Source organism: Mucilaginibacter sp. OK098 (genome assembly GCF_900142915.1).
GTDB lineage: Bacteria > Bacteroidota > Bacteroidia > Sphingobacteriales > Sphingobacteriaceae > Mucilaginibacter.
In genome coordinates this window covers 1-57,671 of the sequence record NZ_FRCM01000010.1, presented here as the reverse complement: position 1 = coordinate 57,671, position 57,671 = coordinate 1, and the positions used below count along the sequence as shown (strand labels likewise).

Annotated in this window: 49 protein-coding genes, 1 tRNA gene and 1 pseudogene (1 of these 51 running past the window's edge); 22 read left to right on the top strand and 29 right to left on the bottom strand. The window is 41.5% G+C overall.

Annotation, left to right across the window (positions count from 1 at the left end; genetic code table 11):
• The 3 genes and pseudogenes from BUE31_RS27650 to BUE31_RS27640 form a co-directional block, all read right to left on the bottom strand.
• Window positions 1-334: the start of a DNA gyrase/topoisomerase IV subunit A gene (locus BUE31_RS27650; RefSeq protein WP_073407120.1), read on the bottom strand. Its footprint begins 2,507 nt before the window's first position; the window shows 334 of its 2,841 coding nt (coding positions 1-334); the start codon lies at window positions 332-334; its stop codon lies off the left edge, out of view.
• Between the two features lie 176 nt (window positions 335-510).
• Window positions 511-887 (bottom strand): annotated as a pseudogene (locus BUE31_RS31740) (GxxExxY protein).
• Between the two features lie 82 nt (window positions 888-969).
• On the bottom strand, window positions 970-1,479 hold the full coding sequence (locus tag BUE31_RS27640; protein WP_073407119.1) for a YdeI/OmpD-associated family protein: 510 nt from the start codon (window positions 1,477-1,479) through the stop codon (window positions 970-972).
• A gap of 193 nt (window positions 1,480-1,672) precedes the next feature.
• Between BUE31_RS27640 and BUE31_RS27635 the strand changes: the two genes are divergently transcribed.
• On the top strand, window positions 1,673-2,098 hold the full coding sequence (locus BUE31_RS27635) for a nuclear transport factor 2 family protein (protein ID WP_073407118.1): 426 nt from the start codon (window positions 1,673-1,675) through the stop codon (window positions 2,096-2,098).
• A 146-nt stretch (window positions 2,099-2,244) separates the two neighbouring features.
• On the opposite strand, the gene BUE31_RS27630 is transcribed toward BUE31_RS27635, so the two are convergent.
• The 4 genes from BUE31_RS27630 to BUE31_RS27615 form a co-directional block, all read right to left on the bottom strand.
• Complete coding sequence (locus tag BUE31_RS27630) at window positions 2,245-2,904, bottom strand: GDSL-type esterase/lipase family protein (RefSeq protein WP_073407117.1); 660 nt, start codon at window positions 2,902-2,904, stop codon at window positions 2,245-2,247.
• Between the two features lie 67 nt (window positions 2,905-2,971).
• The gene (locus BUE31_RS27625; RefSeq protein ID WP_073407116.1) at window positions 2,972-3,472 is read right to left on the bottom strand and encodes a cytidine deaminase; all 501 of its coding nucleotides are present in this window, start codon (window positions 3,470-3,472) and stop codon (window positions 2,972-2,974) included.
• Window positions 3,473-3,636: 164 nt separating this feature from the next.
• A complete protein-coding gene (locus tag BUE31_RS27620; RefSeq protein WP_073407115.1) occupies window positions 3,637-5,532 on the bottom strand; it encodes a DNA topoisomerase IV subunit B in 1,896 nt (631 codons plus the stop codon).
• A 227-nt stretch (window positions 5,533-5,759) separates the two neighbouring features.
• The gene (locus BUE31_RS27615) at window positions 5,760-6,449 is read right to left on the bottom strand and encodes a hypothetical protein (protein ID WP_073407114.1); all 690 of its coding nucleotides are present in this window, start codon (window positions 6,447-6,449) and stop codon (window positions 5,760-5,762) included.
• A gap of 279 nt (window positions 6,450-6,728) precedes the next feature.
• On the opposite strand from BUE31_RS27615, the gene BUE31_RS27610 reads away from it, so the two are divergent.
• Together BUE31_RS27610 and BUE31_RS27605 are read left to right on the top strand one after the other, a co-directional pair.
• Entirely contained in the window at window positions 6,729-7,703 is a 975-nt protein-coding gene (locus BUE31_RS27610; RefSeq protein ID WP_073407113.1) for a hypothetical protein, read from the top strand.
• 295 nt (window positions 7,704-7,998) lie between these two features.
• Window positions 7,999-8,682 carry a hypothetical protein gene (locus BUE31_RS27605; protein WP_073407112.1) on the top strand — a complete coding sequence of 228 codons (684 nt, stop codon included), beginning with the start codon at window positions 7,999-8,001 and terminating at the stop codon, window positions 8,680-8,682.
• A gap of 28 nt (window positions 8,683-8,710) precedes the next feature.
• Here BUE31_RS27605 and BUE31_RS27600 read toward each other — a convergent pair whose 3' ends face one another.
• The 4 genes from BUE31_RS27600 to BUE31_RS27585 all read right to left on the bottom strand — a co-directional run bounded on the left by BUE31_RS27600 (window position 8,711) and on the right by BUE31_RS27585 (window position 11,504).
• Window positions 8,711-9,808, bottom strand: coding sequence for a Kelch repeat-containing protein (locus BUE31_RS27600; RefSeq protein WP_083620428.1), 1,098 nt, complete (start codon window positions 9,806-9,808; stop codon window positions 8,711-8,713).
• Between the two features lie 177 nt (window positions 9,809-9,985).
• Entirely contained in the window at window positions 9,986-10,396 is a 411-nt protein-coding gene (locus BUE31_RS27595; protein WP_073407110.1) for a DUF4267 domain-containing protein, read from the bottom strand.
• Between the two features lie 63 nt (window positions 10,397-10,459).
• Window positions 10,460-11,035, bottom strand: coding sequence for a Crp/Fnr family transcriptional regulator (locus tag BUE31_RS27590; RefSeq protein WP_073407109.1), 576 nt, complete (start codon window positions 11,033-11,035; stop codon window positions 10,460-10,462).
• A 19-nt stretch (window positions 11,036-11,054) separates the two neighbouring features.
• Window positions 11,055-11,504 carry a DUF6702 family protein gene (locus tag BUE31_RS27585; RefSeq protein WP_143167287.1) on the bottom strand — a complete coding sequence of 150 codons (450 nt, stop codon included), beginning with the start codon at window positions 11,502-11,504 and terminating at the stop codon, window positions 11,055-11,057.
• Between the two features lie 141 nt (window positions 11,505-11,645).
• Here BUE31_RS27585 and BUE31_RS27580 point away from each other — a divergent pair, with 141 nt between their 5' ends.
• Together BUE31_RS27580 and BUE31_RS27575 are read left to right on the top strand one after the other, a co-directional pair.
• Window positions 11,646-12,224, top strand: coding sequence for a HupE/UreJ family protein (locus BUE31_RS27580; RefSeq protein WP_073407107.1), 579 nt, complete (start codon window positions 11,646-11,648; stop codon window positions 12,222-12,224).
• A 336-nt stretch (window positions 12,225-12,560) separates the two neighbouring features.
• On the top strand, window positions 12,561-14,957 hold the full coding sequence (locus BUE31_RS27575; protein ID WP_073407106.1) for a M1 family metallopeptidase: 2,397 nt from the start codon (window positions 12,561-12,563) through the stop codon (window positions 14,955-14,957).
• Between the two features lie 171 nt (window positions 14,958-15,128).
• Here the strand turns inward: BUE31_RS27575 and BUE31_RS27570 are convergent, their stop codons facing one another.
• Window positions 15,129-16,322: a threonine synthase gene (locus tag BUE31_RS27570; protein WP_073407105.1), complete on the bottom strand. Its 1,194-nt coding sequence runs from the start codon at window positions 16,320-16,322 to the stop codon at window positions 15,129-15,131.
• 86 nt (window positions 16,323-16,408) lie between these two features.
• Window positions 16,409-18,043 carry a M28 family peptidase gene (locus BUE31_RS27565; protein WP_073407104.1) on the bottom strand — a complete coding sequence of 545 codons (1,635 nt, stop codon included), beginning with the start codon at window positions 18,041-18,043 and terminating at the stop codon, window positions 16,409-16,411.
• A 305-nt stretch (window positions 18,044-18,348) separates the two neighbouring features.
• Between BUE31_RS27565 and BUE31_RS27560 the strand changes: the two genes are divergently transcribed.
• A complete protein-coding gene (locus BUE31_RS27560; RefSeq protein ID WP_073407103.1) occupies window positions 18,349-19,998 on the top strand; it encodes a DUF6734 family protein in 1,650 nt (549 codons plus the stop codon).
• Between the two features lie 73 nt (window positions 19,999-20,071).
• Window positions 20,072-20,281, top strand: a complete 210-nt coding sequence (locus tag BUE31_RS27555; protein ID WP_083620426.1) for a bacteriocin — start codon at window positions 20,072-20,074, stop codon at window positions 20,279-20,281.
• Between the two features lie 49 nt (window positions 20,282-20,330).
• Here the strand turns inward: BUE31_RS27555 and BUE31_RS31205 are convergent, their stop codons facing one another.
• Together BUE31_RS31205 and tsaD are read right to left on the bottom strand one after the other, a co-directional pair.
• On the bottom strand, window positions 20,331-20,501 hold the full coding sequence (locus BUE31_RS31205; RefSeq protein WP_159440755.1) for a hypothetical protein: 171 nt from the start codon (window positions 20,499-20,501) through the stop codon (window positions 20,331-20,333).
• A gap of 131 nt (window positions 20,502-20,632) precedes the next feature.
• A complete protein-coding gene (tsaD, locus tag BUE31_RS27550) occupies window positions 20,633-21,634 on the bottom strand; it encodes a tRNA (adenosine(37)-N6)-threonylcarbamoyltransferase complex transferase subunit TsaD (protein ID WP_073407101.1) in 1,002 nt (333 codons plus the stop codon).
• A 234-nt stretch (window positions 21,635-21,868) separates the two neighbouring features.
• On the opposite strand from tsaD, the gene BUE31_RS27545 reads away from it, so the two are divergent.
• Window positions 21,869-26,302, top strand: a complete 4,434-nt coding sequence (locus BUE31_RS27545; RefSeq protein WP_073407100.1) for a translocation/assembly module TamB domain-containing protein — start codon at window positions 21,869-21,871, stop codon at window positions 26,300-26,302.
• Here the strand turns inward: BUE31_RS27545 and BUE31_RS27540 are convergent.
• The 3 genes from BUE31_RS27540 to BUE31_RS27530 form a co-directional block, all read right to left on the bottom strand.
• Window positions 26,296-27,498 carry a bifunctional 3,4-dihydroxy-2-butanone-4-phosphate synthase/GTP cyclohydrolase II gene (locus BUE31_RS27540; protein ID WP_073407099.1) on the bottom strand — a complete coding sequence of 401 codons (1,203 nt, stop codon included), beginning with the start codon at window positions 27,496-27,498 and terminating at the stop codon, window positions 26,296-26,298. The two genes, BUE31_RS27545 and BUE31_RS27540, sit on opposite strands and share 7 nt — an antisense overlap.
• 353 nt (window positions 27,499-27,851) lie before the next feature.
• Window positions 27,852-29,285 carry an LptF/LptG family permease gene (locus BUE31_RS27535; protein ID WP_073407098.1) on the bottom strand — a complete coding sequence of 478 codons (1,434 nt, stop codon included), beginning with the start codon at window positions 29,283-29,285 and terminating at the stop codon, window positions 27,852-27,854.
• A 129-nt stretch (window positions 29,286-29,414) separates the two neighbouring features.
• A complete protein-coding gene (locus tag BUE31_RS27530; RefSeq protein ID WP_073407097.1) occupies window positions 29,415-29,795 on the bottom strand; it encodes an START-like domain-containing protein in 381 nt (126 codons plus the stop codon).
• 211 nt (window positions 29,796-30,006) lie between these two features.
• Here BUE31_RS27530 and BUE31_RS27525 point away from each other — a divergent pair.
• Window positions 30,007-30,080, top strand: a tRNA-Met gene (locus tag BUE31_RS27525).
• A 158-nt stretch (window positions 30,081-30,238) separates the two neighbouring features.
• On the opposite strand, the gene BUE31_RS27520 is transcribed toward BUE31_RS27525, so the two are convergent.
• Window positions 30,239-30,436, bottom strand: a complete 198-nt coding sequence (locus BUE31_RS27520; protein WP_073407096.1) for a PTS sugar transporter subunit IIBC — start codon at window positions 30,434-30,436, stop codon at window positions 30,239-30,241.
• Window positions 30,437-30,940: 504 nt separating this feature from the next.
• On the opposite strand from BUE31_RS27520, the gene BUE31_RS27510 reads away from it, so the two are divergent.
• On the top strand, window positions 30,941-32,158 hold the full coding sequence (locus BUE31_RS27510) for a hypothetical protein (protein WP_073407094.1): 1,218 nt from the start codon (window positions 30,941-30,943) through the stop codon (window positions 32,156-32,158).
• A 68-nt stretch (window positions 32,159-32,226) separates the two neighbouring features.
• Here BUE31_RS27510 and BUE31_RS27505 read toward each other — a convergent pair whose 3' ends face one another.
• Together BUE31_RS27505 and BUE31_RS27500 are read right to left on the bottom strand one after the other, a co-directional pair.
• On the bottom strand, window positions 32,227-32,988 hold the full coding sequence (locus BUE31_RS27505; protein WP_073407093.1) for a hypothetical protein: 762 nt from the start codon (window positions 32,986-32,988) through the stop codon (window positions 32,227-32,229).
• A 59-nt stretch (window positions 32,989-33,047) separates the two neighbouring features.
• Entirely contained in the window at window positions 33,048-34,043 is a 996-nt protein-coding gene (locus tag BUE31_RS27500; protein ID WP_073407092.1) for a PDDEXK nuclease domain-containing protein, read from the bottom strand.
• A gap of 153 nt (window positions 34,044-34,196) precedes the next feature.
• Here BUE31_RS27500 and BUE31_RS27495 point away from each other — a divergent pair, with 153 nt between their 5' ends.
• Window positions 34,197-37,181, top strand: coding sequence for a DEAD/DEAH box helicase (locus BUE31_RS27495; protein WP_234997919.1), 2,985 nt, complete (start codon window positions 34,197-34,199; stop codon window positions 37,179-37,181).
• A gap of 172 nt (window positions 37,182-37,353) precedes the next feature.
• Here BUE31_RS27495 and BUE31_RS27490 read toward each other — a convergent pair whose 3' ends face one another.
• Window positions 37,354-37,725 carry a winged helix-turn-helix transcriptional regulator gene (locus tag BUE31_RS27490; protein WP_073407091.1) on the bottom strand — a complete coding sequence of 124 codons (372 nt, stop codon included), beginning with the start codon at window positions 37,723-37,725 and terminating at the stop codon, window positions 37,354-37,356.
• 112 nt (window positions 37,726-37,837) lie between these two features.
• Between BUE31_RS27490 and BUE31_RS27485 the strand changes: the two genes are divergently transcribed.
• Window positions 37,838-38,815 carry an NmrA/HSCARG family protein gene (locus BUE31_RS27485; RefSeq protein ID WP_200801995.1) on the top strand — a complete coding sequence of 326 codons (978 nt, stop codon included), beginning with the start codon at window positions 37,838-37,840 and terminating at the stop codon, window positions 38,813-38,815.
• A gap of 240 nt (window positions 38,816-39,055) precedes the next feature.
• Here the strand turns inward: BUE31_RS27485 and BUE31_RS27480 are convergent, their stop codons facing one another.
• On the bottom strand, window positions 39,056-39,655 hold the full coding sequence (locus BUE31_RS27480) for a Crp/Fnr family transcriptional regulator (RefSeq protein WP_073407090.1): 600 nt from the start codon (window positions 39,653-39,655) through the stop codon (window positions 39,056-39,058).
• Between the two features lie 214 nt (window positions 39,656-39,869).
• Between BUE31_RS27480 and BUE31_RS27475 the strand changes: the two genes are divergently transcribed.
• Window positions 39,870-40,463, top strand: a complete 594-nt coding sequence (locus BUE31_RS27475) for a hypothetical protein (RefSeq protein WP_073407089.1) — start codon at window positions 39,870-39,872, stop codon at window positions 40,461-40,463.
• 573 nt (window positions 40,464-41,036) lie between these two features.
• On the opposite strand, the gene map is transcribed toward BUE31_RS27475, so the two are convergent.
• The 4 genes from map to BUE31_RS27455 form a co-directional block, all read right to left on the bottom strand.
• Complete coding sequence (map, locus tag BUE31_RS27470) at window positions 41,037-41,801, bottom strand: type I methionyl aminopeptidase (RefSeq protein ID WP_073407088.1); 765 nt, start codon at window positions 41,799-41,801, stop codon at window positions 41,037-41,039.
• 381 nt (window positions 41,802-42,182) lie between these two features.
• Window positions 42,183-42,989, bottom strand: coding sequence for an ImmA/IrrE family metallo-endopeptidase (locus tag BUE31_RS27465; protein WP_073407087.1), 807 nt, complete (start codon window positions 42,987-42,989; stop codon window positions 42,183-42,185).
• A gap of 4 nt (window positions 42,990-42,993) precedes the next feature.
• Window positions 42,994-43,332, bottom strand: a complete 339-nt coding sequence (locus BUE31_RS27460; RefSeq protein WP_073407086.1) for a hypothetical protein — start codon at window positions 43,330-43,332, stop codon at window positions 42,994-42,996.
• A 15-nt stretch (window positions 43,333-43,347) separates the two neighbouring features.
• Window positions 43,348-44,025 carry an RNA polymerase sigma factor gene (locus tag BUE31_RS27455; RefSeq protein WP_073407085.1) on the bottom strand — a complete coding sequence of 226 codons (678 nt, stop codon included), beginning with the start codon at window positions 44,023-44,025 and terminating at the stop codon, window positions 43,348-43,350.
• Window positions 44,026-44,117: 92 nt separating this feature from the next.
• Here BUE31_RS27455 and BUE31_RS27450 point away from each other — a divergent pair, with 92 nt between their 5' ends.
• From BUE31_RS27450 to BUE31_RS27425, 6 genes are all read left to right on the top strand, one after another.
• Window positions 44,118-44,426: a multiubiquitin domain-containing protein gene (locus tag BUE31_RS27450; protein ID WP_073407084.1), complete on the top strand. Its 309-nt coding sequence runs from the start codon at window positions 44,118-44,120 to the stop codon at window positions 44,424-44,426.
• Window positions 44,426-44,842 (top strand): E2/UBC family protein, encoded by a 417-nt coding sequence (locus BUE31_RS27445; protein ID WP_073407083.1) that lies wholly within the window; start codon window positions 44,426-44,428, stop codon window positions 44,840-44,842. Before BUE31_RS27450 ends, BUE31_RS27445 begins: the two co-directional genes overlap by 1 nt.
• A complete protein-coding gene (locus BUE31_RS27440; protein WP_073407082.1) occupies window positions 44,826-46,217 on the top strand; it encodes a ThiF family adenylyltransferase in 1,392 nt (463 codons plus the stop codon). Before BUE31_RS27445 ends, BUE31_RS27440 begins: the two co-directional genes overlap by 17 nt.
• Window positions 46,214-46,558 carry a ubiquitination-like system serine protease family protein gene (locus BUE31_RS27435; protein WP_073407081.1) on the top strand — a complete coding sequence of 115 codons (345 nt, stop codon included), beginning with the start codon at window positions 46,214-46,216 and terminating at the stop codon, window positions 46,556-46,558. Before BUE31_RS27440 ends, BUE31_RS27435 begins: the two co-directional genes overlap by 4 nt.
• Before the next feature lie 205 nt (window positions 46,559-46,763).
• A complete protein-coding gene (locus BUE31_RS27430) occupies window positions 46,764-47,144 on the top strand; it encodes a hypothetical protein (protein WP_073407080.1) in 381 nt (126 codons plus the stop codon).
• A gap of 565 nt (window positions 47,145-47,709) precedes the next feature.
• Complete coding sequence (locus tag BUE31_RS27425; RefSeq protein WP_073407079.1) at window positions 47,710-49,308, top strand: eCIS core domain-containing protein; 1,599 nt, start codon at window positions 47,710-47,712, stop codon at window positions 49,306-49,308.
• 524 nt (window positions 49,309-49,832) lie between these two features.
• Here BUE31_RS27425 and BUE31_RS27420 read toward each other — a convergent pair.
• Complete coding sequence (locus BUE31_RS27420; protein ID WP_073407078.1) at window positions 49,833-50,225, bottom strand: DUF1801 domain-containing protein; 393 nt, start codon at window positions 50,223-50,225, stop codon at window positions 49,833-49,835.
• Between the two features lie 35 nt (window positions 50,226-50,260).
• Window positions 50,261-50,662, bottom strand: coding sequence for a DUF5655 domain-containing protein (locus BUE31_RS27415; protein WP_073407077.1), 402 nt, complete (start codon window positions 50,660-50,662; stop codon window positions 50,261-50,263).
• Window positions 50,663-50,888: 226 nt separating this feature from the next.
• On the opposite strand from BUE31_RS27415, the gene BUE31_RS27410 reads away from it, so the two are divergent.
• The 3 genes from BUE31_RS27410 to BUE31_RS27400 form a co-directional block, all read left to right on the top strand.
• Window positions 50,889-51,707 carry an AraC family transcriptional regulator gene (locus BUE31_RS27410; RefSeq protein ID WP_083620421.1) on the top strand — a complete coding sequence of 273 codons (819 nt, stop codon included), beginning with the start codon at window positions 50,889-50,891 and terminating at the stop codon, window positions 51,705-51,707.
• Between the two features lie 41 nt (window positions 51,708-51,748).
• Entirely contained in the window at window positions 51,749-53,296 is a 1,548-nt protein-coding gene (locus BUE31_RS27405) for an FAD-dependent monooxygenase (RefSeq protein ID WP_073407075.1), read from the top strand.
• Between the two features lie 519 nt (window positions 53,297-53,815).
• A partial coding sequence (locus tag BUE31_RS27400; protein WP_143167285.1) for a cadherin-like beta sandwich domain-containing protein occupies window positions 53,816-57,671 on the top strand: 3,856 nt, incomplete at its 3' end.

Sequence of the window (57,671 nt, the reverse complement as noted above, 5' to 3'; positions counted from 1 at the left end):
AGTTTCCCTGGCAGTCAATCAGCAGGTTTTTTTGGCCTATCTGCACCATGGCGTCACCAATAGAAGCGTCACCATGCGGGTGATACTTCATGGTATTGCCTATTACGTTGGCGGCCTTGTTAAAACGCCCGTCGTCCATCTCCTTAAGGGAATGGAGGATGCGGCGCTGCACTGGTTTTAAACCATCATTTATATGCGGAACGGCACGGTCAAGAATTACATACGATGCATAATCCAGGAACCAGTTTTCGTACAATCCATCGAGTGAGGTAACGTTGTGTAGTTTTTCTTCGCTATTTGCAGGTATCTCGTCTTGGTTTAAATCTTCACTCATTATTAGCTAAAAAATATAAAGGGTAAAGATAGGGATAATGTACAGATGTGCGGATTTTGGATGTGCCGATTTTTAAACACATTATTAATTTTTAACAATGGTGTTAGCTGGTTAGTTTTTTAACACGGAGATGCAGAGAAGACACGGAGAGCACTGAGTTTTTTGAGCGATAAGATTTATGTTTTTATTACGCGCCTGACACCGTCTTTTAGCATTAACACATTAAAGTTTATTAGTAAACCTAATTTACAACCTGAAACTTTTAGATAGGTTAATACTTGTGCTAAATGAATGTCGGCTAAATTCTCAACTGCTTTAATTTCCACTATCAGTTTATTCTCAACCACTATATCAAGCCGGTACCCGCAATCCATTCTAATTTCTTTATATACCAGTGTAAAGGTTTTTCCTTTTCTACATATAAACCCTTTTTAAACAATTCATAAAAAAGAAATTCTTTATAAGCCGATTCCAATAAACCTGGGCCTAAAGTCTTGTGAACAGTTATAGATGCTCCTATAACTTCAGTTGCTAAATCATTCTCTATTTGCATTTTAATCTCTGTCTCTCTGTGTGTTCTTAGTGGCCTCTGTGGTTAAAAAACGATATGAATATCGACCTTATTCATCCGCACATCACCTCTCCCCTTTCATCTCCCTCAGCATTTGGCCGTAATCCCATTTGCGCAACATGGCATTAACGGTATTTATTATGCGTTTGGCTCGTGTTTCGCTGGTTTTGGCGCCGTTTATCCATTTTATAAAATAGTCACGGTGTGATTTTGCCAGGCCATTAAAAAAGTCGGAAGCTTCAGGCTCAAATTCAAAGCATTCCTTCAAATCATCGGGCAGCTCAACTTTGTAATCTTTATCTTCCTCTAAGCTTACCTGCAGCATAGCCCCGCTGTTTTTATGCAAAGCCTTCCTTACTTCGGCTTTAAGCGCCATAATAAAAACACCATTACCCATAGGCATTAACGCCATACCGTTTACGGCAAGGCCATCAAGCATCCCCCTTACCCTGAATGATTTTTTGTTGCCCGGTTTTAATTGCTGCGCAATATCAGCAGGTATTTCAATGTAGCTCCAGCCGGTTTTTTCGCCCTGCTCCGCAAATTGTAAAATAATGGTACTAAACGTTATCATGCTATTTTAAAATTTTTAATCAAAAGCCATCAATGTTACTCTGTGATTAAAATAAAGGCCTTTTTACCGCTTAATAATAACCAAAAAAGGCCGCTTTGTTAAATGTTTGTTAAAACTAAAAAGAACTGTAACTATTCAAAACATTGCTGTGTCTTATAGTCAAATAAATAATCACAACTTAAATTACAATATTATGAAAACTTTAAAATCAATTATGCTGGGGTTAGTGCTGCTGGTAGTATGCGGTGCAGCAAAAGCGAATAATATTAGCCACGATAAATTAACCGCAAATTACGCTATTAATACTTATATAGACGCCATGACCCGCGGTAAATTAGCCGGACTAAATGACGTTTTAGACAAAACAGTTGAATTTAACATGCTGCGGGGTAAAACAGTAATTAGCTTCAGCAGAAGTGCAATGCTTGATTTTTTCAAAAGCAATAAAGACATCGAGCAAGTTTGCACAACCAGTACTTCAATTGTTGAAAGCAATGCCAATGTAACCATTGTAAAAGTTACTATGAAGTATGACGACTTTGTACGCAACAATTATGTAACTATTGCAAACACCGGCAACGGCTGGAAGATCACCAATGTGTACAGCGTTTTTAAATAAGAATAAGTTTTAGGTTTAGTTAAATAGTTTGTTAGTAAAAGGCTCCGTGGTTGGAGCCTTTTTTATGTGCAATTTCTTTTTTTCGACTTCCCGCTGTTTTCTTCCTAATCTCTTTCCCCAACTAATCCCTGATCTCCAGTCTCTAATCACTTAACATAAGGCTCCAAAACCTTCTGCCATTTATCATACCCTTTGCTATTCAGGTGCAGCAAATCTGGCTCAAATAACGAGTTATCAACCGTAGTATTTCCGGGTGTATCCAGCACAGTGCCTAAATCAATATAAGTGCTGTTAGGCTTATTGTTAAGGTAATTTTTTATCAGTTTGTTGGCAATTTCAACCTCGTTAATAAACTTTGCCCGGCTGGGGCTTGGCTTTACCGACATAAAATAAATAGTAGCATCAGGCAGCTTTTTGTTGATCATTTTCCAGAGTTTTTGAAATTCATCAAAAACAAACTTACCGGTTTTACCCGCTGCAATGTCATTTTCGCCTGCGTAAATAAAAATTTTGCGGGGCTGATAAGGGAACAATATGTAAGGCGTATAATAATCAACCAACTGCCAAAGTTCGCAACCTCCTACGCCACGCCTGATGATGGGCTTATTGGCAAAGCGCTGCTCCAGGTCAGTCCATTTACGGATTGATGAGCTGCCGATAAACAGGATCCCATTTTTAGGTGGAAATTTCAGGCTATCCTGATGTTTAAATGCCCTGATCTCGTTATCGAACGGAAAACCTGTTTGCGCATGTAATCGGCTGCCGATACAAAGGGTTAGGAAAAGTAATATTAACTTTGCTTTCATAAATTGGTTATCTTCAAACTTACGAAGTTTATAAAACTTCGTAAGTTTTGTCACATGCCTTTTACGTTTAGCCTTTCACCTCTACATTCAGCCTTTTCTCAAAAAACAAAAAGGGCAAAAAGCTATCCACCCCGTTCATTACCCAAACAGGGCCGTTGTTACAGAATAAGATAATTTCTATCGGCTTGTTTTGTTTTTTTTCGTATTCGGCTAAAACCTGCAGGCACGAGCCGCATGAGGTAACGGGCTGCAAAATTTCAAATTCATCTGTGCTTGCGGTTACCGCCATGGCTTCTATAGGGTCATCAGAGTGATTTGCGCCCCAATAAAATAAGGCAACCCGCTCAGCGCATAAGCCGGAAGGATAAGCAACATTTTCCTGGTTGCTGCCATAAATAATTTTACCACTTTGCAGCCGCAGTGCAGCCCCCACCCTGAATTTTGAATAAGGTGAATGTGAGCCTTCCATTGCTTTAACCGCCTCAAGGCATAGGTCATGATCGGTTTCGTTAAGCTCTGTTAAAGTATTGTATTCTTTAAAGGCTATTTCTATTTGGTGCTCTGTCATCTTTTATATCCCCTGAAAATATGGGGGGATACAAGGTAAGGAATAATTTGCAAATAATTGTCATTGCTAGGTATGAAGCAATCGCGAACTATGCAAGTTTTACAATTTTCTAACCGCTCTGTATAGCATGCGATTGCTTCGTACCTCGCAATGACAAGAAAGGGTCACACAGCTACCGGCAACTCTATACTCTCCGCATCCTCGGCAATTAACGGGTTAATACTTTCATCATCTTTTTCAACCCTCAGGTTATTGATAATGTGCTGCTGGCGGGTTGGTGTGTTTTTACCCATAAAGTATTCAAGCAGGGCTTTTATATTGGCATCTTTCAATATAACCGGGTCAAGGCGGATATCTTTACCTATAAATAGGCCAAATTCATCAGGCGAGATCTCGCCTAATCCTTTAAATCGGGTTATTTCCGGCTTAACACCCAGTTTGGCTATGGCATTACGGCGCTCTTCATCACTGTAGCAATAAATGGTCTCTTTTTTATTACGAACGCGGAACAATGGTGTTTGCAAAATAAATACATGCCCGGCTTTTACCAGGTCGGGGAAAAACTGCAGGAAGAAGGTCATCAGCAATAGCCTGATGTGCATCCCGTCCACATCTGCATCGGTTGCTATTACAATGTTATTGTAGCGTAAATCATCCAAGCCATCTTCAATGTTCAGCGCATGTTGCAGCAGGTTGAATTCCTCATTTTCGTAAACCACTTTTTTGGTCAGCCCGAAGCAGTTTAACGGTTTACCCTTTAAGCTGAAAACAGCCTGCGTCATCACATCGCGCGATTTGGTGATCGATCCGCTGGCAGAGTCACCTTCTGTTATAAACAAGGTTGTTTCCTGCTTACGCTCATGTGGTTCGTCAAAATGCGCCTTACAATCGCGCAGCTTGCGGTTATGCAGCGATGCTTTTTTAGCGCGTTCGTTTGCCAGTTTTTTAATCCCTGCAATATCCTTGCGTTCCCGCTCCGACTGCATAATGCGTTTTAGCAAGGCATCGGCTGCCGACGGATTTTTATGCAGATAGTTATCCAGCTGGTTTTTAACAAAATCATTTATAAAGCCGCGCACTGAAGGCCCATCCGGACCAATATTTTGTGAGCCCAGCTTTGTTTTTGTTTGCGATTCAAATACCGGCTCCTGTACCTTAATGGCAACAGCCGCTACTATTGACGCGCGCACATCCGAAGCATCAAACTCTTTTTTATAAAATTCGCGGATGGTTTTTACCACCGCCTCGCGAAATGCCGCCTGGTGGGTACCACCCTGCGTGGTATTTTGTCCGTTAACAAACGAGTAATACTCTTCGCCGTATTGCTGCCCGTGGGTCATGGCTATTTCAATATCCTCGCCTTTTAAATGGATAATGGGGTAACGGATATTTTCGGCATCGGTATTTTTTGTTAACAGGTCATAAAGCCCCCGTTCCGAAAAGTATTTCTGGGTGTTAAAGTTTATGGTAAGGCCTGAATTAAGGAACACATAATTCCAGATCATGCTATCAACAAACTCCGGGATAAAGCGGTAATGCCTGAAGATGGTATCGTCAGGCAAAAAATTTATAGCTGTTCCATTTCGTTGGGTGGTTTCCTTTTCCGGCTCATCACGCACCAGTTCGCCTTTTGCAAACTCAGCCAGCTTGGTACGCCCGTCACGATAGGACTGTACGATAAAAGAGTTTGATAATGCGTTTACCGCCTTTGTACCTACACCGTTCAATCCTACGGATTTTTGGAAGGCCTTGCTATCATACTTACCACCTGTATTTATTTTTGATACGCAATCAATAACCTTACCCAGCGGGATGCCCCGCCCGTAATCGCGTACAGATACCTTATGGTCGCTCATGCTGATCTCAATGGTTTTACCGGCACCCATAACAAACTCGTCAATAGAGTTATCAACTATCTCCTTCAGCAAAACATAAACACCATCATCATAAGCCGATCCATCACCAAGCTTACCAATATACATCCCGGGCCGTAAGCGGATATGCTCTTTCCAATCCAGCGAACGGATACTATCATCACTATAAGTTACAGCTTCTGCCATTTAAATTCTATATAATTAAATTAAGGGAAAAGGAAGACCGTTTTTATAAATCAAAACAAGTCTATCGGACAAAAATAATATTTACCCATTGAACTCACCGCTCAAATGTTTTAACTTATTAACAATTGCCTGATTATTCATTAGTGCGTATGCGATACGCCCCTACAATTTATATTTTGGTACGGGCGTATCGCATACGCCCATATCGCCAATCATCCTACTTACGGCTACTGCTTAAACTTAAGACAGTTACTTGCCCTATCCATGTTTTTAAAAAACTCAGGGTCTTTTTCATTTGTAAAACAAACCGCCATAATAATCCCGGTATGGTTTTTTTGAAGGGTAATAAGCAGGGCGTATTTGTAACGTTTGGTTGCAGGCAGATCGGGCAGGGTTAAAAGATATGATTTCCCGGCATCAGCATTATACCTGGCTAATACCTCAGGAGGAATGATCTTCATAAAAGGCTTGGTATCACCTGTAAATGCCGCAGCATGGGCCTCTCCTAATGAAACATAGGTAGAATCAGGGTTTGCCAGTTCGGCATTGGGCGTATCTTTTGATTTTTCATAGCTGGCCCAATTTTCTCTTTGTGATTTTACCTGCAGCCAGATCTCAAAATCCTTGCCGGGAAGGGTCATGGCGTAATCAAACGAAAAAAAATCGTTATCCGGGGCTTTTATTTCTTTAAATCCTTTTGGAAATGTAAATGTAACATTAGCCTCTGCAGCTAAATGAATAAATTCAGCAAGCTGACCGCTTACAGGGCGCTTAGCAACCGCAGCTGGGGCCTTTGCACCAGCCGGATGCTTTACCTGTGCAATTGTATGTTTTACCTGCGCAAAAACCGGCGCAATACAAAGCATAAGTATTCCGGCAACTAATATTTCCTTAATTTGTTTCAAAACAATTTCCATCACACAGGGCAAACAATAGTATTAAGTAACAATTAATCAGGGATAATAATAACAAAATTAAAATATAAATTTAAAAAATAAACATTTAACATATTATTAATACATGAGCATTAAACCAAGGCTCATGTGGAGTTGGATTAGTTTAGGAAATATTGCATTGTCCTGATTTTTGAATTTCACCTGTTTTAGGGCAAAACGCAATCAACTTAATCAAGCCTTTAAACCCAATCAGCCTCTTTTTTACTATTTTAGCGCTTTTTAAAGCTTCTGCTAATTAATATGAACAGATCCATCCATATAAGTTTTACGATTTTTTCACAAGGTTTGCTTCTTGCTTTTTTATTATTCATCACCTCCTGTAAGCCACACGTACCGGAACGGGTACAGTTTGAAGCAAAAAGAAAGGTTGATATGGTTAAATCAAAGGCCCTGTTAAAAAGCATTCAGGGAATTCGTTATACAGAAGTAAAGCGAACGTTTGATAACGGACTGTCATTTAGTGCAGTTGGCTATCAGTTGGTACCCGAATGGCGCATTTCGTTCCCTTCTACTGATTCGGTAAATATTTATAGTCCCAGAAAAAAAAGATTTTTGAATACCCCCGTAATATTTGATCATGATTCTGTTTACAACGTAGCGTGGGCATGGCTCAAATTAAAATACATTAAAAAGGATAGTATTCAGTTTATGGTGCTGCATGTGCACAACAATGTAATACAGGAGGAAAAAACGCATGTTTACATGACCTTTTATACCAATGATTATATTAAAAATGTACTTCATGCAGATACGGCAAACATGCTGAAACCCAGTAGCAAGGATACCGCTTACATTAAAGCTAAAATTTTAAAGGCACAAAACACCCTCGAAAGCGCTTTTGCAGGTACTGAGCCAGCAGTTTTAACGCCGAAGACACCATTAATTACGATTAAAAAAGAAGTAACCCCCGACGGCGATGTTAACGGCGGGATGGGATTTGACGACTATCTTTCGCCAACATATAATATCACCATCCACAAAGCCTATGCCGATTTTTATTACTCTTACTCGGCGTATGTTGACGAAAAAGGGAATATTACCTTTCGCAAAACGCTGACATTTACTTACCCCGAGTTTAAAAAAGCCAACGATGATGCTATGAAAGGCATCACCGATGGATACCTTAAAGCTTACCTTGATATAACGCCTGGCAAAACACTTGGCATCCCTCATAACAGTATCGTAATTTTAAATGTAACAGGGATTAAAAAGTAATTGATTTATTCCTGTAACATTTAAGCCGGTTATTGATCAATATACTGTATTTCAATTTTATCAATCATGCAAAACAGGTCTAAATTAAAATTAAGGATATTAATGGTAGCTATAGGAATGTTCCTGGGCCACATTTGTATGGATCTTTATAAAATTGGCGTAAAAGATGGAAAAGCAACAGCTCTGGCTATTGCAAATAAAAAGTAACACTATTTATTAACAAACGTTAACTTACGCTCCCATTTTACGGCTGAATTAATCACGATATTGTTATCTGTGAACCCTTTCATTATTCATGAAGAAAGCAGCCTTTTTAACATTAACCTTTAATTTTTTCATTTGCTTTTACGCCATTGGCCAGAACAGGACAATTCCAGGTTTGGTTACCTTTAACGCTATGCGGCAAAGTGGTGTTGTTATAAAAAACGTCAATCTCCATACACAAATCATCAGTAATGACAGGGGCGAATTTACCATTCAGGCCAAAGCCGGAGATACTTTAATAAGCTCAAAAGAGGATTATATTAAAGATACGTTACTTGTAACTGATCAACCGTTTTTTATTATTCAATTAAAAAAGAATCCTTTAATACTTAAGGAGGTCTTGATTAAGAGCTCACCTATTACTATCGAAGAAACTTACGCAAAAAATAAAAAAGATTATAAAGAGATCTATCGTATTGGTGATAAAAGCAATATAATTGGCCCGGATAATATTGATAAAATATGGAGCGCGGTTTGTAAAGAAGGTAATGATGCGCGCAAGTTACAGCGCACACTAACAAGTGATTACAAAAGCAGTTTGGTAAACCGGCGCTTTACTAAAACCCTTGTTACCCGCATAACAGGCTACAAGGATACTACGTTGGATAATTTTATGATAAAGTACCGGCCCACTTTTAAAATGGTACAAAAAGCTACAGACTATGATTTGATCCAGTATATTAAAAAGAAAATGGCAGAGGATAAAAAAATCTAAGCAATCCTTCTATCCTCTGAACCAATCTTTAGTTCGACAAGCTAAAAAAGTTAACAACTTTTGATGCCCCGGTAACGTCCTTGCCTCCGGCAAAAAGAATAAAATTGTCAGAGCTTGCCCCGGCCATTAAGATCCTTCCCTGGTTTATTGTAAGGTTAGTCCATGTTCCGTTTTTTACATCATAAATGTCAGCAGTGGTTGAGAGACCTGTGCCATTATAACCACCTGCAAATACAATTTTATTAGGAATGCCCACAGCTGTAAGGTCTTCTCTTCCTTCCGAAAGTTGGGAAGTAGTCCACACATTAGTTTTAACATCATAAATATCCGCAGTTTTAACGCGTCCATTGGTATTGGTATCACCGCCCGCAAACACAATTTTATTTGCTGCTCCGGCTCCGGCGAAACGGCTTCTTTCTGTACCCATGGCCGTTACAGACCACGTTTTAGTACTGATATCATAAATATCAACTGTTTTTTGCGGCACACCATTACCATCCACGCCGCCGGCAAACAGAATTTTGGTTCCGGCAGTTGCGGCAACCAGCCCGGTGCGTGCAAGACTAAGCGCCGCGGTTGTCCATTTGTTGGTTGATGCATCATAAATATCGACTGTTTTTGAGACGCCGCTTGTTCCTTTACCACCTGCAAAAACAGCTATATCACCTATCGATGCAGCGGCAAGCCCTTCACGGGCCTCACTTAGTTGTGCAGTAGGGGTCCACCTGTTTTTAATCAGGTCATATATGTCAACAACTTTTGAATATGAGGTGCTGTCATGCCCACCTGCAAATATTATCTTACTATAAGTGCTCGTTGCTGTAAGCTGGTAACGCGCTTTGCTTAATGCACCTGTATACCAAAGCCCTTGTATTGTATTATAAACATCAACTGCATTTGATATCGTGGTACCGTTATCGGTAGTTCCGCCGCCAAAAAAGATACTGCCATCAGTGCCTGCACCTGCCAGGCCGCTCCTTGCAACTGAAAAGTTTGACGCGCCGTTATAAATTATGTTAGTAAATCCGGGGTCCGGATCGGTTGGATTGGGCATGCCTTTTTTTGAACAAGAATTAATGGTTGTAACCAAAAAAGCGGCACAAATTAGTAGAGTTATTTTTTTCATAAACCTAAATATATTAAAGCTTCTAAAAATATTCCTGTTATGCACCAATAGGTATATTTATAACGATGGAACAATTGCTTCTATTACAGGTTACGGTTAAACCGGTGGTTTCGATACAATAATCATAAAATAAATGTATTAAGTTTTACTAACATTTGATAGTTTATAGCTGGCAGATCATTGTTTATGCCTGAAAAGCAAAACACTTACAAAAACCATAAACACGGCAGTTCCACCATGGATTAGCATGTGTGGCACATCTCCAGGGCCATTGGTAGCAAGCACTATTAAACAATCTGCCGCAGGCACTACAATGGCAGATGTAAATACATATGCAACAGCCCTGCGCATCCGCAGCCATAAAAGCGGTAAAAGCACCATGCCAGAAAACATATCGCGAATCCCTTTTATCCTGCCGTAGGCATAGTCTGCCGTGTTTGAAAATGGGATCCCAAAACCAGCTGCCCCCCCGGCCGGGTTAATTATAAACCGTGCGCCTACAAAAATAATTCCTGCTGCAATCAGCAATGTTAGCCAAAAAGATACCGAGCGGGTACCCCATTGTGTAATTTCATTTGTTGTTTTCATTTGTTTTTAATTTATAAAACAAAATTCAGCAACAAATAATTCCTGTTCATTCACCTGGGTTAATTAATGCAAGCCTGCAATCCGTTTGCGGATGCGGCTTAATGATTGCGGCTTAATACCCACATACGATGCAATATAATATTGAGGGATCCGCTGCCCTATATCAGAAAAATTAGTGATAAACTTTTGATACCGGATATCAGGTGAATCAGTATACATGGACCCCACCTGGTTAATTACATTTAAGAATACCTGTTCAATACCTAAACGGCCGAACCGCTCTCCATATTTAACTTCTTTATAAAATTGCTGCAGATCATCAAAGCTGATGACATCCATAACGGTATCTTCAAGTGCCTGGATGTTTACAAACGACGGAATTTTAGGCAGGAAGCTCTGGTAATCGCAAACAAATTCACCTTCTTTATTAAAGTAATTCGTTTTTTCATCGCCATCCTGGTTTATATAATAGCGAACAAGCCCGGTTTCAATAAATGCCAGGTACCGGCATATATTGCCTGCCTCCAGCAAGTGATCGCCTTTGTTCAATTCCTTTTTACGGAATAGCTGCCTTACAACTTTCTCATCCTCAATTGAAAGCGGGATATAGCTGCGGATTGAATTTAAAAGAAGTTCCATTGAGAAATATTACCCTTCATTAAAACACCTGTTCAACCCGCTTAGCAGGGTAGTCCAGTTTTTCACTTTTTCTTACACCGTTCACTGTAATATGTACAATGTTTATCTGGTCGTCAAACAGGTTATGCAGCAGGCTTACATCCGTGTCGATTTTTTTAACAACGGGAATCTTGTCCGATTCAAAATAAACATCCGTAGCCTCTTTGTTTATCTCGAAGCCAACATAATTTAAATTCAAAGGCGCAGCGCCTGTTTTAATTTGCAAGTTACTAATGATATACTTTTTCACAAGCACATCCATCGCGGCGTGCATCTCGGCTTTATTTAAATCTGTTTTTGTGTGATATTGTTTTACAAGCGCAGCTTCAAAATCGTCAGTAAAAATGGTGCAGATTACTTCCAGCTTGTTATCCTGGTTGTTGTAACTGATATTTGTTGTGCTTACATGGATAGGATGAAAAGCCTTCACTGCGTGTTTTACAGGAAGCCCTGCGCATAAAATTATGTAACAATATAATAGCGGTTGATAAATAAATGCCCACATAGCGTACCCTGATTTTTATAGTTAAAAAAACGCCTTAAATTTAGTGCTTAATACGGTTAGTTCGCAATGTCCGACTTTGCTTTTTATTTTAAAATGGGCTGGCAGCATATTATAAGCGCCGATGCCCTTGATCATCAATTGTTTATTTTGGCCCTTGCGTGTGTTTATGCTATCCGCGATATAAAGCGGGTGCTGATACTGGTAACCGCGTTTACCATAGGGCATTCATTAACGCTTGCGCTAAGCGTGTATGATGTGATCCGGTTTTCGAGCAAATGGGTTGAATTTTTAATTCCATGCACTATATTTATTACTGCATTAAACAATATATTTCAGCTGGATAGTAAAGGTAAAAGTGCACAGATAAATTATTACCTTGCATTGTGTTTCGGCCTTATTCACGGAATGGGTTTTGCCAACGCTATCCGCATAATGCTGGCAAAAGATCAAAGTATTGGCCTCGGCCTGTTTGGTTTTAATGTGGGATTAGAAGCAGGGCAGATATTTGTTGTTGCCATTATATTAATAATAGGCATATTGTTCTTAAACATTTTTAAAGTTAAAAGGCGCGACTGGACCTTTTTCCTTTCGGCTGGTGTATTTGCGTTATCTTTAAAAATGGCTTTGGAAAGAATTCCGTTTTGATTTCGGAAGTCGGATGTTCGATTTCGGATTTATTGAATTGCTATGAAAGCCCTGAATGGCAAAGCGCGAAGCTAAAGTCTCCCCTACCGGGGGAGATTTAGAGGGGGCTAATGTATAATTTCGGAAGTCGGATTTTCGATTTCGGATTTATTGAATTGCTATGAAAGCCCTGAATGGCAAAGCGCGAAGCTAAAAACCTTTCCCCTAAAGGTGAGGCTCAACGCAACCCCGGATGTTAAGTAAACCCATAAGTTCTTTCGGACTTCCGGACTTTACCGACTTTGGGATTTAAAAGAAAAACTGATCTTATAAATAATAATTAACTATTAACTGACAATGAAAAAAGTTTTTACTTCACTGTTTTTCACGTTCACTATTGCCGGGTTTGTTAAGGCGCAGGATATTCAGAATAATCCTTCCAGTAACCATGGCAATAAGTTTGAGCAATTGGGTACCATTTTAAATACACCCAATGAACAACGTACCGCGAGCGGTGCGCCCGGAGCCAAATACTGGCAGCAACGTGCAGATTACGACATTAAATGCGATCTGGACGAAAAAAACCTGAAACTTACGGGTTCAGAAACCATTACCTATTACAACAACTCGCCCGATCCGCTTGATTATATCTGGCTGCAACTGGATGAGAACCAGCACAACAATTTTGACAATGCCAATTACCAGCAGAGCTCAACCATGCCGCGTGGGGCAGGAACGCTGCAGCTTGACAGGGCCGCAAAATCAGATGCTGACAATGGCTATGGCGATAAGATAATGAGCATTACCGATGCATTAGGCAAAAGCATCCCTTACATTATTAATAAAACCATGCTGCGGATGGATCTGCCTGCCTCTCTAAAACCAGGCGCGAAAATGATATTCACCGTAAAATGGAACTACAAGATCTCTGACAGGATGACTATTGGTGGTCGCGGTGGTTACGAATACTTCCCCGGCGATGGCAATTATCTGTTCACCATGACGCAGTGGTATCCGCGCTTATGCGTTTACAGCGATTTCCAAGGATGGCAAAATCACCAGTTTACCGGCAGGGGCGAATTTGCCTTAACCTTTGGTAACTATAAAGTACAAATGACGGTTCCGGCCGACCACGTAATTGGCGCTACAGGCGAATGTATTAACTATGCAGCCATTTTAAACCCAACACAGCTGGCACGTTATACCAAAGCAAAATCTGCAGCTGAACCTGTAGAAATTGTTACGCTTGATGAGGCTAAGAAAGCTGAAGCTGCACCAAGCTCAGCTAAAAAGACCTGGGTTTTCCAGGCTACTAACGTGCGCGATTTTGCATGGGGATCATCCCGCAAATTTATTTGGGACGGAATGGGCCAGAAAGTTGAAGGCAAAACCGTAATGTGCATGAGCTATTATGGAAAAGAGGCTTACTCTTTATACCGTAAGTTTTCAACCAAGCTGGTTGCACATACTGTAAAATCATATTCAAGCTTTACATTCCCTTTCCCTTACCCTGTTGCACAAAGTGTTGAGGCAGCAAACGGAATGGAGTACCCGATGATCTGCTTTAACTACGGTCGTACCGAAAAGGATGGCACTTATAGCGAGAGTACCAAAAATGGGATGATAGGCGTAATTATCCACGAGGTTGGTCACAATTTCTTCCCGATGATCGTTAACAGTGATGAGCGCCAGTGGACCTGGATGGATGAAGGCTTAAACTCATTTATGGAATACCTTGCCGAAGAGCTTTGGGACAATAAATATCCAAGCAAAAAAGGAGCTGCCTATACTATTGTTGATTATATGAAGCTGCCAAAGAATGAGCTGGAGCCGATAATGACCAACTCTGAAAACATTGTACGGTTTGGGCCAAATGCTTATACCAAACCGGCAACTGCGCTTAATATTTTGCGCGAAACCATTATGGGTCGCCAGTTATTTGATTATGCGTTTAAACAGTACGCCAGGCGCTGGGAATTTAAACACCCTACCCCGGCAGATTTCTTCCGCACCATGGGCGATGCCAGCGGCGAAAACCTGGATTGGTTTTGGAGAGGCTGGTTTTACGGAACCGATGCTGTTGATATTTCACTCGATTCAGTTAAAGTTGCAAAGGCTGACCTGAACGGAAATGCGCCACAGTTTAACAGGAGAGCAACTAAAGTTGACGCCCCGGCTGTTAATGCGTTTGATGATATTTCAAAGATCCGTAACCGCGGGGATAAAAACATTAGTTTTTACGTAGATAAGGACACTTCAGTTCATGATTTTTATTACAAATATGATCGCGGACTTACTACTGTTGATACCACTAAATTTAACTATCTGACTAAGGATCTTGCAGCCAAGCAGGGCAACGCCGCTACTGCCGACGCGATGACCGATGAGGATAAAACCAAATATGCCGGTAAATACTTTTATCAGCTTGATTTTAGCAATAAAGGCGGTTTGGTGATGCCGATAATCGTTGAATTCACTTATGCTGATGGAACCAAGTCTATCGACCGCATCCCGGCTCAGATCTGGCGCCTGAATGAAAAGCACGTATCAAAATTCTATGTGCAGGATAAGGAAGTAGCTTCAATTAAGTTAGACCCGATGCGCGAAACAGCTGATATTGACGAAAGCAATAACTATTGGGGAAAATTGCCTGAACCATCAAAGTTTTCTATCTTTAAACAAAAAGTTAACGGAGGTGCCGCGCGTGGCCAGTCTGTGGGTGTAAACCCAATGCAGGTTTCGGGCAGCAAATAAGATAATTTCAAACCAGGCCTGTTTACAAGATCCGCTAATCGCTTTAATGTGGTTAGCGGATTTTTTTGACTAAGATTTATAGGATGAAAGGATTTTTAGGATTTAGGAAGAAGCTAATCTACCTGTCATTCTCAATAGACAGGTAATCCTAAAATCCTTCCATCCTAAAAATCATAGTTCAATATTCTCCAAATACTTATACCCGCTCCCTGTATTTATCATCAGCACCTTTTCTCCGGGCTTTATCCAGTTAGTGGCTTTCAGCTTTTTAAAGGCTTGCCATAATGCTGCGCCTTCGGGGGCTATCAGCATGCCTTCGTTGCGGGCTATCTCTTTTAGGGCGCTGCCCATTTCTTCATCGCTTATGGTAATTGCTGCGCCATTGGTTTCGCGCAGCACACGCAATATCACTTTATCTGCATAAGGCTTTGGTACACGCAGGCCGTTGGCTATAGTAAAGCCACCGTCTGCAAATTCTGAAACATGGTGGCCTGCATTAAAAGCTTTCACAATCCCATCACAGCTTTGTGATTGTACGGCAACCATGCGCGGGCGTTTGCTGCCTATCCAGCCTAATCGTTCCAGCTCATCAAAAGCCTTCCACATGCCTATCAGGCCGGTACCGCCCCCGGTAGGATAAAGTATCACGTCAGGTAGTTGCCAGTTAAACTGTTCCGCAATTTCATAACCCATGGTTTTCTTACCTTCAAGGCGGTATGGCTCTTTTAAGGTTGATACCTGGAACCAGCCGTGTACAAGGGCCAGCTCATTTACCAGCCTGCCGCAATCGCTGATGTTGCCGTCTATTTCAACCAGTTCTGCACCGTATAAACGGCATTCATCCTTAAAAACTTTCGGGGTTTGTTTGGGCATATAAACAATAGCCCTAATGGCGGCTCTGGCAGCATAAGCTGCCAGGGCACCGCCTGCATTACCCGCTGTTGGCGTGGCAATTGTATCAATCCCTAACTCTTTTGCTTTGGATACTGCTGCGCTTATACCCCTCGCCTTAAATGAACCCGTAGGATTGCCTGATTCATCCTTCCAGAAAACCTCATTATCGCCTATAAATTGCCTGAGGTTTTCAATAGGTATTATTGGGGTAAAGCCTTCGCCCAGTGTAACAATATTTTTTTCTTCAATAACCGGTAAAAACTCCTTATAACGCCACATAGTAGCCGGACGACCCGCCAGAATTGACTTGTTTATGCTCCTGCTCAAATTGTATTTCGCAAACAAGGTTGATCTGCATGCTTCATTTACGCAAACTGTATTTATAACCGCAGCACTATGTATGGCACCGCACTCGGGGCACGTTAAGTTTGTTATAAGGGAACCTGTTTCCGTATCAATATCACTTATCATTATTTATTTATACCTGTAAAACGTTGAATTCGTTGCCTTAACTTTTGATTGTTCAATAATTCTTCCTGATCTCTAACCTCTGGTCGCTAATCTCTAACCGCAAATATATCGCCCGCATTCCATGTTGGTCTTTCATTGTCCTGAGCTACCAGGTAACCAATCAGAAAATTAAGCTGCGCGTATTTTTTTCCGGCGGAAAAATCAAAGATCCCGTTTATATCATCCTGCGGTTTATGGTAATATTTTGCGCGCCATTTAGCTACAAACTCATTCAGGTTATTTTTACCGTCGGCTGTTTTGCTCCCATACTTTATATGCAGAGCGGGGATCCCGTTTACCACAAAGCTGTATTGATCGCTGCGTACAAAACGCACCTGCTTTGGCTCGGGATCAGGCTCCACGCCAAGTCCAAGGTACCCGGCGGCCTCATCAACCTGTTTGGCCAACGACGAATGTTCGGCTCCTAAAGCTGTTACTGAAAGCAACGGGGCAATAATAGTAGGCATATCCGTATTTACATCGGCCACTATACTTTTAACCGGTACAGTAGGGTGGGCAGCAAAATAGCCCGAGCCCAGGTCGCCCAGTTCCTCGCCGGTTAGCAACACGGTAAGGATGGAACGCTTTGGCTTTTGTTTTAGATCTTTATAAATACCCGCTATAGCCAATACGCTGGCCACACCCGATGCATTATCATGTGCACCATTATAAATAGAGTCGCCTTCAACTGGTTTACCTATGCCCAGGTGATCTAAATGTGCACTATGCACAACATACTCATGCTTCAACTTAGGGTCGCTCCCCTCAATTTTACCAATCACATTATAGCTTAAAATATCCTGGTAGGTAGATGTATAAGAGATCTTAACATTAGCGTTTATCGTAAATGAAGCCGGCTGACCGCCCTTTAGCTGCGCCAGTAATGCCGGGATAGTTTTACCAGCCAGCTGTACCAGGCCGTTAAACGTTTTATAGTTAAAAAGGCCAAGTAATTTAACCTGGTCAGAATAATAAGTCCTTGAAATAACCACCGAACCATCTTTTCCTATTACACTATACATTCCACCCTTAGCACCGCTCAGTCGCGAGGTTGAATCTGCTGAGCAGATGATAACCCCAACAGCGCCATGCTCCGCAGCAGTTTTCAGTATAGTAGTAGGATTCATGGTATGCGACATTACCGATGACGAGAATTTGTCAGGAGCACCGCGCATTACCAGTACTACTTTGCCTTTTACGTCAATCCCGGCATAATCATCATAATTTAATGAGGGTTCGCTTGTGCCATAGCCGGCAAAAGCAAGCGGCGCACCCAGGCTAACATCCGGTTTTGAAGGATTGGGCAGTATAGCATAATCAACCCATGGTTTCAACAGTTCGGGGTTGGCCTGTCCGCTTAAAGAAACGTTAATAGTGCCGGTTGTGGCTTTGCGCAGTTTCACTTCCTGCAGCCAGGTATTATTTTCGCCCGCGGGCTTAACGCCAAGGCTTTTTAAACGGCTCACCACGTAATCAACAGCCATCTGGTACCCTTCGGTACCGGGGCCGCGACCTTTTAGCTTATCATCGGCCAGGTAAGCAATATCAGCCTTAAATTGTGCAGTATCAACTTTGTTTAACGCCTGCTCAACCTCTGGGCTTACTTTAATTTGCTGTGCAAAACCTGTTCGCACCAGGGATATAAATAAAATAGATAACAGCGTTTTGCAAATTCTGATCATTGCTATGATAAGATTAATTATACCAGTTAATAATAGCGCACAAGTTATTAACTATGCGTATTCCCTGCAAGTTTATAGCTAATTGTAACACAATTGATGGAATAACCCAATTAGACACGATTAAAGGATTATATAGATTGACAGGATTAAAAGCACATTAAAAATTAGCTTATCTTGTTATTCAAATAACCCTAAATCAATCCTATCCTGTAAATCTATATAATCTTTAAATCGTGTTAAAAATCTTATCTTGTCAGTTAATAAACCCTAAATCCTGTCAATCCATATAATCCTTTAATCGTGTTATGAGAATCCTTCAAACCTTTTGGACCGGCCCATCCAACACAAATACTGAAAACCTGGTAAGCATGAAAGCCGGATGGCTCTCATGCGAGTATCATTGGATGAGCTGGGCATTAAGCTGTTTGCAGGCCAAAGCTATTTTTGGAGAAGTTAACCTGGTAACCGATTTAAAAGGAAAAGAGATTTTAATTGACCGGCTGCAGTTACCTTATTCAACTGTATCTACTGAATTAGAGGGAACACTTGATCATTACCATCCTGCCTTATGGGCGCTGGCCAAAATTTACACCTATAGTATTCAAACAGAACCTTTTCTTCACTTGGATGGGGATGTTTTTATCTGGCAAAAGCCGGATGAAGCATTTCTTAGTTCGCGCCTGGCAGCCCAGAATCTTGATAAAAACCTGGAATTTTATCTGAGTACATTAAACGGGATAAACGAACAATTTACTTACATCCCATCACCACTGTTAAAAGCAAACTATGAGCATAAAGATCTTTATGGCAGCAACGCTGGTTTACTGGGTGGAAGCGATCTGATTTTTTTTAAAACCTATTGTGAACAGGCTTTTAAATTTATTGACGAAAACAAAGCCGGCCTTACTAAGGTAAATACCGGCAGCCTGAACTTTATTTTTGAACAATACCTTTTTTGTCAGCTTGCAGCCGTAGCAAAGATTCCCATTAGTTACTATGGAAAAATGGTTGATAACCCTCTATTTAAGGATTATATTAAATTTGAAGACTATCCGCATGTGCAAATGGTACACCCTGTTGGCGGCTTTAAAAAATACCCGCACGTATGTGATCATGTTGCAAAAAAACTAAGGAGCGATTATCCTGAATACTATTACCGGATAATTAATATGTTGCGGTCGGGAGGTGCAAATATGCGGTCGGCCATATACGTTTCTCCTTTACTTAAGCTGGATCGGTTGCCCTCGTTGGCAGCAGAAAAACCAGGAGCGGTAAAAAAAGCTGAACCATTATTTGATCGCACAAATGCCGCTATAGATTATTTAAATAAAAAATATCCGCTTAATAAACTTTCAGGCCTTAAACCCAACATAAGCCGAAACGAATTTATAAAACAGGCAAAACTATTGCTGCCTCATAATCCGGAACGCGATTGCTTACTGGAAATATTCAGGCTGGAATCAACAACCAATTCTTTATTAAAAAAACTATATGCCAACCAGGCTGCCGTAACAAAGCTTTATAAGGAGGGGATTAAATCCTATAAACAGATCCAGGAAATATTTTCATTGCCGGAAACTGAGCTGCTGAAAATCAAAATAAACAGGCCCGAACACTATAAATTGCTCAAGACAAAATGGCACTGGAAACTTGATTACAAAGAACAGGTTCATGCACTTATAGAAAGAAATTTTAGCGAGGCGAAGTCTGCTCAGCCTGTATTGCTATTGCCAGATGAATTACAGCATAATGTTAAGGAATACTATTTAGATGAGCTGGACATGATTATTTTTGATACTATTAAAGAGCCCTTTACTATTGGTGATATATTACCTGAAATGAAACAATATTTTTCCTCAGAAGAAATAGAGGAAAACTATTTATCATTTAAACAATTGATTATAAATACAATTAAGGGGATGTTATATGCAGGTTCCGTTAAAATTAATTCTTAGCTATTGGTTAAATAACATTTGTATATTAATAAATATCTGCATACATTTAATTAACCAATTATAAACTTAATACATGATGAAAAAGCAACCTAAACCTTCAGGCAAACTAAGCCTGATGAATGAGTTAACGAAAAAGGAATTAAAACAAATTACCGGGGGTACTTTACAACAAACCTATTGTTCTTCTACTACTAATCCGTTTCCTAACGGCCAGCAACCAATTGGTTGCGCACCTGCTTATTGCATGGCGGCAGGTCACGGATCTTTCCTGTATTGTGCCTGATTTTTGTTAAGTCATGTAAAAAGGTGCGTTTTAGTAAAACGCACCTTTTTTATTGCCCTTTGGTTTTCCAATACATATAAGCAATACAGCCTACAACCATAATAGCTAAAACTATAAGGCCTGTTTTGCCTTTACGCTTGTCCTGCCGCATAAGCCATATTAAAAACGCAACAAACGGCAGTACAAAAACCGCCCAGAATATAAGTGATGGAATGTTCATTTCTTTTAGTTCATGGTTAATAGTTCATGGTTCATGGTTCATAGCCGGAGTTGAGGGTTTTGTATTTTAAAATTCACCGTATAACTATCATTCGCTGCAGCTACCATGAACTACGAACCATCAACTATAAGCTACATTGGCATCCTTGCCAGCGGCGTTACTTCCTGCCCTACAAATTCGCCTTTTAAAAATTTATAATATCCGGCTATGGCTATCATAGCGGCGTTATCAGTACAATACTCCAGTTTGGGGATAAAACAGCGCCAGCCATTTTTTTCGCCCAAAGCAAGTAAGCCCTGCCTTAAACCTGTATTGGCCGATACGCCTCCTGCCAAAGCAATATCTTTTATGCCATAAGCCTGCGCAGCCTTGCTTAGCTTATTTAACAGGATGGTAGCTATCCGTTTTTCAACTGATGCACAAATATCATTTAAATTTTGCTGTATAAAATCGGGATTAGCCGCAACATTATCCCTGATAAAATAAAGGATAGATGTTTTTAACCCGCTAAAACTAAAGTTATAGCCGGGAATCTGGGGTTCAGGGAATTTATAGGCATCAGGATTACCAAGGCGTGCATATTTATCAATCAACGGACCACCCGGGTAAGGCAAGCCTAAAATCTTGCTGGTTTTATCCATCGCCTCGCCGGCGGCATCATCAAGTGTTTGGCCTATCACTTCCATATCAAAATAGTCTTTCACCAAAACTATTTGGGTATGTCCGCCAGATACCGTTAAACATAAAAACGGGAACGATGGTTTATTATCGCCGATAAAATGTGCCAGTACATGCGCCTGCATGTGGTTTATATCAATAAGCGGGATGTTTTTTGCCAAAGCAAAAGCCTTTGCAAATGATACGCCAACCAGCAGCGAGCCTAAAAGTCCGGGGCCGCGTGTAAAAGCTACGGCATCCACCGCATTTTTACTTACTTTTGCGTTTAACAGTGCTTGTTGAACGGCAGGAACAATATTTTGCTGATGAACCCTTGAGGCAAGCTCAGGGACAACGCCTCCGTATGCTTCGTGTATGGTTTGATTGGCAATAACATTGCTTAGTATCTCACCATCAACACAAACAGATGCAGAGGTTTCATCACATGAAGATTCGATTCCTAATATTACTGGCATGTATTTAATCAATTATTGAATTAGTGAATTACTGATTTAGTGAATTTAAAATGAATGATCACCATACAAACTAAAAATTGTTATGATTATTAAACCATATTGTGTTGTGTATGTTAAACCAACTATTAAACATACATCAGTCACTAATTCACTAATTCGCTAACGCACCAATTAAAAGGCAAAGTTATTAAAAAAGCACTCAAAATAGCGTTAAGTATAGTATTGGTTATTCTATTGATATTCAGCATCCTGTTGCTGGTGTTCCAATACAAGCCCGTACAAACCTGGGCAGCAAAAAAAGCGACAGGCTATCTGTCTGAAAAATTAAATACAACGGTTGGCATCCAGAGCCTTTATATTAAACCTTTTTCATCGGTGGTACTTGAAGGATTTTATGTACTGGATAAGAAAAAAGACACTTTATTAAGCACGCCAAAATTAGAGGTTGATCTAAGCGATTTTTCATTGTTCAGCAGCCTTTACAACCGGGTAATTGATTTTAAGCTGATCCAGCTGAATAATGGATCGGCCTATCTTAAAAAGCAAAAAGACAGCACATCAAATCTTCAATTTATAATTGACTCGCTAAGCGGCCCCACTGATACAACAAAAAGCAAGCCCTGGCAGGTAGTGTTTGAAAAAGTCGCCATCAACAACTTTCATTTCCGTTTTAAAAACTTGCTGGTTGATACCCTTGTAAAAGGGATAAACTTTGATGACCTGGATGTAAAACATTTTAGCGTCGTTATAAAAAACATGGACATCACCAACCATCTTTTTAAAGGCAATGTAACCAACCTTACCCTTCGCGAGAAAAGCGGCTTTTATCTCAAAAAATTTAATGCAGATGCCACTATTGATACCAACCAGATCCTGGCGCAAAACCTGTTTGTGTTAACCAATCATTCAAGCATTAAAAATTATTTCAGGATGAAGTTTAAATCCTTTGATGATGTGGGCTCACATATTGAAGATAAGGTTTATATGGATGGCGACTTTAAATCGTCAAAGGTCTCATCAACCGATATAGCATATTTTACAACCGGTTTGGAAAATGTAAAATTCGACCTCGGTTTGGATGGCCGGATCAAGGGCTATGTAAATAATCTCAGGGCCAAAAATCTTACCATTACCGGTGCAAAAGCAACTTATATAAAAGGTGATTTTAACCTAAAAGGTCTTCCCGATTGGAACAACACCTTCCTGGAATTAAACTTTGACCAGATAGCAACTAACAAAGCAGATCTTGATTACCTGTACAGTAACTTTACCGGACAGCATAATGCCAAAGTGCCTGACATTATTTCTAAATTCGGGAATGTCAACTTTTCGGGGCGGTTTACCGGCCTGCAGAACGATTTTGTAGCCTATGGCACATTTAAGACCAAACTCGGCCGGTTTGATTCTGATATCAACCTGAAAATAAATAAAGCTGGTGTACCTGCCTATAGCGGCAAGCTGGATACCTATGCATTTGACCTGGGCGAATTGCTTGATGAACAAGACCTGGGCCGCATTACCATGATTGCCAATGTTAAAGGCAGCGGCGATGACCTTAAAACTTTAAATGAAAACGTTGATGCTAAAATAAGTGAACTGGCTTTTAAGGGATATAATTACCACAATGTTGCCTTAAATGGCAGCTTTGCTAAAAAATTAGCGACCGGCAAACTATCCATCAACGATAAAAAAATTAAGCTTAACGGTAGCGGGAGTGTAGACCTAAACCCGACCTTACCGCTCTACAGTTTTTCTGCAAATGTTGATAATGCAAAGCTGCACGATTTAAAGCTGCTGGACGATACCATAACTTTCACCAGCCAAGTGAAAGCTAATTTTTCAGGCAATAGCCTCAGCAACCTGGCAGGCGAGGCTTCTTTACAAAAGATAAGGATTGTTGATCCACGAAATAATTACGTGATCGATTCCTTAGCAATATCAGCCACCGGGAAAGGCAATCAAAGGGCAATTAATCTAAAATCAGATGTGGCAGATGGTTATATAAAAGGCAGCTTTGATTTGGCAACGCTGCCCTCCTATTTTAAAACCATCGTTAAAAAATATATTCCTTCATTAAAAACAGATATAACTCCCCCAAAGGCGCAGGACTTTGCCTTTAATTTAACCCTCAAAAATATCGATCCGCTGATTGCCATTTTTGTACCCGATCTTAAAATTCCCGACCAGGGCACCTTTGTGGGTGAGTTTAATTCAGAAAAGAAAACGGCAACGCTTAACGCATACGTAAAAACCATTCAATATGGCAAAACTGTTTTTCATGATTTCATTATTGATGAAGGCACTAATGCTGATTATTTAGGCTTAAACCTTTCATTAAGCAAGGTTAACATTACCGATAGCTTGTTTATTAAAAACATTACCGTAACCAATTTTTTAAAGAATGACAGTTTAAACTTCAACGTAAAGCTATCTGATAAAGACGCGGTAAACCAGTTGGACTTATACGGGTTGGTTAATTTTGGCCGCGATACTACCGCCAAACTGCACATATTACCGTCGGATGTGATACTGGAGCATCAAAACTGGAAAATACTTGAAAAAGTGAGGGTAAAATTCCTGGATGGCAAAACACAGGTACAAGGTTTTGAGCTCTCAAACGGGCAGCAAAAAGTAAAGATAGATGGCTTTATTTCAGATAACCCGGCTGATAAACTTAAGCTTACATTCCAAAAATTCAGCATGGCAACGCTAAACCAGCTTACCAAATCGGCAGGGATCCAGTTAAAAGGTTCGCTTAATGGCGATGTTAATTTTACTTCCATTATGAATTCGCCGGGGATTGATGCCAAATTAGGCATTGATTCGCTGGTGATGAATAAAACACTTGTTGGTGATGTAGGCATATCATCAACCCTGGGAAATGACCGGAAGCAGGCTGATGTAAAAATTAACATTAAAAATCGCGGCCTCGAAACCGTGAACCTTGCAGGCGTTTACCAAATTGGGCATGGAACAGAAGACAACCTTGATTTTGATGTAAATATGAACCAAACGGAGGCAATAATTTTTGAGCCGCTTATAAAAGACTTGGTTTCGAATATTAAAGGCACGGTTTCAAGCAACTTAAAGCTAACCGGCCCGGTTTCAAAACCTAAGCTCAACGGTAATATCATATTAAATAATACAGGGGTTACTGTAAACTATTTAAAAACACCATATACAATTACTGACACTGTTGATGTTGTTAATACGGTAGTGAAAATTAACAACATGACGCTTAGGGACGCAAAAAATGGAACCGGAAGTGTAACAGGCACTATTGACATGAACGACCTCGCAAATCCTGATATTGAAGTTGTTGTTGATGCAAAAAATCTGATGGCGCTTAATACAAATTTTAAAGACAACCACCTGTATTATGGTACCGCTTACAGCACAGGCAGGTTTAGCTTTAACGGCCCGGTTGATAATATGAAAATTAATATTAAAGCCAACACCGAAGCAGGTACTATATTTAATATCCCCCTGAATACTTCAATGACCGTTGGCGATTACGATTTTATAAAATTTGTTAGCCATAATGACACTACAAAAGCAGCGCCTAAAACACTTGCTTTTAATGGCGTTACTTTAAATTTCGACCTTACTATTGATGAAAAGACCGTGGTAAAGATCACTACTGATTATGGGGTGCTTGAAGGCAGCGGCCAGGCTAAAGATTTAAAACTGAACATAAACAGCCTGGGCGATTTTGAAATGTTTGGCGACTTCCTAATTACATCGGGCAAGTTTGAGTTTACTGCAAAAAACTTTATCAGTAAAAACTTTACGGTAAACCAGGGTGGCACCATCCGCTGGACGGGTAACCCGTCAAACGCATCCATAAACCTTAATGCCATTTATGAAGTGCGCACAGATATTCAGCCATTGTATCAGGCCGCAGGCTCACAATCGCCAAAAGGGCGGTCGCTGGAGTTGGTACAGGCCGAGCTGATATTAACCAAAACGCTATTACAGCCAACTATTGATTTCGACTTTAATTTCCCCCTCGACCCATCAATTAAGGATGACCTGAGCACTTACCTGTCTGATAATAATAATCGCAGCCAGCAGGCCCTGAGCATTATTGTAAGGCGTAATTTTAGTAATGGAGCTAACAATAATTTAACTAACCAGGTTTTGGGGACAGCAGGCGAGGCGGTTAGTGAATTTGCGTTTAATAAACTCAACAGCTTTATATCGCAATCAAATATTAAAAATCTGGATCTCAATATCCGGTCGTTTAATGATCTTGGGGTTTCATACAGGTTTAAGAATCGTTTGATACTTACCGGGAGCTTATTCAACTCCACATCAGGCAGCAGTGATCTGTTCAACAATAATACCAGCTTATTTAATTCGAATTTTAGCCAGCTTACTAAAGATTTTGAAGCGCAATACCTTATCCGTAAAGATGGTAACCTTAGCGCCAGGTATTCATACCGGGTTTTAAACAGTACTACTTTAAATACCCTGCAGGATCAATTGGGCGTTCAGTACGTGAACGGTATTGGCCTTGTTTATCAACGCGACTTTGACACCTTTGGTGAATTTATAAGAAACATATTCAGAAGTCAAAACAGGAAACAACCTGTTAAACCCAGTCCGATACCGCCAACCACCCAAACCCCGGCAACTATAGCCAAACCAGATGATGAAGATCAGTGATCACGCATAATTGCATGATCCATTTTATCCCTCTTTGTTCTTAAGTAAGCTTCATTATGCGGGTTTGACGCAATTTCAATAGGCACATTCTCAACAATTTCAAGCCCGTACCCTATTAGTCCGGCACGTTTTGTTGGGTTGTTGCTCATTAAACGCATTTTTGAGATGCCCAGGCTGCGCAATATTTGTGCGCCAACGCCATAATCGCGCTGATCCATTTTAAAGCCCAGTTCTATGTTTGCCTCAACGGTATCCATCCCATTTTCCTGCAAATGATACGCCTTAAGCTTGTTTATAAGGCCTATGCCGCGGCCTTCCTGGTTCATATAAACAATTACACCGCGGCCTTCCCTGTTTATCATCTCCATTGCCTTATGCAGCTGAGGGCCGCAATCACAACGGCACGAGCCGAAAATATCGCCGGTAACACATGAGCTATGAACACGCACCAAAACAGGCTCACCGGGTTCCCAGCTACCTTTTACCAACGCTAGATGATTCTCGCCTGTATCTGCTTGCGTGTAAGCTATCATATCAAAATCACCCCATTTGGTTGGCATTTTTACCGATACATCTTTATGTACCAATGTTTCGGTTGCCAAACGGTAAGCAATAAGGTCTTTTATCGAAATTATTTTAAGGTCAAATTCTTTTGCTATAATTAAAAGCTCGGGCAAGCGCGCCATTTCGCCATCTTCCCTCATTATTTCGCATATCACACCAGCAGGTTCAAATCCGGCTAAAACAGCCAGATCAATAGCCGCCTCAGTATGGCCGGTACGGCGTAATACGCCCCCATCCTTGGCTATCAGCGGGAACACATGGCCCGGCCTGCCCAAATCTTCAGGCTTTGTTGCAGGGTCAATTAATGCCTGTGTAGTTTTTGAACGATCGGAAGCAGAGATCCCGGTAGTACATCCTGCCAGCAGATCAACAGAAACTGTAAAGTTAGTTTCGTGTGATGTGGTATTATGGCTAACCATTGGCTCCAGGTCAAGCTCTTTAGCGCGTTTTTTGGTAATTGGCGCACAAACCAGGCCCCGCCCGTGGCGCACCATAAAGTTTATAGTTTCGGGAGTTGCATTGCGGGCAGCGGTTAAAAAGTCACCCTCGTTTTCCCGGTCTTCATCATCAACTACTATAATTGTTTTCCCGCTTTTTATAGCTTCTATTGCTTCGTCTATCGTGTTTAACATTTATACAGGTTGTTTGAATATGAACGCCGGTTAAAGCAATTCATAAACATTGTTTTTTTAACTAATTGCAAATTTAAATGATAATAAGATCATTCCCGTCTGCGCTTTGTAAATTATGGTTTGGTTATAAGGGTTGTAAAAGTTGTAGTTGTTGTAAGGGTTGAATTAGCTTAAACTTTTATAGCTTACTTAAAGTAGTACGTGGTTTAATCAAATAGGTTGCCTTGTTTAGGTTGTAAAGGTTGAAGTGGTTGTTGTAAGGGTTGTAAAGGTATGTTCGCTTAGTGCTTATCTTTCTAACTATTACAACACTTACAACCTACTTCAACCCTTACAACCTATTTAAACTCACATCAACCTACCACAGCCTTCTTTTTAAACAGCTTGTTAAAAAACCGCTTATAGATCTCCATATCAAATATTACTGAATCTGTGGCGGCTTTGTAGGAAAGAAACATCCCTATAGGCGTTATAATAACAATTGCTACCCATGAGCCAATAATTGGAGACAGGCTGCCTTCTTTAACTGCCTTCTCGCCAATGGTTGAAATGATATAATATATCAGGAAAAAAACAACAGAAATTACTACAGGCAAGCCCAGGCCGCCCTTTCGGATAATAGCCCCAAGCGGAGCGCCAATTAAAAATAAAGCAATGCACGCGGCAGAAAGGGTGAACTTTTTCTGGTATTCAAGCATGGCTCTCCGCACATTGTTATTCAAATCTTTATCCCTGTCGGCGCGATTTTTTAGAAGATCCTGGATTGAGCGGGCTTCGCTTGAAGCGTTTGTTGCCGCATTTACTTGCTCATTAATTTTTAAGTCGGATATGGTTTTATTATTTATGACGGTAGCGGCATATTTTTTTGCCGAATCGGGCCTGGCCGGTATGGAGTAATATTTAATGTAGGCCGTTATTAATTTGTAATTTACGTTTAAGCCGCTGTCAACCTGGCGCCGGGTAAAGTTTTCATTGGTTTTAAGCTGGCTCAGGTTCATCATCTGGAAAGCATTCTTAAATTCGCTCTCATCTGTACGGTGCATTTTAAGACCCGAAATATCAAATTTCTGCTCAGTTTCTTTAAATCGGTAACGGGTTAATATTTGCCTGATATTATAATTATTACGCCCATGATCTTCAGAATACCGTACACCATTTTTAAGTTTCAAAACCAGGAACTCACCATTAGGGGTACGGTACATTTTACCTTCCTGGGCAAGTAAAACATCGGTATTATTTTCTGCAGCATTTTTTGAGTAGATCATAATATCATGCAGGGTTTGGCCATCAGCATCTTTTCTTTTTACCCTGATAACATGCCCCGGAAAGCTGGGGCTAAATACCCCCTCGGGCAAAAAATTAGCCGACTTTTGCTGCCGGGCGTCATACAATAAGGAAAAGTATTTAAGATTAGCAATAGGCAGCATATAATCCGAAAAAACGAACGCCACTATACTTAAAGCCGTTACCACAATAAGCATAGGATACATGGCGCGCCGCAACGAGATGCCTGCGGATTTAATGGCCACCAGCTCATAATTTTCGCCAAGGCTGCCATAAGTCATGATGGATGAAAGCAGTACGGATAAAGGCAGGGCCATGGCTACATTGGTGGCAGATGCATACATCATCAACTCAAGGATGATATACCATTCAAACCCTTTGCCAATAAGGTCGTCAATGTATTTAAATAAAAATAGCATCAGCAACACAAACATCACTATTAAAAACGTGACGATAAAAGGCCTTATGAACGATTTAAGTAATAAAAGATGTATTTTCTTCATCAGAATAACCTGTTTTGTATAAACCATTTGCCCATAACCTGCGGGCCTGGCGCTTACATGCGTGTTTTATTGATGTTAATAACGGCGCATGATGATTTTACCATACAAAAGTAGGATAATTAAATTTCTTTAGGCTCCCAACGTGCTTATCAGGTACTTTATCTGGTTATCCCAGATCAGCCTGCGCTCACCCATAGTATCATCTGTGGCAAAGTCTGTAATGCTCAGGGCAACATCGCTGGTAAGTTCATCCTGGATGATTTCCATCTCAAAATAGTAGGTCGGATCATCATCCATCCACCTGAATTTTACTAATTTGTTTTCTTTTATGGCAATTAGCTTCGCCATTTGCTGCTCACCATCCCATGTAAAAGTATATACCTGGTCTCTTACACTCACATCATCAGCAAACCATTGTGTCAATCCATTAGGCTCATTTAGAAAGCTGTACAGTATCCGTGGAGATGATTTTATCTCATATTCGATATTAAATTTCTTCTTTTCAGACATTTGGGTTTATAGTTGAAATACCAGTAAAGCTGTAAATGTTAACATTTTTTCTAAAGAAAACGAATTTCTGCTATATTTGCAAACCTTTTTAGGATGGGTTGACCCGTTTAAGTTTTTTAAGAGAGATTTAAGTGGAAAGTATAACCAGAAAGAAATAAATACCTGGATAACCACAGGGTATATATTTTAAGGGAAATGTTCACATAATTACGGCGGGGTAGCTCAGATGGTTAGAGCGTAGGATTCATAACCCTAAGGTCGGCAGTTCGATCCTGCTCCCCGCTACTTAAGGAAACACCACTTCGTGGTTGTTTCCTTTTTTTATGCCAATAAAATTCTGTTATCCAAACTGTTAAGCCTTGGTCAGTTTTAGTTCGAAATTTGCTGGGAAAGTCTTTAGACTTTTATTCGATATAGTCTAAAAAGCGTGTTGAAAAGTACCCCTAAGCCATTTTCTCATGGTTCGAATTTTCCTTAAGGTAAGAAGCATTTTGTTTAGCCTCTTGTTTGCTGTGATTCTTTGCTATAATATACAGAAAATCCAATATAACACTCGCTTCAGTATCATCCACCTGGATGCCATTTTTAGCCAATATCGCCATAGCCCGTTTAACTGAAATCTTTTTATCTATAAAATTCATTCCTATGAAATGATTTGTCTTTTTGTAACTATTTTTAATAAAGCATTGTTTAAATGTAAGGAAACATCACCTGTTTGGAGGTTCGGCTTAACAGGCGGAATCAGGCTTGCAAGACTCTTCTTATCAGCGATATCCAAACTCGAGTATCCCTGAAAAATATTTACCAATGGGTTATCACCCAATTGACGTTGTTGATCAATGTTAGACCGTGGCCGGACGGCGTCTGGCTTTTCTTTATTTTTTACAGGCCCATTTGGTCGGTGATCCAGCGGGGGAGGGCTTGGGTGAGTTTGCCTAGGAATATGAGGACCTATCCTCGTATTGGTCTAATGTTTTACGTCGTCTTCGATTGTAGAAAGATTAATAATCATTCCATCTGACAGTTCGTTCATTTGACCGATCTGATTCATTGTTTTACTTATCAATATTATAATAGTTAATAAGGTAGCTGATATAAAATATTTTTATTTTTTTTAATTCTATCTTTAATACACACTACTATCTATGGAAAAAATCTCTTTAAGTCGCCGACAGCTTTATGACCTGATCTGGTCAGAACCGTTATTAATGCTTGCCAAAAAATATAATATTTCAGATGTCGGTTTGCGTAAAATGTGTGTCCGGCTAAATATACCACTACCGGAGATCGGCTATTGGAATAAGGTAAAAGCCGGAAAGAAGGTGACGATAAAACCTTTTATCGAACAGAAAACTGGCGAACAAAGTGTGTCACTGGCACTAAGAGATAAAAGTCTTCCTGAGGATGAGCTCGGCATATCGCCTGAACTTGCTTTACAGCGGAAGATCGAAGCTGATCCAACTCTTAAATTAGGTGTACCGACTGAACTAACAGATCCTGACCCACTGATTCTTCCCGCACAAAGGGCTCTGTCAAAAGTACCAAAAGACTATCGCGACGGTGACCTATTATTTAGCGGCAGTGACGCACTCGATATTCGGGTCTCAATTACACAGGTCAACCGTGCCTTATTGTTGATGGATACATTTATCAAAGTCATGCAACAGCGCGGACATCATTTTGAATTAACGGATCGGGAAAGCTGTTTGGTTATTTGGAAAAGTAGATACAGTATCACTCTAAGAGAAGGTACGACCATAATACCCGATAAAGATTCCTGGAGAAGACCAACGTTTACACCTAATGGAATTTTTACCATTCAGTTTGACCATTGGGGGAAAATGACGATGAAGGATGGCCAAAAACCGATTGAGCAACAATTAGCAAAATTGATTGCAAGATTGGAGATAAAAGCAATGGAAGAGCGACGTTGGAGAGAAGAAAATGAACGGCAGCAAGCGATCAGAGAAGAGAAGGAACGGCAGCAAAGATTAGTTGCTGAAAGAAAAAAGAATGAGCTTGAATCTTTCAGAACAGTGATTAAAAACGCCCAGCGGTGGAAAGTCACAGAAACAATAAAAGAATATATAGTAGCCGTTGAACAAGAAGCGCTTAAAAAAAATGGTATGACATCTGAGTTAATTGCCTGGTTAAATTGGGTAAAGAAAAAGACTGACTGGTTTGACCCTATGATTGAGGCAGAAGATGACTGGTTATCTGGAATTGACCGGGATAGTTTATTAGCCCCTGATGAGTCAAAACAACCATCTACAACTCATGGTCGATCATCATATAACGAAGATCAACCAGTAATAAAACGTGGGTGGCCCTTATTACCTTGGTATTTAAAAAAAGCTGTTTAGTTTTTCGAGCGACAGTTTTAAATTTTTAATAAACACGGGGGCTTGTAATTTCGATTTGTCTCCAAATATTACTTTATAGACGTTCGCCCATTGTAATTACAAATAAGCCCAGGATGATAAAAGTTTATAAAAGATTTGACTGAAACAACTATCGATTTTAAATTTAGATCAAGGATATCCTGATAGATGTCATCGTATGATGTAAATCCATTTTTTCTTCGCTCTTTCAAATGAGTTAATTCATCGCGAAGCTTTTTTAACTTTAATATCCTGTCCATCTTTTTAGGATATTTCTGTGCAAAATTTTTATTACTTAAATTTGGAATGATACTATTTATTTTATCCTCAAAGGATGCCCATCTTTGAATACGATCCTTTCCTACTAATTTTCCGTTGTAGTTGATTAGTGCATAATCTGGCAGCATCTGATTCATAAAAGCCTCTAAAGCCAAGTAGGAAAATATAATACCTACTGACGATACTTTGAATATATAACTAAATACTACCGTTTTAGAATCTGAACTTTCGTTCAAAGCATTGGAGAAGCGATTTCGTGCATCTTCTAACTGGCGTACCACATCAAATGCTAATGAAAAATAAAATGTCACCGGATTTGGCTCCAGCATCAAAAAATCCTTCTGTTTAAATTTCAATCTGTTAATTCCAAATAGTTCCTTATCTGTTATTTGTAAAAACACAAGGCTTTTATCACGAAGAATTTTCTTTAGTTGTTTATCAGAATTGACCTTTGGAACGTCATCTAACTGCACTGGCCGATCACCATCAATATTATACTCGCGACCCTTAAAGTGTATTTTTGTGCCTTTCATCTGTTTCTGCTTTATTAGGTTTTTGCGATCAGATAAAGAAAGTTTAATATAATTATTCTTTATCCCCGCTTTTCGATCTCTTTTTTAACCTCTGCAATTAATTGCTGTTCTGTAGGTAAATACAGCTTATACTCACTTGCAAAAATGGTTTTGTTATCTTCCGGAAGAGAGATCTTTACAACCGCATTGTTCTTTTCTGCACATAATAAAATACCGATGGTTGGATTTTCAAAGTCTTTCTTTTCGTACCGATCAAAGTAGTTTACGTACATCTGTAGTTGGCCAATATCCTGATGTGTAAATTTTGTGGTTTTTATTTCTATAATTACAAAGCATTGTAAGAGGCGATTATAAAAAACAAGATCAATAAAAAACTCATCGCCTTCAATATGCAGCCTCTTTTGCCTTGCCACAAACGCGAAACCGTTGCCCATTTCTAATAAAAAATCATGCAAATGAGTAATTATGGCTTGCTCCAGGTCCTTTTCATAATAGGACGCCTCGCGGTGTAATCCTAAAAACTCAAGGTACATGGGATCTTTAATTATCTCTTTAGCATCGGACGGTTGCTTTTCATTTCGAGCCACAGCCAATACGCTATCTTTGTCATTGCTCATTAACAATCTTTCCCACAAACTGCTATGGATTTGCCGTTCTAATTGGCGCACCGTCCAATTGTTCTTCATAGTTTCCGCTATATAAAAATCGCGTGAATCTTGACTATCAAGCCGGATTATGACTTTATATTGGCTCCAGCTCAATTGCGAATACAATGTATTCGCAATTGGAAATGTGCGATAAAATTGGCGGAATAGTTCTATCTGCCGTTTTGAGAATCCGCTGCCATATTCCGGCTCTAATTGATCAGCAATAAATTTAGTAAGATAATTACCATAATCTGCCCGGTCTTTTCCTTGTTGTTCTTCTTGGAAAATCCGTTGTCCTATTTGCCAGTACATTAACGAACGCTCATAGTCAACCAGTCGAATCGCTTTGTCTTTCGCATTATGAATAATGGATTGAATATCAGCTATGACAGATTGATTAATAAGCATTTTATAAAGAATTATGGTTCAATAGCAAAACTACAAAAATAGAGGATGTATTAAAGAACGATCAAATACTAACCCAAATAGTGTTAACCAAATCAATTATAAAGGGAATAATTTGTTTCCTAAATTTGAAATAGGCTAAAGTTTTCACGTTAAATGAAAGATGACCGATTAAATCTATATAAGTCCCTATTCAAAGGCAGAGAGGATGTATTTGCATTAAGGTGGGAGAAAGGCGGTAAAAGTAGTTACATGCCTGCTTACAGTTTCGATCCCTATCGATATAAGTTACATCAAATGAAAGGCGGTTCTTTTCAAACTTTTACTGATAAAACTTACCAACCACTAACAGACGACCATCTTATTAAACATCTAAAAGGCGAACAGGTCGTAGGCCTTTACCCATTATTGCAGGATAATACATCCTGGTTCATTGCGGCTGATTTTGATGAAGCAGATTGGATTGAGGAATGCAGGGCATTTATTAAAATTTGCGAGGAACATGATATGCCCGCCTACTTAGAGCGCTCCCGTTCCGGCAAAGGTGGTCACGTATGGATATTTTTTGAAGAGCCTTATGAAGCATTCAGAAGCAGAAAGATCATGATGGCTTTGCTACAGAAAGCAGGTTTGATTTCAGTGTTTGATAAAAACTCAAGCTTTGACCGGCTTTTCCCCAATCAGGATTACCATTCAAAAAAAGGCTTGGGGAATCTTATTGCTTTACCCTTAAACAAAACGAGCTTAAATGATGGTAATAGCTGTTTCATTGATCCCGATACTTTGCAGCCCTTTGATGACCAGTGGGTGTTTTTAAAAACGATTAAGCGGATTACGATAAACCAGCTCAATTACATCTACAAAGAACAAACTGATCACAACGAATTTTCAACTGGATTATTTCAAAAAGAACGGCTTATAATGGATAAGTTAGAAATTATCTTAAACAATGAAATTCATATTAGCCGCATAGGATTGCCTGTTTCACTTGTTAGTTTTTTAAAGGAAGAATTAAACTTCGCCAACAATGAATACCAGGTAAAAAAGAATATCAATAAAAATACCTTTGGCGTGAAACGTTACTTTAAATTGCTGCACGAAACACCGGACTCTATTTCAGTTCCTCGTGGATTTATTGGTAGGTTATTACGGTTTTGTAAAGAGCAGCAAATTGAATATGTGCTCGAAGATCAAAGAAAGAAAGCGGAGTTAATCAATTTCAAAGGCTCTATTGCATTAAGGGAATATCAATTACCCGCGCGCCAAGCATCTATAAAAAAAGATTTTGGAATTATTGTCGCTCCGCCTGGCTCTGGTAAAACGGTATTGAGTTTGGCTATTATAAAAGACAAGCAGCAACCAGCCCTCATTTTAGTTCACCGCAAGCAACTGGCAGATCAATGGATGGAACGTATAGAATCGTTCCTGGGGATTCCTAAGAAGGATATTGGACGTATCGGGCAAGGAAAGAACAAGCCCGGTAAACACATTACTGTAGCAATGATCCAAAGTATGGAAAAAGCTTTGGAATCTACGGAATCCACAGAACTAATAAATGCTTTTGGTACCGTTATTGTCGACGAATGTCACCACGTACCTGCAGAAACTTACCAGCGCGTTATCGGGAAACTGAATAGTTACTATATGTACGGACTTACCGCTACACCATTTAGAAAGTACAACGATGGCAAGTTAATATTTATTCATTTGGGCGAAATTATCCATGAGGTTAAAGCACCAGATGTACAAACTCAAACAGGTACACAAATCATTATTAGGGATACCGACCTGTTTGTTCCCTTCAACACCAAAACAGACAAGTTCGAAACACTTTTTAAGATTTTGATCCATGATTCAGCAAGGAATCAACTTATTTTAAATGATGTGGTTTCACAGCTAAATACCGGTAAGAAAGCTGTTATCATCACAGAGCGGAAAGAGCATATCACTTCTCTACAACAATATTTAAAACAGCATTACGATACCATTGCATTAAGTGGCGAAGATTCTGACTTAAGTAAAAAGTCTAAATGGGCAGCCATAAATAAAGGCGACTTTCAGGTGCTGATTATAACGGGCCAGTATTTTGGTGAAGGAACTGATATTCAAAACATAGAATGCTTGTTCTTAGTTTATCCATTCGCTTTTGAGGGTAAGCTCATTCAGTATATCGGCAGAGTGCAACGATCAGAAGTGTCACCTGTAATTTATGATTATCGTGACCACAAGATTACCTACCTGGAAAGACTGTTTCAAAAGAGGAACCAGTATTATAAAAAGCTCGATCAAAGTGGCCTAACAAATCCGATAGATGAAAGTGAAACAGTAAGCGGTCAAATAAATGAGAAAATTGAAGTGCCCATCGAACAATTAGAATTCAGGTTTGGCAGCATTGCTTTTAAATATGTCGTCGATGACTTCAATGGTAAAGAAGTTGAGTTTGAAATAGAGAATTTAAATATAAGGCCGGAGTTTACCGTGCTTAAACCCTACTTTATCCGGTTCCTCAAAAGCTCTTCTGTAATGATCAACATCCGGGCTACGCTGCAGAATAACAGAATTATATTTAAATCAGCAACTTCTAATGATCTTGATAAAATAAACCGAGAGATCATTGAAAGTGTAAAGTTCCAGTTCTTAAATAAAGATATTATAAAAGGCATCCCCGTAAGGAAAGAAAATCTTTTGGATGCCGGGCAAGTGCAAGGCGGCAGTGAACAATTGATTTATACAAACGAAGATGATCTGCTGGAAAACATACTGGCTCTTAAACAGTATAAGCATCACCCCCACCTGCGTTACCTTTCTCAAAAACATGAACGATCTATATTAAAGCTCCGCTTTGTATTGGAACCGTTCTCTTTTGTATTTTTACTTTCCGGTAATAATCAATATCATTTGGTTTGGGAAACATTAGATACCGAAGAAGCCACTTATATATGGCACATCGATAAATCAATTTATGAACTTGAAAGAAGTATAAAGCGAATAGATGGACTGCTTGGACAGATACGAACAAAAGGCAGACAGCAATATCTTGAAACTAATCCTGAACAATTTAGTCGGGTCGTACATGATTACACAAATGATCATAAAGGGTTTATTGTTTGGAAAGACTTGTTAGAAGAGAAATTATATTGATCTATGCTCTTGGCATCCATTACTGCCTCTATACCGGTGTGAAAGTTAGAACTTTGGCCGATTCCTTCTACTAGGCCACTTTACGAAAGTAGGGCGGCTTTTTTATTTACAGACAAGCAGAATGCTTGTTATATTTTAGGTAAAAGTTGCTAAACTTCGGCCAGTGAGGAGCTTATGCATTAACAAACTCACCTTTTTGCTCGGTGATCTGATTCCCCCACGCTGTGATAGCATCTAAAGTGGGAATAAAGGTTTTGCCAAAATCAGTTAAGCTGTAAACAACCTTAACAGGTGGTTTTTTGCCAAATACTTTCCTTAAAATTAAACCGTCTTTTTCTAATTGCTTTAACTGCAAACTCAGGGTCATCTCTGTTACGGTCTGCATTTCTTTTAAAAGCTCACTATACCTTTTAGGGTTTGCTTTTAAATGATACAAAATTACAGTTTTCCATTTTCCACCAATAAGATCCATCGCCAAACTCACCGTACATGGATAAATTTTACCATTCAGTTTTACATGGTCGCCAATACATTCTGTTTTCATCTATTTCATGTTTGGGCTATCAAAATGGATAGTTATTGCAAATGTATTAAGCTATAAATAGTTTTGCAACTATAATTTTTATAGTTATAAGTTTCACTTAAATAACAAAAAAATGGCACTTGATTTAAAAGGACATGAGGCAATGACACAAAAAAATAAGCCGCTCATCACTATCACCGGTGTTTTGGGCAAGCAGGGACGCAGCGCTGCGCATACGCTGCTACAGAGCGGGCGTTATCGTGTGCGCGGCATTACCCGCCGTGTTGATTCGCCAGAGGCGCTTTGTTTGGTCGCGCAAGGAGCGGAACTTGTGAAGTTACCACTTGATTTGGGATATAAAAAAGAATTCGTGGAAGCGTTCCGCGGCTCGGATGGTGTTTTCATGATGACGCCCAGCATTGCTCCTCCCCTAACTCACGAGATGGAGTTGGGTAAACAGCTGGCAAACGCGGCGGTTGAAGCAGGCGTAAAACAAATTATCTTCAGCAGTTTGGAAAATGTAGCTGAAATTACGGGCGGGAAAAAGTATGCTCCGCATTTTACGGACAAGGCCGAAATTGAACAATATATCCGCACGCTTCCAATCATAAGCTCGTTTATCTGCATGGCATTTTTTTACACCAATCTTATGGAGTTTTACACTCCGTATTTTAAGGACGATACGCTTGTATTTCCGATTTATTTACCAGAGGACTTCCGCGCGCCATTTGTTGATCCCCTTACTGCCACAGGGCCGGCTGTTTTAGAAATTTTTTCAAATCCGGGTCAATATGCCGGTAAGTCTTTGCCAATAATCGGCGATATTATCTCAGCCCGGGAAATGGTCGATACTTTCGTCCAGGTCACAGGCAGGAAGGCTGTGTATAGTTCCGCATTCAAACGGGAGGATTTGCTTCATCATTTTCCGGAATTTAGCGAAAACGAACTGTTAGTGCGTGAGATTTTGGGGATGGCGGAGTACGCGGTTGAATATGGTTATTTCGGCAAAGACCGCGACTGGCTATGGAGCCGCCAAACAAACCCGGATAGCCTCAATTGGGAACAATTTCTACGCACTACTGGCTGGCAAGGCCAAAAGCTTTCCTATTGATTGTTTTTTGAAGGCTTTTGGCAGGCGTCAGGATGGTGATATTTATTCTATAAAAATTCGATTTTAGTCAAGCGGTCCATTTGCAAAGCAATCATCCAAAAAGCTTTGTATCAAAGATTTGAGGCTTTTTATTTTTATAATATCCGTTCATTTTCGCGAGTGTGGGCACCCGCAATTGTTTTTTCGGTTAATGGCGGATGCATAACCGGCGGGGGATAACGACAATGACCGTAAAATAACTTATCCACCCTTTTTACTTTCAATACGCTTTCTGATGCGGCTCAGTGATGGATTTGTAATACCAAGGTAAGACGAGATATGATAAGCAGGAATGCGCTCAATAATATGCGGATGCTGTTCAAGCAACCTGGTATAACGTTGCTCATGTGAGTAAAAGATAAATTCTTCTGTACGCGTTTGGGCAAGATTAAAGAACGATTCAGCCAGCAACCTGCCAAATTTCCCCCAATTTGGATGCGTTTCATACAAACCGTTAAGATCTTTATAGGAGATGAAGAAAATTTCCGAGTCTTCCATCGCTTCGATAAAATACCAGCAGGGGTTGCGTGATACAAAGCTCCGGAAAGAAACGACAAACTGATTTTCAGAGAAAAAGTAGACGTTCTTGTATTCTTCTGTATTGGGGTCCTGATAATAGATCCGGAATATGCCTTTGACGATCAAGCCGAGATCATTGCAAACCATTTGCTGCATGTTGAAGAAATCCCCTTTATTCATTTTCCGCGCTTTCCAAAAAGGCCGGCTGTCGTCAATGTCTTTATCGTTCAATGGCGCAAAATCCCTCAGGTGCTTAAAAATGATATCGTTTGTACAGGTCATTTGATTCCTATATTAATTGCGTACCTGTAATTATACCTGGCATTCATCAAATATACCCTGAATATTACACAATCATTTTCACTTAAGTGAAAATTTACCCCGGCAACGCACTGTAATCGCAGCGTCAGTTTTAACGGCATTTTAACTTAAGTGAAAATCCCGCCGGGCGATCCTGCGGACCTTTGCCATAACAAAACACTTAAAATTACAAATCATGACATTAACTTCTCAATCAAATACAGTAACAGACGCACAGGCCGTTGAAACTGCCACATCATTACGCAAGCTTTATTTTACCCGCGCCGCCTTTTCAGTGATATGGGTGATCCTCATCGCATTTTTTGCAAAAACATCATTGGGAATTGCCAGCGTTTTACTGATCATTTACCCTGCATGGGACGTAGTGGGCACCTTCCTCGACATCCGCGCCAACCACAACAGTCCGTCTAAAACCCCGCAATATGTAAATGCTGTAATCAGTGGGATCACTACCGTAGCTGTAGGCATCGCTTTACAGAAAGGTGTTCCCGAAGCATTGATAGTTTTCGGTGCCTGGGCAATTGGAACGGGGTTGATCCAGCTGATCTTAGGCTTACGCCGCAGGAAATTTCTTGGTGGCCAATGGCCGATGATCATCAGCGGTGGGCAGTCTGTAATTGGCGGCACTTCTTTTATCCTTTTGGCACACGACCCTACAAAGGGAATCAGCAGTTTGGCCGGCTATGCCGCATTTGGAGCTTTTTATTATTTGCTTGCGGGGGTGAGGTTGGCGAAGACGGTTAAGACGACCCGATCAACAACCGCTTAAAATACAATTTGCATTATAAATAGCCCGCTTTGTTAGTAAAGGGGGCTATTTGTTTGTGGGTTATAAACCGGGAGGGGTGTGGATGGGGAGGTTTTTGGATGGGATAAGCATTTTGCCCCCCGCCCGTGTGTGCCACTTAAACGCAAACTGTTGTGAGCGTCCCGCTCATGATTGCAAGCAGACTATTGATAAGTAAATTTGATCAAATAAGGAATTTTGAGAAGTAAATGATGAGGATTTAAGTCTTAAATTGCCGATAATTTTTGATGTTAACCGAGAGCGGGACGCTCGCAACAGTTTGCGACCAAGCCAGAGGCTTGGACGGGCGGGGACAATTTCTGTGCACTACCAGTTGGCAAGGCCAAAAACTTTCATTTTGATTGTTTTTTGGAGGCGTTTGCCAGGCATCAGGATGGCGATATTTATTCTATAAAATTCGGCTTTAGTCAAGCGATCCATTTGCAAAGCAAAACCTAAAAAAGCCTTGCATTATGTTATAGCCCGGGATGGAATATCCGGACTAAAAGCTGGCCGCTTCAATACTTCCCGGTTTACATTGCCCTTGGTTGATAATTACTCCCAAATGCCGTTCTGCGCTGTAAATATCACTGGCTGACCGCCAGTTACCATAATGGTATGCTCATGCTGCGCAACAAAGCCACCTTTATTACCCCTCAGGGTCCAGCCATCGGCTTGTGTATCGGCAATTGTTGACCGTGTTGAAATGAATGTCTCTATCGCTACCACCGAATTCTTTTTGAAACGCGCGGTGTTATACCTGTCGAAGTAGTTAGCTATCTCATGGGGTTCTTCGTGCAGGCTGCGACCAACGCCATGCCCGGTCAGGTTTTTTATTATCGTGTAGCCGGCTTTTTTGGCTTCAGTCTCTATTAACCTGCCTATCTCCGATATCCTGACACCTCCTTTAATGTTGCTTATCGCCTTCCTCAAGATCTCTTTTGATGCTTCTACCAGTCTGCCATGGCCGTGAATATCTTCGCCCAATACAAACGAGCCGCCATTGTCTGCCCAATAGCCATTTAATTCTGCCGACACATCTATATTTACCAGGTCACCTTCTTTTAGGATCTTATCCACTGATGGTATGCCATGCGCAGTTTCCTCATTAATACTGATACAAGTATACCCGGGAAAACCATAGGTTAACGCAGGTGCAGAATTTGCGCCCATCTGTGCCAGCAACTCGCCGCCATACTCATCAAGCTCCTTTGTTGAAATGCCCGGTTTGGCAAACTTACGCATCTTTTTGAGCGTGATGGCAACAACATCACTTGCCTGCTGCATTCCAATTCTTTCGTTTTCCGTTGTTATAGACATTTTTAACTTTTTATCTGTCGCAAAATTAACAATTAATACACTTTACACCGTTTACCAAACGTCAGTTTATCAAAACAACGTTCCGGCAATTATGTTCGGCTTTTGTTGCAGTTAAGCATGGATGCTTAACCCGGGCAGGAGCTTTTTTGTTTTGTGGACAAGCAGAATGCTTTTTATATTTTAGGTCGAGGTTGAGCAACTTCGACCAGTGAGGGGGCTTTTTACAACCCGCATGTTGGTTACCTGAACGCGGGGCACTAGTAGCCCGCCTCTTTTGGCCGACGCGGGTACTAGCGCCAGGTGGGGGAGAGCATCTGGACTAACGGATATTAGCACCAAGGTCCCAATAATTACACTAGTTAAACATCAATTTAGTCCAAATTAATTATAATTTAGTGTAATTCCTCCATACGCTCCGAGCCTAAGTGTCTGCTCTAAAGCAGGCAAGTCAAGCGCCGAACCGGACCCAATATGAAGTAACCAACGGGAAAGATTAGTAGCGTTTTCCAGAACTTTATATTCTGTTCCCTGTGCATCCAGCTCATTCTTCAATTTATCCAAATAAACAGGATTTAATTGGATGCTCGGCTTTGGGCCGGAACCAATAATGTTCGCAAAGGCATTAGAGCAAAGGTGGAATTGGGCGGTGTTGTCTTCTTTCCAACGAATCAACAAACCATTGCAGCAATTGAGTTTCATATAATGAATCGATGTACTTTCGATAGATGATTCAAATTGGTTGGCAAGCTGTAATATGCCTGGTAGGCCTGACTCCGTATCAAAGGCTTTGGTCAGAAACCGCTTGGTTGGCATTAACAAAAAGGAAGCAAAATGATTTGCTTCCTTTTCGTTTAAATCGCAATTGTGTGAGGCATTGAAGGATAATGAAGTTCCGTTTTTCAACAGGTTGCGGTGTTCATCTATAAAATAATGTCCGAGTTCATGGGCGATTGTGAACCTGATCCTGGGTATTTTGTTTTCATCCAACATATCCATGTTCAAAAACACTGTAAATTCTTTGGATTTATGGTATAACGTACCGATAAAGTATTTCTCGTAATTACCTTTGACCAGTATAATATTTTTTTTCTTCAGGATCAGTTCCAAATCCGTTTTGCCGTTAGCAAAATTTTCTTCCGCAATAGACTCAGCAAGTTCTGCTATATCTTCATATCTTTCTGGTTCCACATTCTTATAGTTTTAATTTAGCCAAGTCATCCTCCATTTTCTTCTTGATGTGGTCCGGGAGTTCATTTCCTTTCTCATCCCTTGCAGCTAGCGAACAGTTTTCTGTTTGTAGTTTAATAATGTTATCTTGATGCGCAGTCAGCTTTGAATAAGCTTCTTTTAAAAATGACGGTTCCTGCATATCGTCAGGCAGAATGATATCTGTATCGCCGAAAGTACGTTCGTAGGCTGATACTTCATTAACTGTCTCCGGAAAGAGAAATCCGTTTGTCCTTAATAGGAATTCTAGATCTACTTTAGGATCTTTGGAGTTCGAGTTGTTGTTGGTTGCCAAGCTTTTCATAATGTGTTTCCCTAATTAATTTTTAAAGCAGTGCTCTCTTATCTTTTGGAGGGCTCTATTCTTTCTTTTTCTTATATTTTCTGATGTTGTTTTATATGTTTCACATAGTAAATGCATTGTGCTATCGCTAATGTGTCTTGTGGATTCCAAGCACCCCTCAGCGGCATAACTGTTGACAATATGTTGGTCAATTTCTTTCAGGCGAGCCATTGCCTCTCGCAATAACTTAACATACATTGACGGCTGTTCTTCCGGTGGTGGTTCAAATAATGTATCGAATACATCGTAGGAAGGCTCTTGCGCTTCTGTGCACTCCGTTTCAGCATCTTCATTTTTCCGCAGTGCATAAAGCTTCAAAAAATGCCGATTGGCAATCTTTCCTAACCAAGCTTTTATGAGTTTTTTGAAAACAGCGTCTTCACCTACGATAATAGTAAAATTATCTATAGCAGCAAAAGCGCGGATAAAAGTTTCCTGTGTTAAATCACGTGCAAGGGCGTCACCACCTGGATAAACCTGACAGTTCTGCGAGGCTACTTTAAAAATATAAGGCGCAAACCGCCTATAAAATTCCGTTTGGTATCGGCTCACTGAAGATTCTTCTTCAATTGATTTTAAACCTAATACTAAGTCCCGGTCGGAAAGATCTTTCAAGCTCTTTACCACGGATAAGGTATTCGTTGTATTATTCATGATCCACACATTGCGTTATACCTATATAATCCCAAAGCGGGACAAAATCACCCTGTCCCGCTTACAGGTTCTTGTTGTAAAATACGAAAATTATGAACATCCATGAAATTTTGATTATTGACATCGAGCTGTATGTCAGGGAAAACCGCGAAATCCCGAGAGGTCACCATTACCTGATAATGGTTGACCGTTTGAAGTACAAGGTAGAGAAAGAATGCCTTACAGGCCACGAAATTTTAAAACTGGCAGGTAAAACACCACCAGAACGCTTCCAGCTTAACCAACGCTATAAGGGTGGTAAAGTGACTAGGATAGGCTATGACCAGGAGGTAAGTTTTGTTGAACCAGGCGTGGAAAAGTTTATGACAATCCCACTTGACCAGACTGAGGGAGAAAAGTAATGAGAAAACAGTTCCCCCTCCCTGAAGATGATATCATCTTCTTAGAAAGTCAAGGCATGGAATGGGAAACGGTAAATAATCAAGGCATGCACTGGGTAATCCTTTACAATTATCCGGTGCCGCCTGGTTACCAAATCGACAAAACCACTGTTGCGATAAAAATCGAAACAGGCTATCCAAGAACCGGCCTGGACATGGCCTACTTCTATCCACCATTGGCACGTGAGGATGGGCAACCGATTGGGGCGGTCGTTCAACAGCAAATAGATGGTCTGTCGTTTCAACGATGGTCGCGTCACCGCACTGTTGTTAATCCGTGGCGCGAGGGGGTTGATGACCTGTCCACCCACCTCAGCCTTGTCAATTTCTGGTTTGAACAAGAATTTATTAAAAGAGCAAATGCAATTACAACTTAAAATATCCGGTGCACATCACCAACAATTAGTCAAACACCTGTTTTCTGGCGATGGGCTGGAATCCGTAGCCGTAGCGCTTTGCGGTAGGAATTCTCAGCCCTGTGGAGAAACGTTGCTCGTACACGAGATTCTCCTAATACCGGATCAGGATTGCCTAGAAAGAAGTGTTGGGCGTTTGCAATGGCCAACTGAGAGAATTATTCCTTTCTTTAACCGAGTTGCTTGTACAGACTTAGCGATCCTAAAAATACACAGCCATCCAGGCGGCTATGATCAATTCTCCAAAACTGATGACGAATCAGACAGAGAATTTTTCAATTCGGTGTTTGGTTGGACAGATAGCGATGCCCCTCATGCGAGTTCCGTAATGCTGCCAGACGGTAATTTATTTGGCCGATTCATTTATCCTGACGGCAATTACTTGCCTATTGATAAAATATCAGTCATTGGTGATACAATTGCCATTAATGAGTTAACCTCGATCGACGGCCTAGATGCTTTTGCACAGCGAACAATTCAAGCCTTTGGACAAAAAACGTATAACCTACTCAACAGCTTAGTCATCGGCGTTGTTGGCTGTTCGGGTACAGGCAGCCCAACGGTGGAGCAACTCACCAGGCTAGGTGTTAAAAAGCTCGTCTTGATCGATCCCGACTTCGTCGAACACAAAAATTTAAACCGGATTTTAAATACTAGCGTCCGTGATGCAAATGAGCAAACACCCAAGGTAAAAGCCTTAGCAGATGCCATAAGGTTGATAGGTCTTGGCACGGAAACGGAATGTTACCCGTTCAATCTTTATGACCACCTTCCATCGTTACAATCTCTATCCGGTTGCGATGTTATCTTCGGTTGTATGGATAGCATAGATGGTCGGCATTTACTTAACCAACTATGCAGCTTTTACCTAATTCCCTATTTCGATCTCGGCGTCAAACTGGAAGCCGACGGCATCGGCGGTATTCAAAAAATCTGCGGGTCGGTGCATTATCTTCAACCTGGCGGTTCATCACTCATCACGCGTGGCGTTTACACTACGGCAGACCTACGTGCATCCGCACAGTTCCGCCAAAATCCTGAAGAATATGCAGCTCTACGGAAAAATGCCTATATAAAAAACGTCAATGTCAACAGTCCGTCTGTTATTAGCGTGAACATGCAGATTAGCAGCCATAGTATCAATGAGTTCTTGAACCGGCTACATCCATATAAAGCAGAAGGCTGTGCTAACTATGGCCTTAGCACAATTGACCTTACTGAGAACTGTATTGTTAATGTTAGTGAAGATTCATTTGAAATCGACGGTTACCTTCGCAAAAAAACAGGCCGAGGTGATATCATTCCGTTCATCGAATTCTCAGATATAGCAACATGAAATATTTAAAAAACATTCTTGCCCGTTTAAAAATTTGGAGTGGCCCGCAGAGGTACTTTCGTTACCAGTTTGAAAAAGATATCCCCGAAACGGTTGCTCCGAATAAGATATTTATCATTGGTGAACCTTGCAATCAATGGCTATCTGTACTGAAATGCCCTTGCGGTTGTGGAATGACAATCAACCTTAACCTACTCAATGAAGCAAGCCCATGTTGGACGTTTTTCATAAGCAGACAGAAGATTAGTTTAAAACCCTCTATTTGGAAGAAAACCGGATGCAAAAGTCATTTTTTTATAAAAAATGGCAAAGTAAAATGGGCTAAAGGTCAGCATCTTTAACATAAAATATACTTTGAACTTTCCCCACCCGGCACTATGCAGCGTTGGCCAGGAGCATAAAGGCCTACTAGCGCCCCGCGTTTAGGTTGCCACCACGCTACGTAGTTGTTATGCCTTCCGAAGCAAAACTTATCTACAAACAAGATTACTTCTCTTTCCCTTCCCAATTTTTAAAACAATTTTCCCTTCAATTTATTGAATAGCTATGATAACAGTGATCGGCATTTTTGAAAACGCAGAACTGGCAGATGAGGCCAGTTCGTACCTTTTGGCAAATGAATTTGAAAGCGAAAACATTGACGTGCATACCAGTGGAAGCGATGCTGCCGGGCAGGAACGGGTAGGCGACTTTTTCAAACATATTTATGAAGACGGAAAGCAGGCCGCCCACTACGCCTCGCTGGGGCGACAAGGTACGGTGGTTACCGTGCATGCCGTCTCGGCCAGGGAGGCGCAGGAAGCGGTTGACGTATTGAATAATTACGGCGCCGTGGATGTTAATGCCACTGAAGAAAACCCTGGCGGTGCTGAATCCCGCAGCCAAGTGATAGAACGCATAATTGCGCCCGAAAATAGATTGAGGTAATTGAATGGTGCCTGGCGGGAATATCGCTCGCAGAGTCGACTCACCCGATCGACTCCGCTAGCCAGCGGAGGGATCACCCTCTCTGCTACGCAAAGAGGGAAGGAAAAAGTATTTCAGTCTTCGCAGGGTCTCCTCAATGCTATTAAATTAAGGACACCTTAAACATTTAGCCCCCTCTAAATCTCCCCCGGTAGGGGAGACTTTAGCTTCGCCCGCGTTTATTTTTTTCAAGTCCTCCCTACCGGGGAGGATTTAGGTGGGGCTATTGGATGCTGCTATGTGGTTAGTATAACCAACATTTTCTTAACTTAATTGCATTGAGGGGCCCCTGCAAGGGACCCTGCGCCGCGTGCTAAGTATGCGGCATTCTTCTATGTCATAAATTTTTACAAACCCAGCAGGGTCCGCTCTGCGAGACCCTGCTGGGACATAGGGACAAATGTGGCATAACGACTGATAACGCTACTGTTAACGCATTGCATATCTAACAAAAAATGAAAATTAAAGTGCGTTAACAGGAAATATATTTTCATATATTTAAACAATAAAAAAACCTTGCCTTACCATGCCTGCCTTAAAACAATCTGATACCCCTAATTCCGCCCAAAAGCTATACTGTGCCGTTGCGTCTGAAATGACTGCTGGAAATCTAAGGAATGATAGTATTAAAGCTGTTGGCAGCGTACCAGGCATGGCCATTCAACACAAACCTGCCGTTCAAAAAAAGCCGGGTGAGGGAGAAGAATTACCCGTGCAGCGTAAATTTTTCAATGCAGGCGTTAGCACTCCATTGCAGGCGTTCCAACCTATCCAAAAGAAAGAACAAACGTTTGATACAAATACTGCCTCTGGCACATCCAATAAAGTGCCGTTCATCCAGGCAAAACTTACTATTAATGCCCCTGGCGACCAATACGAACAGGAGGCAGATGCTATGGCAGATAAGGTGATGCGGATGCCGGCCAATGGCTTGCCGTTTTCACCTTCATCATCATCAATACCCCCCATACAGCGCAAGTGCAGTGATTGCGAAAATGACGAAAAAGTCCACCGGAAAGAAACTTCTTCCCAACCCGTTGAGGCCGGTAACGATGTTTCTTCATACGTCAGTTCGCTTTCCTCCAAAGGTTCGCCCATGCCCGGGGATGCAAAAAGCTTTTTTGAGCAGAGGTTTGGACGCGATTTTTCAGATGTAAAGATCCATGATGACGGTGTTGCGGCAAAATCAGCACAGTCGATCAATGCATTGGCGTATACCCACGGGAATAATATTGTTTTTAACCAAAATCAATTTTCGCCGGAAACCGATAGTGGGAAAAGGTTGCTTGCCCACGAGTTGACGCATGTGGTGCAACAAAACGTTTCTTTAAATAAAGTGGTTCAAAAAGCCCCGGATGAACGGACGGAACTCCAAACGCAGTATAATATCACGATTGAAAAAGGCGATAAAGACTGGACTGACGGTGAAATCAAAATACTAAAATCAGCACTTGGCAGGCTTGTTGGTAAGGAAAAGGACGTGGTTAGAAATTATAAGTTTATCCGATGGACATCTCAAGAGTCAAGACGTAAGCACGACCTTGATTATAAAGAACCGAAGGTGGAAGAATGTGGTTTCCATGAACCCGATATGATTAACGGTGTGTATAAAATATCCATGTATGATAAATGCTTTGCCGATCCCGAAGCGGTCAACTCTAGCTTGTCTGGAATAGATAAAGGCGAGTTTGAGTTGCTTCACGAAATTGGACACGCTTTGGAAATAGCCGAATATCGTACGGCTTATGAAAATCAGATAGCTACTAATAAGGCTTATATGTACGCCATCGAAAAAAAATTCCCTTCCGGGGAGGAACAGGAAAAACATAAAAAAGAGATTGCCAAATTGGATGCCGCCGACAAAGCTGCAAGAAAAGTGTTCGACATGGCCAAGGACAGGGTGATAAACGAGTTTGTAACATTAGTTAAGGACAAACCCCGTATTATTCCCAGTATTACTGATCCTCCTCTCCCAAGAAATTTTAAAGAGGAATTCGCGGAGGCCTTTGCCATTTTTAAGGCAGACCCCGATTTTAAGAATGGTAAATACGCTGATGTTTATACCTGGATGAGCAAAACCGGTTATTTAACGAAAATTATGGCAGCGGTTAAACAAAAAAAATAAATTACCCACCCGTGCCAAGCGTGCCACTCCCTGCGCCGCGTGCTAAGTATGCGGCATTCTTCTATGTCATAAATTTTTACAAACCCAACGCAGGGTCCGCTCTGCGAGACCCTGCTGGGACATAACGCGTTGCCGGTGTGTAGCTTGCCGGCAGGTATTCCCTTCAAAAGGCCTGCATCACTATTTGGCTGCTAAATGTGTGGAAGGAATTCCCCGAAAATTACTTAATTATTTGATAATCAATATATTAATTATAGGTAAAAATAAATGTAATTGATAATCAGCATGTTTCACTTTGTTCCGGGTGTTCCGTGTAAAAATGGAACGCTTCATTCTTCAGTCTTCGCAGGCTCTCCTGCAAGGGAACCTGCGCCGCGCGCTAAGTATACGGCATTCTTCTATGTCATAAATTTTTACAAACCCAGCGCAGGGTCCGCTCTGCGAGACCCTGCTGGGACAGAGACAGCTAACCGAAAAACAAGTCCCTGCCTGTGCTAGTGAAGATAACAGATTCAATTTTCACGTTATTTCTTTTTACGTTTTTCAAGCATGTCCGCGATGCTGATGGACGAACATTCAGCGATCAGGGCGGTTAAAACCGCAGGCGGCAACGCCTCCCCATCCGTAAAATTGATACAGCCTTTCTGGAATTTGGCGGCGGGTAACAGATCGGCGTATTTGGAATGAAGGGATGGGTTCATATACATGGGCAGGCAATGCAGCGACATATAGTTTTTGGTGCTGGCCAGCCCGTATTTCATGTAACAGCGCTCTTCATACAGGATCATTTCCTTACCCATCATTGGCTTTATCACCGGGGTTACGGTCGGGTCATTAGCCAGTATTGCTTCATGGAGCGTAGTTAAGGTAGCCTGCCTTTCTGCCGGCACACTGCTGATGTATTCGGTTACGGTCATGGTTTTATTTTATCGGTTATTTATTGATTGGCTTTTTATAACAGCTGGTAAGACTCCCGAAGATAGTTAAATAAAGCCGGGCGCAAATCATCCAGCAATGCGATCCGGATATGGTTTTCGAACTTATTACCCGAAGCTATGCTTTTGATTACCGGTCTTTCGGGATGCGGCACCTTAGAATAAAACTTCACGTCCAGCTCCTTTTTCATCGGCCGGATCACCAGGAAGGTTAGCCGCCGGGTAAAAACGATACAGTTCGGGGTGATCCCAACCAGCACGCCATCCCAATCCGCCACCTCGGCCAGGATCTTATCAAACACCAGCACAAGCTCAGGCGGTCGGCCCTGGAACAAACTATCCAGGCTTACCCGCGCGCAATAATGCCTTTGCTCCGGTTTGGGGAGTTCCCGCTCACATTTCGGACAGATCCAGCTCATATGCTATGAAGTTAGGGTTTTGATCTTCAAAAATAAAATCGCAGCGGCATATTACTTCTCTATAAAGTTTAAACCGGAGATCATGAGTCGCCGCCATACTAGTCTTGCGTTCATGTCCCGCATAGAAGATCCTTCGCTCGCGCTCAGGATGACAAATTAATATCTGCCTGGATGAATAAGCACGAAAATTACATGGCGGATTTTAAACATGCTATCTTTGTGCAAAATGCAGCACCAAGAATTTGAACCTCCTGAAGAGCTCCGGGATACCATAAAGTGCTTCTGGTACAACAGGAGAGATTCCGGGGAACCAGGGTCAAGTTTTGAAGTACAACCGGACGGCTACGCAGAAATTATTTTTCATTTCGGGAGCGCCCTTAGCATTTCTTACAATGGGGCCAAGCAGCCATTGCCATCCCCGTTTATGATGGGGCTGCTCAATCAGCCTGTTGTTTTTTACACGGAAAACCGTTTGGAGATCATTGCGATCAGGTGCTTTCCCTGGACCGTGTTCGATTTGCTCGGACTACAGCCCGGTAAAGGCGGCGTGCGTATATTTGAGCATCCTATTGCCCGGCTTCAATCCACGCTGAATAGTTCGATACATGCGGGCAGGATAGATGAAGCGCTGGCTGAGGTAAAACAATACTTCCTGGATGCACGGTCGGAGATTGCTGGCGACAGTATGTTATACAAAGCGGGAGTTGCTATGAGGAAAACGAACGGCACCATGCCGGTAAGCCAGGTAGCGGCGGCGGCTCATGCTACGGTTCGTACACTGGAAAGGAACTTCAAGCAATCTTCCGGTTATAGTGTTAAGGATGTGTCTGGCCTGATGCGCTTTGAGCAGGTACGAAACCGGTTATGGCATTACCCGGATTGTAACCTTGCTGGCCTGGCTCATGAGTTGGGTTATACGGACCAACCCCATCTAAGCAGGGAGTTCAAGCGTTACAGCGGCATTACTCCGGGGGCATTCGCGCGAAAAGCGAAGAAAGGGAAACAGGCTGTAAGCAACGATTTTGTCGCGTTTATACAATCCTAACTCAAGGGCGTTCCGGAATTTTGTGCTTTCAATTAATAAATATGAAAGCAACATCAGAAAACAATAAATCCACACAAAATAATTCTATACACGATGTAATTATCGTAGGCGCAGGGCCTGTAGGTCTGTTCCTCGCCTGTGAACTGGCCCTGGCCAAATGTTCAGTGCTGATACTGGAAAAGGCAGAGGATCCGCACTCGCCATTAAAGCAGCTTCCCTTTGGGATCCGGGGGCTTAATGCGCCTACTATTGAAGCGCTTTACCGCAGAGGGTTGCTAAAAGAACTCGATATACATAAACGCCTTAAAAACCCTCACTTAAATACCAAACAAGGGGCCCGTCGCCAGGGAGGACACTTCGCCGGCATTGTATTTTATGACGATAATATTGACACTTCACAGTGGAAGTATCGCCTGCCAGGCTCAACAGACGCCAGCCTAATTTCTGAAATGGAAGAGCTTGAAACGGTTCTGGCCCGTCGTGCAGAAGCCCTGGGTGTCGTGATCAAACGCGGGCTTGCCATTACCGGTTTTCACCAAACAGCAGATGGGGTGACAGTTAAATCAGGTGACCAATCTTTTAATGGTAAATACCTCGTGGGTTGCGATGGCAGCCGGAGTGTTGTTCGCAAGACGGGCGGTTTTGAATTCGCCGGTACGGAGCCGGAATTTACCGGCTACTCTACCCGGATTGACATTGCCGACCCGGAGAAACTAAGCCCGGGCCGCAACGTGACGCCAACAGGCATGTACCTGCAATCGCAGCCAGGTTACGTCATCATACAGGATTTTGATGGCGGGGCATATCATCATTCAAAAAAGCCGATCACGCTTGAACACGTACAGGAAGTGCTACGCCGCATCTCGAACACCGACGTTACTATCAGCGCCCTGCATATCGCAACTACGTGGACCGACCGGGCACGGCAGGCCACAACCTATCGCAACGGACGGGTCTTTTTAGCCGGCGATGCCGCCCACATTCACGCTCCGCTGGGAGGCCAGGGGCTTAACCTTGGGCTGGGCGATGCCATGAACCTTGGCTGGAAACTTGCCGCAACCATCAGGGAGCAAGCGCCGGAAGGCTTGCTGGACAGTTATTATACCGAACGATACCCAATTGGTGCACAGGTTTTAGATTGGTCGCGCGCCCAGGTTGAAATCATGAAACCGGGGCCCAATGCCCGAGCACTAAATGCAATTGTTCGCGACATTATGAATACGCGCGATGGCGCTACCTACTTTGCAGGGCGGGTGTGGGGCGTTAACCTACATTACAATCCTGGTAGCAACCACCCTTTAACAGGCCGTAGCGTTCCCAACTTTGAGTTGGAAAACGGTATGAAGATTGGCGAGTTAATGTACGATGGCCTAGGAATCCTGCTTGATTTTGAGATAAATACTTCACTTAAGACTTTGGCGGGTGAGTATGGCGACCGAATCAAATATGTTTCGGGCCGGGCGAAGGAACAATTAGGCTTGAGCGCTGTACTGATCCGCCCCGATGGGATTGTCGCCTGGGCTTCTGACAACGACCCGGATTGCAGCGAGCTCCAAAAAGCTGCCGCTAGTTGGTTTGTTTGTAGTTAAGGGATCAGGCATTGAAAAGAGTTAAAGGTCGGAGAAGCTCTACTTTTCACACTTTCTAAATCGTTTAAAAAGTTCGGCCTTTTGCCGGTTCCCTCTACTGGCTCAAAAAAAGCCTTGAAACGCAAATTTCAGGGCCTTTTTTGTGCAGTTTTTCAATATTTATAAATAACTGAAAATTAATAAATTATTAGCTCGATCCAGCCGGGGTCATACTTACTGGACAAAAACTCCTGCACATACTCAAACTTCAATATAAGTAGCTGATTTTCATCAGCATATTCAAAAATTATTAGTTCAACGCATCTTGCCATTTGGGTTTTACAAATAACTCTTAATCACCCATTTAATTACAGGAAATATTTGTTTTTAATAATATTTTTCATGTATATTTAATAAGTATTAGCCTTGTCTTTAAAATGCGCTCTATAAGCCTTCTATATATTATTCGAACGAATTTTTACTAACCATCTTTTGGCGTTATTCATATATAATTAACCATAAAACAACAAATAATATTATATGAAAATACTTTATCTAAAAGCATTTTGCAAAATTTTAATGATTTTGCTTTTTAGCGCATTTTTTCAAAATGTTAAAGCAATTAACCGGGTAGGATCAATAAAAAAATTGATGTTGATTGATCCTGATTTTAAAATCAGGGACACTACTAAACATATTTCAAAAAACAAGGCTAACTACAAAGGGGTGAGCAACGTTCAGGACCCTCCTGAAGATGGTGTAGATGATAATATTGTTGCGCGGCATGAACAGGAGGTAAAAAGAACAATGGACCCTGCATTGAAGATTGTACCGGTTGAAAGGCTGATTCAGGCAAGGAAAATAAAGGACCAATTGCTTATTCAGCACGCCAGCAATATTAAAGGCTTAAGTTCAACTAATACAATTAGCTCAATTGGATGGACTGAAAGAGGGCCAAATAATGTTGGCGGTCGTACCAGGGCTTTATTATTTGATTTAAATGATAAAGCTAATGGTTATAAAAAAGTATTTGCCGGCGGGGTAGGCGGTGGCTTGTGGTACACCACTGATATTACAGCCGCTACCGTAATATGGCATAAAATAAATGATTTTTTTGAAAGTATAGCTATTAGCTGCATAACGCAAAATCCGGTTAATCCCCTGGAGATTTATGCAGGAACAGGTGAAGGCTGGTTTAACGGTGATGCTATCCAGGGATTGGGTGTGTGGAAAAGCAGCGATGGCGGCACTACGTGGAATAGGCTGACATCTACAAGTACCTTTACATCGACTAATAGTATTTTGGTGGATAAAAATGGGGCGGTATATGTTGCCGGAGTAGGATTAGGGATACAAAAATCTTCAGATGGCGGAACTACCTGGAACCAGGTTATAGCAGCTCCGGGCGACGGGGCAGACTTGCAATTAGCTGCTAATGGCGATGTTTATGCGAGCACAGGTGTTTTTAGCACCGGGAATATATTTATGTCTGATTTTTCTGTTAATGGTGCTAACACCGGCAATGCAGGTACATGGACAAATATTACTCCTGAAACTACAGGTGTTATAACACCGGCAACCCAAAGTTGGTGGCGCATTAAACTGGCCTGCGCACCAGGCAATTCTAATATTGTTTATGCTTTATTTGAAGGAAATAATACCTACGACCTGACATCTGTTCAGCAATACAACAAGGGTACAAATACCTGGGGCGTTAAAGCTGTGCCTCCCGGATCCTCGTTTTCAAACGGGCAGGCATGGTATTCTATTGCTGCAGCTGTTGACCCCAATAATGCAAATACTTTATTTGCCGGCAGTTTGGATGCTGTAAGATCAGCTGATGGAGGTTCTACATGGACCCCTATAACTCAATGGTACACAGGAGAAATAAGCGGGATGACCGCTTCACAATATGTACATGCCGACCATCATGCTTATGTATATCCACCGGGGTCATCAAGCAGGTTATTAATGGGAACCGACGGAGGGATATTTTATACCCCGAGCGCCAATGCTACCGGAGGAACACTACCCGCTTTTACTGCACAGAATAGTGGTTATAATGTTACCCAGTTTTATTCGGTGGCATTACATCCAACCAATAATAATTACGCTTTAGCAGGAGCACAGGATAATGGCACGCAACAATTTAATGCTGCTGGTTTAAATAGTACAACAGAGGTAACAGGTGGTGATGGTGGAGATGCTTTTATAGATCAGTTAAACGGAAATACCCAGATCGCCTCTTATGTTTACAATAACCATTGGATCTCTTTAGATAACGGTGTAAGTTTTACTGAGCATTTTTTTGGAAACACAGGCTCATTTATAAACCCCTCGGATTATGATTCCAATCAGAAAAATTTATATTCAGGTTATGGGGCTAATCAATATTTCAGGTGGAATAATGTTATATCAGCTGGTTCACCCAGTACTTCAATAGTTACAGTAGCAGGCTTTAATAGTAGTAATATTACTTCAGTAACGGTGTCTCCTATTACCAGTAACCGGGTATATTTTGGCCTGGATAACGGAACCATAGCTGTAGTGAATAATGCAAATGTTGGGACAAGCAACGCCAGCGTTATACTAAGCCCTAATCCGGCACTTAATAATATCTCGGTTTCATGTGTTGCTATTGACCCTGCATCAGAAAACCATATTTTAGTATCGTACTTCAATTATGGTATTGTAAGCCTGTTTGAAACAAAAAACGCTACAGCGGCAACACCGGTTTGGACAGCCGTAGAAGGTAACCTGCCCGATATGCCTGTTCGTTGGGCTATGTTTTATCCGGGTGATGTAAGCAAAGCTTTGATTGCTACCGAGCTTGGCGTATGGACAACAGATGCGCTTAGTGGAAACTCTACCATTTGGGCCCCTTCAAATTCAGGATTGGCAAATGTGGAGGTTGATATGTTAAAGTTTCGCGCGTCTGACCGGACGTTGGCAGCTGCCACACATGGCCGCGGATTATTTACAACGATTTTACCCGCAGGTTTACCCACTATTAGTTACAGCAGCCCTCATACCTATAACGTTGGTACAGCTATTTCATCACTGGCGCCAACAAGCAGCGGTGTGGCTGCCCCCGGCTATAGCGCCAGCCCGGTTACAGCAGGCTCAGGGTTCAATAATCCATACGGTGTAGCGGCAGATGCTCCCGGCAACATATATGTGGCCGATTACGGTAATAATGCGGTAAAGAAGATCCCGGTGGGCGGTGGTGCTCCGGTTACTATAGGCTCCGGCTTCAGTAATCCGAAAGGTGTAGCGGTTGATGCCGCAGGGAATGTATATGTGGCAGATAACGGCAACAATGCAGTAAAGAAGATCCCGGTAGGCGGCGGGGCCCCTATTACTTTAGGCTCCGGGTTTAATCAACCATATGGCGTAGCAGTAGACGGTGCCGGGAATGTTTATGTGGCCGATTACGGCAACAATGCGGTAAAGAAGATCCCGGTAGGCGGTGGCGCCCCGGTTACTTTAGGCTCCGGCTTCAGTAATCCGGGTGGTGTAGCGGTAGACGCTGCGGGCAATGTATACGTTACCGATTATGGCCACAATTTGGTAAAGAAGATCCCGGTAGGCGGCGGTGCCCCTATTACTATAGGCTCCGGGTTTAATCAGTCGGTTGGCATAGCGGCAGATGCGGCGGGCAACGTGTATGTGGGCGATAATGGCAACAATGCTGTAAAGCAGATCCTTGTTGGCGGGGGCGCCCCGGTTACTATAGGCTCCGGCTTCAGTAATCCGAAAGGTGTAGCGGTCGACGGTGCCGGCACCGTATTAGTGGCCGATTATTTAAACAACGCGGTTAAAAAGATCGTTCCTGTTGGCGGTTATTATATAGCGCCCTTCTTACCTGCGGGCTTAAGCTTTGCAACCGCTACGGGTATTGTCAGCGGAACCCCAACAGTAGCGAGTCGGGCAACAAATTATACCATTACTGCTTATAACGCTGACGGCAGCAGTATAGCTACGCTGAATATAAAAGTAATCTCAAACAATGCGGCTCTTGCAAACCTGATTATTAGCAGCGGTACGTTAAACCCTGTATTTGCAGCAGCTACCCTCAGCTATACGGCAAACGTACCAAATGCCGTATCAACCCTGAAAATAACCCCAACAGCCAGCGATGTAAATGCCACCATAAAAATTAACGGCACAACAGTAGCTTCGGGCACAACCTCCGCAAGCCTGCCATTAGCAGTAGGTACAAATACTATTACCACTATTGTAACATCATCAGATGGCACCGCCACCAAAACTTATACGTTAACAGTAAACAGGTCAGCAGTATTATCAAGCAATGCGCTGTTAACGTCTATAAAAGCAAGCCCTGTTAGCACATTGACTGCGGTAAGCGGGCCCGGTTATAAGAATTACAAAACAG

Coding starts and splice junctions, on each gene's coding strand:
- BUE31_RS27430 (WP_073407080.1), top strand. CDS start 46,764: ATGATAACAGTGATCGGCATTTTTGAAAACGCAGAACTGGCAGATGAG.
- BUE31_RS27520 (WP_073407096.1), bottom strand. CDS start 30,436: ATGAATTTTATAGATAAAAAGATTTCAGTTAAACGGGCTATGGCGATA.
- BUE31_RS27445 (WP_073407083.1), top strand. CDS start 44,426: ATGAGAAAACAGTTCCCCCTCCCTGAAGATGATATCATCTTCTTAGAA.
- BUE31_RS27535 (WP_073407098.1), bottom strand. CDS start 29,285: ATGAAGAAAATACATCTTTTATTACTTAAATCGTTCATAAGGCCTTTT.
- BUE31_RS27570 (WP_073407105.1), bottom strand. CDS start 16,322: ATGATAAGTGATATTGATACGGAAACAGGTTCCCTTATAACAAACTTA.
- BUE31_RS27595 (WP_073407110.1), bottom strand. CDS start 10,396: ATGAAAACAACAAATGAAATTACACAATGGGGTACCCGCTCGGTATCT.
- BUE31_RS27530 (WP_073407097.1), bottom strand. CDS start 29,795: ATGTCTGAAAAGAAGAAATTTAATATCGAATATGAGATAAAATCATCT.
- BUE31_RS27490 (WP_073407091.1), bottom strand. CDS start 37,725: ATGAAAACAGAATGTATTGGCGACCATGTAAAACTGAATGGTAAAATT.
- tsaD (WP_073407101.1), bottom strand. CDS start 21,634: ATGCCAGTAATATTAGGAATCGAATCTTCATGTGATGAAACCTCTGCA.
- BUE31_RS27620 (WP_073407115.1), bottom strand. CDS start 5,532: ATGGCAGAAGCTGTAACTTATAGTGATGATAGTATCCGTTCGCTGGAT.
- BUE31_RS27560 (WP_073407103.1), top strand. CDS start 18,349: ATGAGAATCCTTCAAACCTTTTGGACCGGCCCATCCAACACAAATACT.
- BUE31_RS27460 (WP_073407086.1), bottom strand. CDS start 43,332: ATGAAAAGCTTGGCAACCAACAACAACTCGAACTCCAAAGATCCTAAA.
- BUE31_RS27410 (WP_083620421.1), top strand. CDS start 50,889: ATGCAGCACCAAGAATTTGAACCTCCTGAAGAGCTCCGGGATACCATA.
- BUE31_RS27630 (WP_073407117.1), bottom strand. CDS start 2,904: ATGAAAGCAAAGTTAATATTACTTTTCCTAACCCTTTGTATCGGCAGC.
- BUE31_RS27635 (WP_073407118.1), top strand. CDS start 1,673: ATGAAAACTTTAAAATCAATTATGCTGGGGTTAGTGCTGCTGGTAGTA.
- BUE31_RS27640 (WP_073407119.1), bottom strand. CDS start 1,479: ATGATAACGTTTAGTACCATTATTTTACAATTTGCGGAGCAGGGCGAA.
- BUE31_RS27605 (WP_073407112.1), top strand. CDS start 7,999: ATGAAGAAAGCAGCCTTTTTAACATTAACCTTTAATTTTTTCATTTGC.
- BUE31_RS27610 (WP_073407113.1), top strand. CDS start 6,729: ATGAACAGATCCATCCATATAAGTTTTACGATTTTTTCACAAGGTTTG.
- BUE31_RS27485 (WP_200801995.1), top strand. CDS start 37,838: ATGGCACTTGATTTAAAAGGACATGAGGCAATGACACAAAAAAATAAG.
- BUE31_RS27510 (WP_073407094.1), top strand. CDS start 30,941: ATGGAAAAAATCTCTTTAAGTCGCCGACAGCTTTATGACCTGATCTGG.
- BUE31_RS27455 (WP_073407085.1), bottom strand. CDS start 44,025: ATGAATAATACAACGAATACCTTATCCGTGGTAAAGAGCTTGAAAGAT.
- BUE31_RS27415 (WP_073407077.1), bottom strand. CDS start 50,662: ATGAGCTGGATCTGTCCGAAATGTGAGCGGGAACTCCCCAAACCGGAG.
- BUE31_RS27580 (WP_073407107.1), top strand. CDS start 11,646: ATGTCCGACTTTGCTTTTTATTTTAAAATGGGCTGGCAGCATATTATA.
- BUE31_RS27565 (WP_073407104.1), bottom strand. CDS start 18,043: ATGATCAGAATTTGCAAAACGCTGTTATCTATTTTATTTATATCCCTG.
- BUE31_RS27555 (WP_083620426.1), top strand. CDS start 20,072: ATGATGAAAAAGCAACCTAAACCTTCAGGCAAACTAAGCCTGATGAAT.
- BUE31_RS27480 (WP_073407090.1), bottom strand. CDS start 39,655: ATGACCTGTACAAACGATATCATTTTTAAGCACCTGAGGGATTTTGCG.
- BUE31_RS27405 (WP_073407075.1), top strand. CDS start 51,749: ATGAAAGCAACATCAGAAAACAATAAATCCACACAAAATAATTCTATA.
- BUE31_RS27475 (WP_073407089.1), top strand. CDS start 39,870: ATGACATTAACTTCTCAATCAAATACAGTAACAGACGCACAGGCCGTT.
- map (WP_073407088.1), bottom strand. CDS start 41,801: ATGTCTATAACAACGGAAAACGAAAGAATTGGAATGCAGCAGGCAAGT.
- BUE31_RS31205 (WP_159440755.1), bottom strand. CDS start 20,501: ATGAACATTCCATCACTTATATTCTGGGCGGTTTTTGTACTGCCGTTT.
- BUE31_RS27625 (WP_073407116.1), bottom strand. CDS start 3,472: ATGACAGAGCACCAAATAGAAATAGCCTTTAAAGAATACAATACTTTA.
- BUE31_RS27600 (WP_083620428.1), bottom strand. CDS start 9,808: ATGAAAAAAATAACTCTACTAATTTGTGCCGCTTTTTTGGTTACAACC.
- BUE31_RS27440 (WP_073407082.1), top strand. CDS start 44,826: ATGCAATTACAACTTAAAATATCCGGTGCACATCACCAACAATTAGTC.
- BUE31_RS27420 (WP_073407078.1), bottom strand. CDS start 50,225: ATGACCGTAACCGAATACATCAGCAGTGTGCCGGCAGAAAGGCAGGCT.
- BUE31_RS27495 (WP_234997919.1), top strand. CDS start 34,197: ATGAAAGATGACCGATTAAATCTATATAAGTCCCTATTCAAAGGCAGA.
- BUE31_RS27575 (WP_073407106.1), top strand. CDS start 12,561: ATGAAAAAAGTTTTTACTTCACTGTTTTTCACGTTCACTATTGCCGGG.
- BUE31_RS27450 (WP_073407084.1), top strand. CDS start 44,118: ATGAACATCCATGAAATTTTGATTATTGACATCGAGCTGTATGTCAGG.
- BUE31_RS27505 (WP_073407093.1), bottom strand. CDS start 32,988: ATGAAAGGCACAAAAATACACTTTAAGGGTCGCGAGTATAATATTGAT.
- BUE31_RS27425 (WP_073407079.1), top strand. CDS start 47,710: ATGCCTGCCTTAAAACAATCTGATACCCCTAATTCCGCCCAAAAGCTA.
- BUE31_RS27435 (WP_073407081.1), top strand. CDS start 46,214: ATGAAATATTTAAAAAACATTCTTGCCCGTTTAAAAATTTGGAGTGGC.
- BUE31_RS27540 (WP_073407099.1), bottom strand. CDS start 27,498: ATGTTAAACACGATAGACGAAGCAATAGAAGCTATAAAAAGCGGGAAA.
- BUE31_RS27500 (WP_073407092.1), bottom strand. CDS start 34,043: ATGCTTATTAATCAATCTGTCATAGCTGATATTCAATCCATTATTCAT.
- BUE31_RS27615 (WP_073407114.1), bottom strand. CDS start 6,449: ATGGAAATTGTTTTGAAACAAATTAAGGAAATATTAGTTGCCGGAATA.
- BUE31_RS27590 (WP_073407109.1), bottom strand. CDS start 11,035: ATGGAACTTCTTTTAAATTCAATCCGCAGCTATATCCCGCTTTCAATT.